This window comes from Acidimicrobiia bacterium (assembly GCA_040880805.1).
Classification (GTDB): domain Bacteria; phylum Actinomycetota; class Acidimicrobiia; order IMCC26256; family DASPTH01; genus DASPTH01.
Genome location: JBBDHW010000046.1, coordinates 1 through 56,115, shown reverse-complemented (window position 1 = coordinate 56,115; position 56,115 = coordinate 1). Strand labels below are relative to the sequence as shown.

Here is a 56,115-nt window from a genome sequence, read left to right as displayed (position 1 = left end):
CGGCGGCGGCCACCGTCGGTCCCTACCTCGTGCTGATCCTGGGCGCGTGTGGTCTGACCGAGGCGATCGCCGAGACACACGCGCACCCCCGACCTCCGGGCCATGCCATGTTGTTCCCGCACTCGCTCGCAGTCGCGAGCGCGGCGGTCGGCGGTCTCGGCGCGCTTGCCTGGGTGGCACTGAAGGTCGGAGCCCTCTCGTATGGCGGCGGGTTCGTGATCATCCCGCTCATGCAGCACGACGCGGTCGACGCATACCACTGGATGACGAACGCGGGGTTCCTCAACGCCGTCGCGCTCGGACAGATCACGCCGGGCCCTGTCGTACTCACCGTCGCGGTCGTCGGCTACGCGGCCGCCGGTGTCGGCGGTGGCGTCCTCGCCGCATGCATCGCCTTCGCGCCCTCGTTCATCTTCGTCATCGGTGGCGGTCCCCACTTCGACCGGCTGCGGGAGAGCCGCGGCGTGCAAGCGTTCCTGACCGGCGCCGGCGCCGCGGCCATCGGAGCGATCACCGGGGCAGCCATCCCCCTCGCGCGGGCACTCGCCGAACCGTGGCAATTCGGCGTCCTCGCGCTCGCGGCCGTCTGGCTCGTGCTGCTCCGCAAGAACGTCGTCGTCGCGCTCCTCGCGTCCGGACTGCTCGGCGTGGTCGTCGCACTCGCGGGCGTGCCGATCAGTCCCTGAGCAACGCCGACGTGCGACCGCACTCCAGAACGGGCTTACATGTGCGGTCACAACGAGGTTCGCGGAGGTGACGGTGCGGTCCGCTCAACCTCATCGGAATCTCGCTGCTCCTCGCCGGCGTGCTGAAGGCGCTGTAAGGAGAGGTCGACGGAACCGGAGGCGCTATATGCCGGTCGGGAACGTCTCGGGTGGCTCGCCCCGATCCCACAGGGCGGTGCGTTCGAGTGGCTCGAGTGCTCGGGTGCGATCAAGGTGGATGACGGCGTCGAACTGATCCGCGAGACGAGCCGCGAAGTAGTGGCTCTCGCGTTCGGTTTCGGGCCGGTAGATCACGCCGATCGCGCGCTCGAGCCTGACCTGGCTCAGGCTCTCGTGCACGGCAGGTTCGTGAGTGACGAGCCAGAAGCCCGACGCAGCAACCTCGTGCAGGAGTGCCTCGTGACTGCCACCGAGGGCCGGGCGCACGTGCTTGCGCTCGGGTGGGTCACCCCAATTCGGCGCCGCGGTGACGCGCCCGTCGTAGGTGGTGAACCCGACGAGGAGGCACTCGCTTCCGTAGCGCTGGCGCGCGAGCTGTCCGACGTTGAGCTCACCCCGCGCGCTCATCGCCGTTGCTCGCGCGTCACCGACATGCGAGTTGTGCTCCCACACCACGACCTTCGCGCGCCGGAGCCGGCGGTCGAGATGCTCGACGAGCGCGTCGAGTGTGCCCGCCATGTGCCGGTCGCGCAGGTTCCACGAGGACACTTCGGCGCGGTACATCTGCTGGTAGTACTCCTCCGCGTCACGCACCACGCGCGCGTTCTGCTCCGCGAAGAACAGCTCGTCCTCGGCAACCCAGCCGTCACGGCGCAGGTAGGCGCTCGACCGGCTCCGCAGCTCCAGCAGTTGCGCGACCACCTCGTTCTCACACGGCAGCGCGTCCTTGTAGGCGAGCGCGTACCCGTAAGCCTGCCCCTCACCTCCGACGTGATCGAAGCAGCTGTAACGCGCTCGTGCACGCCGGGCTTCGGCAGGGTCGACGTGGTCGAGGTACTCGATGACGGCTTCGATCGAAGCACGGAGGCTGTACAGGTCGAGGCCGTAGAACCGCGCCCTGGTCGCGGGATGCGCGTGCGCGTCGTTCCGCGCTCTCATCCATTCGACGAAGTGCAGGACGTCACGGTTGCGCCACATCCACGCGGGGAAGCGACGAAAGTCCGACAGCGCGGTGTCGGCGTCGCCATCATGCGAGAGACCCATCACGTAACGATTGACTCGATACGCGTCGGGCCAGTCGGCTTCCACCGCGACCGCGGTAAAGCCACACTCGTCGATCAGCCGACGGGTGATGCGCGCTCGCTCCCGGTAGAACTCATGCGTGCCGTGCGACGCCTCGCCGATCAGCACGAACCGCTTCGTGCCCACGAGATCGAGCAGTGCGTCGTAGTCGTCGGGCGCACCGGTGACCGGTCTCGCCGCACGGTCGAGTGCCACCACTCCCGAGTCGGTCGCTGAGCTCGTGCGCATTCTCGTGTCAGACCTCAGGGGGAAGCTCGAAGCCCCACTCGGCGCCCGGATGGCGGAGCCGGCGCCCGGTGATCTGGAACGCCTCGATCACCATCCACGCGTCGCGCTCGCGGACGATCCACGGATCGGGGTCGAAGCGAGTGCGGAAGTCGGCGGCCTCTTCGTCGACGTGGTGCAGTGTTCCGCGCACGACCACCGACCAACCCCCGCGACGCTCCGGATCGATGTTGTCGATCTCGAACGCAACATGCACGCCGGCGCGCTCGATCACGTTCCCCGGGCGTGTCCTGATGGCGATCCAGTTCTTGCCCGGCATCGCGACCAGCCGGTAGTTCACCGGCAGCACGAGCGGGAACTCGTCGGAAACGACCGCGATGCGTCCCACCTGCTGCTCCTGGAGCCGCGCGATGCACTCGTCGAACGTGAGCGACTCGAGCCACGCGTTGGTCACGGCACGATCACTGCGCGCCCGCGCAGCGAGCCGTCTCGCATCGCTTCGTACGCCCGTGGGGCATCTTCCAGTGAGAACTGCTGTACGTGCGCGCGGATCTTCCCGGCTTCCGCGAGCGCGACGACCTCCATGAGCTCGGGGAGCGACCCCCAATAGGTGCTGGCAACCGATACCTCGTACTGCGGCGAGAAGAAGCTGACCGGCAGCGTGCCTCCCGCGAGACCGACGAGCGTCACGTGGCCGAGCTGGCGAGTGACCGCCGCACCGATGGCGAGCGTCTCGTCGGACCCGACGAGGTCGAGGACGAGGTCTGCTCCGCGGCCGCGGGTGAGCTCGCGCAGCTCGGCAGCGGTGTCGGCACCTGCGATCACCGTGTGCGCCGCGCCCACGGTGCTCACGAGGGCGAGCGCCTCGCGGCGTGGGTCGACGGCGATGACGGTAGTGGGCGTGCACACGTCGAGGATCTGCGTGGCCATGTGGCCGAGGCCGCCCGCGCCGATGACGACGGCGAACGAGCCCGGACCGAGCAGCGCCAACGATCGCTTGATCGCGTGATAGGGCGTGAGGCCCGCGTCGGTGAGCGGGGCGGCATCGACCGGCGACAACGACGTGAGCGGGACCACGTGGCGCGCACTGGGGACCCGCAAGAGTGGCGCCATGCCGCCGTCCCATCCGAGCCCGCCCCCCGCCGCGCCAATCGTGGCCTGCCGCTCGCAGTAGTTCTCCATCCCCTCGCGGCAGCGCAGGCAACGACCACAACCCCACGGTCCGTAGACGACGACCGGTACGCCGAGCTCGAGATCGTGGACCCCCGCTCCCACGGCTTCGACCCACCCTGCGTTCTCGTGGCCGAGCGTGAACGGTGGGCTCCACGGGAGCATGCCCTCGGTGAAATCGTGCATCAGGTGCAGATCCGAATGACACGCGCCCGCGCCGCCGACGCGCACGAGCACCTCGCCCGGTCCCGGCTCGGGCTCGGCAACATCGCGGAACTCTGCGTCTTTCCCCCACCCGATGAGCTGGAGTGCACGCATCTTCAGTCCTCCGCGAGGGTTGGGGGGCGCACGACGAGCGCGGGACACACGCTCCTGCGAACAACTTCCGTGGCGATGCTACCGAGCGCGACACGCGCGAGGCCGGTGCGCCCGTGGGTCGCGAGCGCGACGAGTGAAGGCTCGACCTCCTCGATGAGCTCGATGATGGTGCGAGCGGGATGGCGGCCCCGGACCACTCGCATCTCGACGTCGACATCGGCGGCAAGCCGCTCGGCAGCCGGACCCAGCACCGCCTCCGGCCTGGTCGCGCTCTCCACGTCGAGCGGGTGGAAGACATGCAGAAGGACCACCTTCGTGCCGAGCGCGACCGCCCACTCGCGGGCGATCGGAATGATCGTGTCCGACGCCTTGGATCCGTCGAGACAGACCAGCAGCGGGCCGTCGGCAGGCCACGATTCACGACACTTCGGGCCGACGAGCACCGCGGGGATCGCGAGCGAGCGCACGACATCCTCGGCGACACTGCCGAACAGGGCGTGGCCGAGCCTGGTCCGCGCATGTGTGGCCATGCACACGATCGGGTCGTTCGCGTCGTCCGCGAGAGCACGCACCGCGTCGGCTACCGAGATGCTCCACACGGCCTCGGCCCGCGCGCCCTGCGAGTGTGTGTGGGCTACCGCGTCGTCGAGCCAATCCGTGCGTGTCCCTCCTCCCGGGACCTGTGCCGCGATCAGGCGCACATCGGCATCGAATCGGTCGGCGAGCACGGTCGCGATCGCGATCGCGCGCATCGCAGCGGTCGAGCCGTCGAGTGGCACCAGCACGGTCTTGGGCATCGTGACCTCCTGCGGCTATGGCATCTCGACGTGGAGCGCGAGGCGGAGCCCGGAGAGCCACGGCGGCAGGCCGGTTCCCTCGAGGACGACCGCGGCCGCTCGCGAGACGTTCAAGATGCGGGCCGTTCCTCCCGGAGACTCCGAGACGACCACCAGGTTGCGTATGCCGTATTCCAACATGGTGTGCAACGCGTCGATCGCGCGGCAGGAGTCTAGGACGAGGAGCGGATCGTCGGTCGCGTGCACGCGCGCCGGCGAATCGCACGGCACGCCGCGGGCGGTCGCGCGTACGACGTCGCGCTCCGTCACAATGCTGTGAGCGTCCCCGACGAGCACCGCCGAGCTCCCACTCGCCACCATGAGCCCCGCGACCTCTCGCAACGTCGCGTCCTCGGCCACGATCGCCGCCACCGGAAGCGCGAGCTGACCGAGTGGCGTGCCGGGGCCGGCCGGAGCGTTCGCGCTCACGCCGACGGCTTCTCCACATTGGGCACCGCCGCGGCGATGATCGCGAGGAACTGGCGCACGCGGACCTCCGCCTCTCGTTGCAGTTGCGATCGTTCGACGGACATGCTCGGCCTACCGAACGGTTCGTAGCTCGCGCTGAGGCTGAGGTGCGAGCGGCCAGCGGACAGCGGTGCGAACTGGAGCTCTCCTTCGACGTGGTCGAACGGCACCGGAACCGTCGGACGCGCGGCCCAGTAGAAGTCGAGCACCAGCGCGTCGCGGCGACTCCGTACCGTGCCGTGCTCCAATCGACCGTGCGGTTCCGGGCACTCGAACGCGACTGCGGCGGCAGCAGCAAGCGTTTCGGTCGGCGCTGCCAGCATCCACCGGGCTGCGCCCTCGAATGGCGTTCCAACGGGCATGAAGTCGTAGATCAGCATCGTCCCCGGCACTCCCGAGTTCCTCTGCTGCGAATGCTGACGTGACACCCCCGGGCGCGATAGGGCCGAAGGTCCCCCGCACAGGGATCGTGGGGTAGGGACCAACGGCCGTGGCCCGCGCGAGGGAAGGCGGTCAAGCTGGTGCCCTGCTCCTGCTCATGCCCGATCCCACACGCGCCCGATCCCACACGCGCCCGATCCCACACGCGCCCAATCCCACACGCGGAGGTGCGCCATCGACGCCATCGAGACCGAAGCCCTCACGAAGTCGTACGGGTCCGCCCGCGGCATCGTCGACCTGGATCTCTCCGTACCGACCGCGACGGTCTTCGGGTTCCTCGGTCCGAACGGCGCGGGGAAGACCACCACGATCCGCGTGCTCATGGACTTCCTCCGCCCCACACGCGGGAGCGCTCGCTTGCTCGGGCTCGACTCCCGTCGCGAGGCGGTTGCGATCAAACGCCGCGTGGGATATGTACCCGGAGATCCCGCGCTCTACGAACGACTGACGGCCACGCAGTTCCTCGACTGGCTCGGAAGAATGCACGGTGGGGTCGACGCGCGTTGGCTCGAGGAGCTCGTGGAGCGCTTCGACGTCGAGCTGGGCCGGCCGATCCGCACGTTGTCGAGGGGCAACCGGCAGAAGATCACGCTCGTGCAGGCCTTCATGCACCGGCCCGAGCTCCTCATCCTCGACGAGCCCACGGCCGGTCTGGATCCGTTGCTCCAGCACGAGTTCGGGCAGCTCGTCCACGAGGTGACCGCGGACGGCGCGACCGTGTTCCTGTCGTCGCATCTCCTCGACGAGGTGCAGCATCTCTGCGATCGCGTCGCGATCGTTCGAGAAGGACGGCTCGTGACGGTCGAGGACGTCGCGACGTTGCGTGAACGGGCGGTGCGCGAGGTCACGATCCGCTTCGACGAGGTGGTGGACGCGGCGGAGTTCGGCGCGCTACCGGGCGTGAGCAATGTCGAACTCGAGGGGTTCACGCTGCACTGTCATCTCGCGGGGAGCGCGGACGCCCTCGTCAAGCAAGCCGCGCGGCACCGGGTGGTCGACTTCACGAGCGCGCCTCCCGACCTCGACGACATGTTCTTGCGCTTCTATCAGACTTGGGAGGTCGGCCATGGCGCTGCTGGTCGCTGAACGAGCGGTCCGCGACCGCCGGCGCGGATTCGTCGGGTGGGCGTTGGGGATCGGCGCGTACGTCGCGCTGATGGCCAGCGTGTACCCCGCGGTGCAGAGCTCAGATCTGCAACGAGCGGTGCGGAGCTATCCCAAGGAGCTCAAGGCGTTCTTCGGAGGCACGGGTGCGTTCGACGTGTCCACGGGTGCCGGATATCTGAACGTCGAGCTCTTCTCGCTCGTCGTGCCCGCGCTGCTCACGATCTGCGCGATCGGCTACGCCGCGGCCACGCTCGCGGGTGAGGAGGAGTCCGGGTGCATGGATCTCCTGCTCGCGAATCCGCTCACGCGGGGTCGGGTCGTACTCGAGAAGATCGGCGGGTTGGTTGTCACGATCGCCGGGCTCGCAGCCGTCGTCTCCGTGTCGTTGTCGGTTGTCGGCGCGCTTGCCGATCTCGACGTCGGAATCGACCGCGTCGTGATCGCATCGATCGGCGCCGCGCTCGCTGCCCTGTTGGTTGGATTGGTCGCATTGCTGGCTGGTGCCGCGACCGGCAGCCGGGCGTTCGCGATCGGTGCGGGTACGGCGGTGTTCGCCGCGTCGTATCTGATCGTCGGGCTCGCGGGCCTGGTCTCGTGGATCGAGCCCCTGCGGGTCGTGTCCCCCCTGTACCACGCCAACGGCACCCAGCCGCTGCGCCACGGTCTCCCCGTCGGCAATTACGCGCTGCTCGTTGCGCTCTGCGTGGCAATGATCACCGGGGTCGTCGCGGTGTTCGACCGTCACGACCTCACACGATGAGCAGGATCGGTACGCTCGGCGCGTGACGCCAGACCCCATCCGGGTCTTTCTGCTCGACGACCACGAGGTGGTGCGTCGCGGTGTTCGCGAGCTCCTCGACGCCGAGGACGACATGGAGGTGGTCGGCGAGGCGGGCACCGCGGAGCAGGCGCTGTCGAGGATCCCGCCGACGCGGCCCAACGTGGCGATCCTCGACGTGCGCCTGCCCGATGGTGACGGCGTCGAGGTGTGCCGGGAGATCCGTTCGCGTCAGCAGGAAGTCGCCTGCATCATGCTCACGTCGTTCTCCGACGACGAGGCGTTGCTCCAGGCGATCGTCGCGGGTGCGTCCGGTTACCTGCTGAAACAGATCCGAGGCACCGACATCGTCAACGCGGTTCGGCGCGTCGCGGCCGGCCAGTCGCTGCTCGATCCCGCGCTCAAAGATCGTGCGCTCGCGCGATTTCGGCGCGGGTCGCAGGAGGACGAACGGCTGGCGCGGCTCACCAACCAGGAGCGCCGGATCCTCGCGCTGATCGCCGAAGGCCTCACGAACCGTCAGATCGCGGAGGAGATCCATCTCGCGGAGAAGACGGTCAAGAACTACGTCTCGAACTTGCTCAGCAAGCTCGGCATGGAGCGCCGCACCCAAGCTGCGGTGTTCGCGGCGCGCCTCGAACCGCCACCCCGGAACCCCACCGGTTAGCTCGGTCCCTCACTTGGAACGATGACGACCGGCACGTCGCAGTGATGGCTCAACGTGTGCGGCACGCTTCCGAGGATCATCTCCGCGAATCCACCGTGGCCACGCCGCCCGACGACCACGAGGTCGCTGTGCACTTCCCCGGCGATCCGCATCAGCGTCTCGGCAGCAAGCCCGTCGACGAGTCGCGACTCGTACTCGATCCCACTCGCTCGGAACGGCGCGCACCACTCCTCGAGCGCCAACGTCAGCCCGCGTCTCACTGCGTCCTCGTCGGCGTACGCGGCGGCGCCGGTTGGTGTGGGCGGCACCAGGAACAGAAGGGGTGGCAACGCGTGCACCACCAGCACCTTCGCGTCGAGCAGGGGTGCCATCTCGATGCACCAACGGGCCGCGGCCTCGGATCCGACCGATCCGTCCATCCCGAGCACGATCGTGCGATCGGTCATCGTGCGGCGCAGGTCAGGCCACGTCGGGTATCGCCCGACCGGACTCGAACTCGATGAAGGCCTCCCAGGCCCTCGGCCCGTAGACGGTCGCGGGCCCGCCGTCCATGAGCAACGCGACCGAGAGGATCTCGGCAACTTCGGAGCGCGTCGCGCCGAGGCGAGCGGCCCGTCGCGCGTGGTGCGCAACGCAGCCCTCGCAACCCTTGACGACACTGATCGCGAGCGCGACGAGCTCCTTCATCCGCGCCGAGATCTCCCCGTCGGCCATCGCGGCACTGTGCAGGGCGGCGAACCCGGCCCACGCGTCGGATGCCTCGTGCCGGAGCGATGCCGCGGGCCCCCGTACCTCGTCGAGCACACCCTGGTACTTCCCCATGTACCCGAGTGTGACGCAGGGTTCACTCGGGGGGCAGGGCCGAAGGTCCTCACACTCCCGATGACGCGGAATCGTGGCCGCGATCCACGGCGGCCCGAGCGGCGTCGACCACGGATTCCGCGGAGCGTGCCGTGTCGATCACGTGCGCGTCGGGCCAGGGATCGAACTCGACCGCCATCCGGGCCGCGACAACGCCCGACGCATCGGACGGGTCGTGACCCGTGCGCTCGCGTTCGGCCAGGCGCTTCGCCGCCACCCCGGCGTCGAGGTCGCAGCGCAGCTGGATCAGGTCGCTGCTCGTTTCGCGCGCAATGTCGGCGGCTCGCGTGCGCCACTGCGCGTCAGACCAAGAGGCGTCGAGGATCGTGGGCTCGCCCAACTCGAGCAGCGATCGCGCACGCTGGAGCAGGGCGTCGTAGGTGACCGCGGTGGCGTCGTCCGCATAGATCCCCTCGCCGTAGGAGGCACCCGTGCGCGCGGTGTGTCCGAGGCCGGCGAGGTCCTTGCGCAGCTCGTCGGATCGCAGCACCGTCCACCCGAGGCGATCGGCAAGGGCGGTCGCGAGCGTCGACTTGCCCGTGCCGGGGAGCCCACCCACGAGCGCCAGCGTGACGCGCCCGGAAGCAAGGTGGTCGCGGGCCAGCGAGAGCAGCCGCTGAGCGGTCTCCCCCGCGGCCACGTCACCCTGCGCGGTACGCAAGCACGCGACCTTCGCGCGCACGTGGGCGCGGTACGCGATGTAATGGTGCGCCAGCGTCGCGGGATAGTTCTCGCCGGCGAACTCCCGGTACCAGGCAAGGAACCGCGTCCCGCACGACCGGTCGCCGACACGCTCGAGGTCCATCGCGAGAAATGCGACATCGGCGAGCACGTCACCGTAACGGAGTCGATCGTCGAACTCGATGCAGTCGAGGATTCGCGGACCGTCATCGAGGCAGAACACGTCGTCGGCGAGAAGATCCCCGTGGCCGTCGCGAACCTTGCCGTTGGCGATGCGCGCGTCGAACAGCCGATCACGACCCGCGAGATACCGCCGCGCGAGTTGCTCGATGTGCTCGACAACGCCCGGATCGAGCACAGGGCCCACGAACGGCTTCATCGTCGCGAAGCTCGACTCCCAGTTGGCGCGCAGCTGCTCGAGCGAACCGGCGGCGGCGATCTCTGCCGAGGTGGTGGCGCGAGCATGAAACGCCGCGACCATTCGTGCGACCTCGCGGAGACAGTCGTCGGCGCGACCTTCCTCCACGAGCGTCGAGAGCCGACGCTCCTCGGGCATCCGCCGCATCACAAGGAGGTGGTCACGAGGCTCGCCGTCGCTGCCGACGACGTCGAGCACGTCGAGGTACACGTCGGGAGCGAGGCGGCGGTTGAGCTCGAGCTCGCGCCGGCAGACGCGCTCACGCTCCTCGCGCGTGGAGAAGTCGAGGAAGTCGAGGGTCACGGGCTTCTTGAGCTTGTACACGCGATCTCCTACGAAGAAGAGCACCGAAACGTGCGTTTCGCGCACTTCAGCCGGCCACCACGCCTCTTCCACACGCGTCTCGTCCATCAGGCCGAGCGTGCCACGCGAGAGCAATCGGCGACAGAGGAGAACGTCCGTCGACATCGGGCTCGCCGTAAGGTGGGAAACGAAACGCCGAGCGGTAGCCTTCGGAGCCCACCGTCACGACGAAGGGTTCCGGTCTTTGGTCTCACGCGAGACCGACGTCAGGCTGGGCGACGAGGTCGCCTGGAGCTTGGTCGATGCCGCGCCCGACGGCATCGTGATCACCGACCGTTCGGGGCGGATCCTCGTCGTGAACCGGCAGACCGAAGCGCTGTTCGGGTACGACCGCTCGGAGCTCCTGGGGGCATCGGTGGACGAGCTCCTGCCCCAGCGATTCCGGGCGATCCACCGTGCCCACCGCACGCGCTACCGGGCAGAACCGCGCACCCGTCTGATGGGCGCGGGCATCTCGCTGCTCGGTCGGCGCAAGGACGGCACCGAGTTCCCTGTCGAGATCAGCCTCAGCCCCGTGACCGCGAACGACCAGGCGATGGTCGTCGCCGCCGTGCGCGACGTCAGCGAGCGCCTCGAGACCGAGCAACGTCTCGGCGAGGCCGAGCAGGAACTCCGCACGCTCGAGGACCACGAGCGCATCGCCCGAGACCTCCACGACATCGTGATCCAGCAGCTGTTCGCGTCGGGGATGACGCTCCAGGGAGTGTGGTCCCGCATCAAGGATCCCGACGTCGCCCAGCGCGTTGCCACCGTCGTGGACGACCTCGACGCGACGATCCGGGAGATTCGTGCCGTCATCTTCGGCTTGCAGACCTTGGGCGCCGACGCCGGCGGACGGCGAGCCGAGATCCTGCGGGTCGCATCTGACGAGCGTGCCGTTCTCGGGTTCGAGCCCAGGGTGCGCTTCGACGGACCGATCGAGACGATCACCGACGAGGTCGCTGCGCACCTGCTAGCGACCTTGCGGGAAGCCCTGTCGAACGTGGCCCGACACGCGCGCGCGGCGTCGGTCGACGTGACGATCGAAGCCGGCTCCGTGCCCGAACGGGGAACTGGCGCTCAGGTGGTGCTGTGCGTGAGCGACGACGGAGTCGGCATCCCCGAAGATGCTGACGGCGGCGGGGGCAACGGCATCCGCAACATGACCGACCGCGCCGTTCGGCTCGGTGGCCGGTGCGCCGTGCGCTCCCGACCCGAGGGGGGAACGGTCGTCGAATGGAGCGTGCCTCCAGAAGGCATCACGGGCTCGTGCGCACCCGACCGGCCTGGGCAGGGAACGGCGACAGATACCTGAGGAACCACGCTTGCGCGCGACCCGAGACGACCTCGAGGGCTCCGGGTTCCTCGAACAGATGCGTCGCGCCTCGCACGATCTCGATCCGGTGCTCGCAGCGGAGCCGCGTCGCAGCCTCCTCGTTGAGGCCGATCACGACGGTGTCGTCGCCACCGACGATCAGCAACGTGGGGGCCTCCACCGCGCCGAGACGCGACGCCGCGAGGTCGGGCCGGCCCCCGCGCGACACAACCGCCCGGATCGAAGGGTCTTCGGCAGCCGCCCAGAGCGCCGCGGCTGCGCCGGTGCTGGCACCGAAGTAGCCGAGTGCCAGGCCGGCGCAGGGTGGCTGGCTCCGGACCCACCGCGTCGCCGCCAGGAGCCGGACGGCCAGGAGCTCGACATCGAACACATTGGCGCGATCGAGCGCCTCGTCGGGCGACAGGAGGTCGAACAGCAGCGTCGCGAGCCCGGCTCCCTGAAGGTGACGCGCCACGAACTGGTTGCGCGGACTGTGACGGCTGCTCCCGCTGCCGTGCGCGAACAGCACGAGGCCCCGAGCACCGAGCGGGATCGTGAGGTGACCGGGAAGTCGGATCCCGTCGGTCCCGATCCTCACCTCGCCGTCGAAGATCGGCTCGTCGCTTGGAGCGGTGTCGATCGCGTCGTCGCTGCCCGAACGCGCCGTGGTCGCTGCGCCGAGCAATGTCCGGACCTCGTCGTCAGTTGTCTGGTCGAACCGCTCGTACCACTCGCCGATCGCGAGGAACGGGCTGGGCGTCTGCACCGCGATGATCGCATCGGCGACGTCGGCCAGCTCGCGCACGGTTTCGGGCGCCGCCACCGGCACCGCGAGGATGATGCGACGCGCGCCATGGAGACGCGCGATGCGCAGCGCGGCGCGAGCGGTGCCTCCCGTCGCGATTCCGTCGTCGACGACGATCACCGTACGACCCTCGAGGGAGATCATCGGCCGCGCGCCCCGGTAGAGGCGAACCCGGCGTTCCAGTTCAGCGCGTTCACGCATCTCGATCGTCGCGATCTCTTCGGCGGTCACCTGGGCGACGCGCACCATGTGCGGATCGAGCACGCGCACGCCCTCTTCGCCGATCGCGCCCATCCCCAATTCGGGCTGGAACGGAACACCGAGCTTGCGGACGACGATGACGTCGAGGGGGGCCTGCAACGCGCGTGCGACCTCGAACGCGACGGGAACACCACCGCGTGGAAGCGCCAGCACCACTGGGTCCTCGTCTCGGAACTGGACAAGCAGCTGGGCGAGCGCAGCGCCAGCCTCGGCCCGGTCACGGAATCGCCACGCCATGGGACCCTCCTCGGGACGGGATCACGACCCACGCTCGACTCGACACCATCATCGTGCACATGGAACGGTCGCGGGAACAGGGCCGGAGGTCCCATGACACGTCGGGTACTGGTGACGACGCTCGGCGACCACGATCACCACGACACCGGGCGCGGGCATCCGGAACGGCCGGCGCGCATCGACGCGGTAATTCGCGGCATCGAGGACGCCGGTCTCGAAGACAACGTGACGTGGTCAACCGGCAGGATCGCCGACCGCGGCGAACTCGTCCGCGTGCACGACGCGGCGTACCTCGATGCGCTCGAGCAATTCGCTCACGCGGGCGGCGGCGATCTCGACCCCGACACGCCGGTGTCGTCCGGCTCGTTCGAGACCGCGCTGCTCGCGACCGGCTGCGGCCTCGCCGCGATCGATGCGCTCCGGCGCGGCGACGCGTCGGCCGCCTTCGTCGGCGTACGCCCGCCGGGGCATCACGCAACCCGAACGCGAGGCCAGGGCTTCTGTCTGCTCAACAACATCGCGGTTGCTGCCGCCGAGCTCGCGGAACACGACGAGCGCGTCCTGATCGTCGACTGGGACGTGCACCACGGGAACGGGACGCAGGACATCTTCTGGAACGACCCGCGGGTCCTCTATGTCTCCACGCACCAGTCGCCCGCGTACCCCGGCACCGGCCCGGCGTCGGACACGGGTGGCGCGGACGCGCCCGGGCTCACCATCAACTTCCCGCTCCCTCCCGGAGCAACCGGCGATGTCACGCTCGGCGCGCTCGACGAGATCGTGGCGCCCGCGGTCGAGCGGTTCTCACCCACGTGGGTGCTCGTCTCGGCCGGCTTCGACGCGCATCGGCGCGATCCGCTGGCCGATCTGGCATGGAGCGCCGGCGACTACGCCGCACTCACCCGGCGCGTCCTGGCCTTCGCGCCACAACCGGGCCGGTTCGTCGCATTCCTCGAAGGTGGCTACGACCTCGACGCGCTCCGCGCGTCGGTGGCGGCAACCGTGTCCGCAATGGCCGGGACGCGCGTCGACACCGAACCGCCGACGTCGGGTGGGCCCGGGAACGACGTCGTGGCACTCGTCGCTCGGCTCCGAGCAGACATCGGCTGACTGCTGCTCGGGAGCACGAGCACACAAATCGCCCGGGCGCGCTTTCGACCGGAACCGCGCGTCGGGACCTTCGGCCCTACGGCGCCGGCTGTCCCAGAGCGCATCCTGGGGCAACCGACGACCGTGCCGTGGTGCGAAATAGGAGGCCTCCGATGAGTGCAGCCGTAATCCCCGATGCGCTGACCGTGGGATCCTCACTGGGGCGACGTGCCCTCGAGCTCGGCCGTGACCCCTTGGTGTCGCTCTCGGAGGGAGGGCAGCACCTCGTGCGGCTCGCGAAGGGCCGCTCGCTTCCGCTCGAGGTCGCGCTGGCCGATCTCCGCCGTACGTACGCACCCGGCGCGGACCGTGACCACGCGTGCATCCTGCTCCGCCACGCGATCGGCGAGGTGGCGAGGCCACCCCTGTTCGGCGGTACACGCCCAGACGTCGTCGACTAGTTCACTACTGGTACCGGAGCGCGGTCGCCGGCTGGATGCGCGACGCGCGCCGCGCGGGTAACAGCGACGTTGCAACGGCGACCGCGTACACAGCGACGAAGATCACCACGAGCGTGAACCACGGTACGTCGAACCGGATCCCACGCTCGATGTTGAGCTGACGCATCAGCGCCGTGATCTCGTCCGCGCTCTCGCTGTCGAGGTCGCCGGTGGGCTCGTCGGCCCAGACGATCGTCGGGTCGTTCACCAACGACCGCGCGATGGTGACGCGCTGGCGCTCACCGCCTGACAACTCGTCGGGCACGTGCTCGGCTCGTCCGGCGAGACCGACCAGCTCGAGCGCTTCGATCGCGCGCCTGCGGGCCTCGCGCGCGGGCCGCCGCGCCACCAACAGCGGCAGTTCCCCGTTCTCGACGGCGTTGAGCACCGGCATGAGGTTGTAGAACTGGAAGACGAATCCCATGTGGCGCGCGCGGTAGTCGGTGCGCTCGCGGTCCGACATGCTGGCGAGGGACACCCCTTCGACCAGCACGTCCCCACCGTCGATGTCGTCGAGCCCCGAGAGGCAGTTCAACAGCGTGGTCTTGCCGCACCCGCTCGGCCCCATGATCGACACCATCTCGCCGGCGTCGACGACCAGGTCCACACCATTCAGGGCACGCACCTCGACCCGACCCGCGGTAGGTCCTCACCACACCCACGGCCTCGACAAGATGCGTCGCGGTAACGTTCGGCGATCCGACGTCTCGGAGCGCCGGCTTTGTCCGCATGCCGCCAGCGTCCCGGAATTGCCCAGCCCCGACCAGGGTCGATGGTCCCAACGATGGGTGCTCGTTCATGATCTCGAGCCGGTGAAGGATCCCGTCATGCCCAAGACCGTCATCGTGCCGCTCGACGGTTCGGACTTCGCGCTCCGCGCCCTTCCCGTCGCGGTCTCGCTCGCCGACGCGCTCGACGCCGAGCTCCTCCTCGTGACGACCCCGATGACCTTGGACGAACTCGATCCCTCGGAACTGCCCGTCTGGTTGTCCGACGCCGCTGCCGCCACCGGCTACGACCGGGTCCGAACCGAGCTCCTCCGCGAACACGACGCACTGACCGCGATCGCCGGGTGCGTAGACCGTGCCGACGAGCCCGTGCTCTGCATGGCAACACATGGACGCGGCGCGCTCGGTACGGCGGTGCTCGGAAGCGTCGCCCAGCGCGCCGTGCGTGAGCTCGGGGTGCCCACCGCGCTCGTCGGGCCCAACTCCGATACCGAATGGCGTGTCGACGGACCGATCGTCGTCTGCCACGACGGATCGCGCGCGTCCAACGCGATCCTCCCCACCGCGAGGGAATGGGCACGGACACTCAACCGGGAGGTCGTGATCGTGCACGTCGTCCATCCGCGCGACGTCGAGACCTCGTCCGCGCCCGCCGCCGAGCTCGAGCACGCGGTCGAGTTCTTCCAGACCGAGCTCGCCGACGACGGCTTGCGCGTGCTCCGCGATCGACATCCCGCGGGCGGCATCCTCGAGCTCGCCGACGACGTCGCGGCGTCGCTCGTCGCGCTGAGCACCCACGGTCACACCGGCCGGGCGCGTCTCACTCTGGGCGGCGTTGCCGGTGCGGTGATCCACGCGGCCCCGTGTCCCGTGCTGATCACCAGACCCCGCGAGCTGGCACCGTCCTCCTGATGGGGGTCGACCACTACCGCTAGCCGGGCCTCTCGGACACCAGGTGCTGCACGTCCTCGAGCCGCAAGACGCCCACGACCCGTCCTCCGTCGACAAGACCGTCCGTGGCGGCGATCACCGGCGCGGCAGGTCACTTCCCCTGATCTCGGGCGCAGGGGTCGCCGTGCGCCACACTCGGGCGTGCCTCCGGTCGAGTCCGCGCATCACGCAAACCGGAGACGCGTGCGCGGGCACGGCTACTTCAAGCGTCTCGGGCCTGGCTTCGTCACGGGGGCGGCCGACGACGACCCATCGGGAATCGGGACCTACTCGCAGGTCGGCGCCGCGTTCGGACTCAGCCTCGTGTGGTCGGCGCTGTATGTCGCCCCCCTCGCAGCTGCGGTGCAGGAGATGGCCGCGCGGCTCGGGCTGGTCCAGGGCGAGGGTCTCGCGTCGTTGATTCGAAAGCGGTTCTCGCGCCCGGTTCTCTACGCGGCGGTGACCCTGGTCACGGTGGCCAACATCTTCAACGTCGGCGCCGACATCGCCGCCATGGGTGCGTCGGCGAAGCTCGTCGTCCCCGTTCCGGCCGCGCTGCTTGCCATTGTCATGACCGCGGTCATGCTCGGGCTCGAGATCTTCGTCTCGTACCACCGGTACTCCAGAGTGCTGCGCTGGATGGCGCTCTCGCTGTTGGCATATTTGTTCGTCCTCGCCAGCATCGACGTCGACTGGAGCGCGGTGGCCGATCACGCCCTGGTGCCGCATCTCTCCGGAAGTCGGAGCGAGCTGGCGGCGTTGCTCGCGGTCTTCGGAACGACGGTGTCGCCATATCTCTTCTTCTGGCAAGCCAGCGAAGAAGTGGAAGAGGAGCACGACCGGCCCGGCAGCGAACTGCTCGCCCCATCCGACGACAACATCCAGGTCATGCGATGGGATGTGATCGGCGGGATGACCTCGGCATGCGTGGTCGCGTTCGCGATCATGGTGTCGGCCGCTGCCGCGCTGCACACGGGCGGTATCACCAACATCGCGACGGCCGATCAAGCCGCGCAAGCGCTGAAGCCGTTCGCGGGAGACCTCGCCGGGCTCGTGTTCGCGCTCGGTGTCGTCGGGCTCGGGCTGCTCGCGGTTCCGGTGCTCGCGGGATCCACTGCGTACGCGATCGCCGAGGCGCTGCACTGGAACGAAGGGCTCTCGAAGCGCTTTCGCGAGGCCCACGGCTTCTATGGCGTGATCGTCTTCTCGATGCTCGTCGGACTGTTGCTCGACCTTGCCGGCATCGACCCGATCCGGGGTCTGTACTACGCGGCGATCCTCAACGGGATCGCCGCGCCACCCCTCATCGTGCTGATGGTGATCCTGGCGCGCTCAGACTCGATGGGCACTCGACGGTCGGGCAAGCTCTCGCTCGCCTTCTGCTGTGTGGCGATCGTCGTGAGCGTTTCCCTGCCGATCGCGTGGCTCGTGACGTAGCGTCGGTGAGTGCCGCTCGGTGCGGAAGGGATGCTCGGCGGTATCACCCGGCAGGTGATGTTATCCAGCAGCGCACGTCGACGTCTCGCAGGTAGTTGCCGCCCCGTTACGCGCGGGCGGAGCCACGATGCACTCGTACGGCACGGCGCACTACACACCGGCGAACCGGTCGGTCGACCGGCCGCGCCGCGCGTACGTCGTCAACTTCGCGACGCCAGTTTCTCGAGACCGTCCTGGCCCGCCGAGTTCGCGAGGCGTAAAGACCAACGGCAGCGAATCGACCTCCCGAAACGCGCTGTTGTTGTCGCCGGGCGCCTGCTCCGGATCGAGGGCGTATTCGGGGACCCGCTCGTGCAGACCGACGACACCACGGCCGTCCTCGGGGTCCAACCGCAGCGTGATCGCGAGGCCGACAGCACCCCGGCGCCGTTCGGCCATAAGGGTCTCGGGCGGCTCGCGCGGTATGGACGAGCGAGAGCGACGGAGCGATCGCGCGGCGACTTCTCCCAGACTCCGGAGTAGCCGGGGCCGCCGGGGCCACGGATCGTGCAACGTCCCGGGCCGCTGTATTACGGTAGCGCCGAGCGGTCGGAGGCTACGCGGAGGTCGGACGGATCATGAAGCTTGGGACGCGTCGGTCGGCCCGCGGTGGTCGGCCTTTTGGGGTTGCTCGTCGGGCTGTCCGCGGCCGTGGCCACCGGACCCGCGACGGCCGTCATCGGCGACGACACGCTCGACCTCAAGGCCGGCGGCGGGCCCGTCGAGTGGGGCGGGCCCAAAGACTTCGACGTCGAGATCAAAAAAGTCGGCACGTGTGAAACAACGGTTGCCAGCCCCAGCATCGTGCACCTCGCGATCCCCGCCGCACTCACGGTGAGTTGGAACGCGACCCTTCCCGCGGGAGTGAGCGCGGTCAACCCGCCCGACATCACCTTCACCGACTGCAAGAAGTTCGGCAAGGCCTTCAACGTGAAGTCGAAGACCCCGAACGACTACGACATCGTCGCGTCGTCGGGCACCAAGAGCGTCACCGTCACCATCACCGTGCCCCCGAACACCGCCCCCACGCTCAGCTACGACGACTTGAAGGTGGCGTACCCGCCCGACGGACACGACGGCATCCAGACGATCGAGGCCACCGGCCCGACCGGCGTGTCGGGCGTCATCTACACCATCACGGCGAAGGACAAGGAAGACGACAAGCTGAAGGACCCGGTCCTCCCGTCGCCGACCTGCAACAAGGACCCGCTCGGCGCCTCCTACCCACTGGGTGACACGTTGGTGACCTGCTCGGTCACCGACTCCGGCGGCCTCGAGACGAGCGCCTCGTTCACCATGAAGGTCGTCGACACGACAGCACCGACCCTGACCCTCCCGAGCAACAAGCAGGTCGAGGGCAACACGACCGGCGGCGCCAACGCCACCGCAGCGGCCCTCGGCGCGACCGTCACCGACGTCGTCGATCCCAACCCGACGGTCTCCTGCACCCCTTCGTTCTTCCCGCTCGGCGGCCCGACCTCCGCGAGTTGCACGGGTAAGGACGCGAGCGGGAACGAGTCGGTACCGCTGAACATCGACGTGACCGTGGTCGACACGACCCCGCCGGTGATCACTCCACCCCCGGTCCCGGTCGAGGCCACCGGCCCGACCGGCGCGACCGTGAATTGGAGCGCCGCCGACCTCGTCGACTCGACCCCCACCCTGGTCTGCAAGGACAAGGCGAGCGCCCTGGTGGTCACGCCCGGTCTGCTCCCGGTCGGTACCGACATCACCGTCACGTGCGACGCGACCGACGACTCGAACAACGCCTCCGCGAAGGAGTTCCCGGTCAAGGTCCAGGACACGACGCCACCGACGCTCCAGAACGTGCCCGCCGACATTACCAAGGAGGCAACCGGTCCCGACGGTGCGATCGTCACCTACCCGTCGCCCACCGCGACCGACGTCGTCGACGCGACCCCGACCGTCGCGTGTGCACCCGTCTCGGGCTCGACCTTCTCTCTGGGCACGACCGTCGTGACGTGCACGGCCACCGACGACTTCGCCAACGAGTCGACCGCGACGTTCAACGTCGTCGTCGCGCAGGACACGACCCCGCCGACGCTCGAGAACGTGCCCGCCGACATCATCGCCATCGCGAACGACGCGAACGGCGCGAACGTCGACTACACGCCGCCGACGGCCACCGATGGCGGGTCCGCCCCGGCGGCGGTCGCGGCCGCGGAGTCCGTCGACTCCCAGGCGATGGTCGTCGACTGCGGACCTGCGTCGGGTTCGTTGTTCAAGGTGGGGACGACCGACGTGTTGTGCACGGCGACCGACGCGGCGAACAACACCGCCAGCGCCACGTTCAAGGTCATCGTCAACTACACGCCCCCGGCAGCCGCCCCACCCAGCGTCCTCGCTGCGACGGCTGCGAGGCCGGCGGCGTCGTCGCTCGCGTTCACCGGCTCGGGCTCGATGCTCCAGATCGCCGGCATGCTGGCCCTCGCGCTCGGTCTCATCCTGGTGGCCGGCGGCGCCCCCCCGCCGCGCCGCCCCCACCGCCCCAGAGCCCCGCCGCCCCCCCGGAGCCCCACGCCGACCGACGTCGGTGCGCCCGGCACCGCCACTGCGAGGCGCAGATCCCATCAGATGTGGGCTGACGGCACTGCTACGATGCCCTGCCTCAGGGGAAGCCGAGCCCCCATCGTCTAGTGGCCTAGGACGCCGCCCTTTCAAGGCGGTAACGGGGATTCGAACTCCCCTGGGGGCACGCGATCGAACGTGATCGTGATCTGGTCCTGTAGTGCAGTTTGGAGTGCACGCCGCCCTGTCAAGGCGGAGGTCGCGGGTTCAAATCCCGTCAGGACCGCGAGGGAGCTTCGGCTCTCACACGGCCGGGTAGCTCAGTCGGCAGAGCACGCGCCTGAAAAGCGCGGGGTCACCGGATCGACGCCGGTCCCGGCCACACTTCCAGCATCGGCTCGCTACTTCTTGGTCGACGCCTTCTTGTAGACGTCGGCGCCGAAGCAGGTGAGGCCTGGTTGACCCGCGTAACCGAGGTGCTTCAGGCCGAACACGTCTTCCATGCTGCACAGCAACCCGTAATGGTTGTAGGGCGTGTCGTTGGTGGATCCCGGCTTGATGAACGGCGACACCAGTACCGCACCTACCCGTCCGCCACCGGGACCCGGCGGGATCGCGCTGGCGTTCTCGACGTTCGGGGGCTTCGGTGCGTTGCAGCACGACGTCGCGTCGGCGCTCGCGCCTATGAACTCGGCTTCGTCGAACGTCACGATGAGAAGACCGTCTTTCTTGAACGCCGGCGACGCGAGGATCTTCGGCACCCACTGCTCCAGCCAGGCATTCGACGCGACGAGCCCGCCAAGAATGCCGCCGGGGCAGGTCGCGTCGTGGCCGTCGTTGCACAGGTTCGGCGTGATCATCGAGAAATTCGGGGTTGTCTTCACCGACGCGAGATCGGCTTCGAACCGGTCGAGCGGGACGACGTTCGTGTTGCAGATCGGGGAGTCGATGATCGAATGGAAGTACACGAACGGGTTGTGCCGGGTCGCGTACCCGTCATCGGCCTTGGCAACCAGCGTGGTGTCCTTGGCACCGATCTCGGGGTGGCGGCACGTCTTCGGCTCGGTCGGCGAGTTTCCCATGTCCTCCATGTAGCCCTTCCACGTGAGCTTCTTCGCCGTGAGCTGATCGGCGATCGTCTTCACCGACGTCGGGTACACGCAGCCGTCGCCCAACACCTGACCGAGAGCGCCCATGCCGGTGCTCACGAAGTCGGTGTAGGTCGAGCAGTCGAGTTGCGTCTGCTTGTTCGGCCCCTGACCGCTGATCTGCGCGATGTAGTTGTCGAGGCTCACGTGGCCGATCGCGAAGTACTGGCTGAGGAACTGGCCTTTGGCCACGAGGGTCTGGCTGAGGTACGGAGCCGGCGAGCTCGCGCCCCAGGTCTCGTCGAAGCTCTTGTTCTCGAGATTGATCAAGAAAACGTGCTTGATCGCCGGCGGCTTCGTCGTCGTGGCGGCCGAGGATACCGAGGGAGCCACGAACCCCCAGACACCGACGGCCAGCGCCAACAGTGCGAGCCCGGCAACGGACGACCCCGAGGCGCGGTGGCCGCTCCGTCGCGCAGACTCGATCATCTGAGTTCCCTCTCCTCGTCGCTGTAGGGTCCAACGCTGCGAGCCGGGATACCGGCGCACACGACGGCGGAGGAAACATTACGCCCGACCACGATGAGTTGCAGCGCAGCGCGCTGCCGATCCCGCAGCGCGCGCACATGGGCCTCACCACATACGGCGCGAAGGATCCCGATACGGCGTTCCCGCCGATCGAACCGCTGCGCCCGCCGGCCGGCGCGCCGAACGTGTTGATCGTGCTGCCCGACGACGCGGGGTTCGGGGCCGCGAGCGCGTTCGGTGGTCCGTGCAGCAGGGCCTCGAGTTCAATCGGTTGCGTCCGCGACGACTACACGTCCGAGGACAGCCGGTTCAAGGGAACCATCAACTGGGCAGCTCGACGCCGGCACCGACGACAACGACCACCTCATCACCCCCGAGGAACGCTTGCGCGTCGCGATGGCACGGCAAGAGGCGCGGTCTGAGCGCGGCGCTTCGGCAATCGAAGCCGGCGCGAACCGCTTCGTGGCCGCGTTCGTCGGCGGCATGGCGTTCGGGAGCATCATGCCCGGCGACGACCCGCTCACGCTCGGCTTCACCGACGACGCGGGCGAGCTCCTCTCGCTGCTCGTCTGGCTGCTGTTCGGCGCCACAATGACCGTGCCCGCGTTCGTGCATCTCGTGTGGCAGGACGTCGTGTTCGCGGTGCTCGCGTTGACCGTGGTGCGCATGGTTCCGGTCGCAATTGCGCTCGCGGGCACCGGGGTCGACCGCGCCACGGTCGCGTTCGTCGGCTGGTTCGGCCCTCGCGGGCTGGCGTCGGTCGTGTTCGTCCTCATCGCGGTCGACAGCCTCGACCCGGCCGACGGGAAACACGCCGCGGAGCTCCATCGACAGCGGCCCGAACACCGCGAGACCGCCGACCTGCGCACTCGATCCCTGGGGAAGCGACCCGCGTAGAACGGCAGTCAGAGCTCGGTGGACTCGTCGACCTGGTCGAGGAACTTGCGGATCTCCGATGCGCGAAAGCGCCGGTGTCCGCCGAGGGTGCGGATGGCGGAGATCTTGCCCGCCCGCGCCCAGCGCGTGACGGTCTTGGGGTTCACCCGGAACATGGCAGCGACCTCGGAGGGCGTCAGCAACTGCTCAGGTTCCGGAGCATCGTTCTGCGCCATGTGGAACTCCTGGGTTTTGGGGGAACAGTCCCGAATGTGCAGGTTATCAGCTTCCGTCCGGTGTCGGAGCTATGGAGGTGTGATCGTTACCCGCCCCCGACCCTCCACAATCTCCCCGACGAGCCACGCATCGTGCCCGGCCGAACGTATGAGGTCCAGCGTATCCAATCGGTCGTTCGCAGCAACCGCGGCGAGCATGCCCAGGCCGAGATTGAACACGTGCTCCATTTCCGAGTCCGCGACATTCCCGGCGCGCTGCACCTCGGCGAAGATGCGCGGCTCGTCCCACGTTCCGCGCGCGACGCGCGCGTCACAGTGTTGCGGCAGGACACGCGCGAGATTCGCCGGGATCCCGCCTCCGGTGACGTGCGCGAACGCGTGGACCGGGACCCGCTCGCGCAGCTTTCGCATCGCCGGCGAGTAGATCACGCTCGGGCGGAGCAACTCGTCGCCGAGCGAGTGGTGCGCCCCCTTCCACGCGGGTTCGTCGAGGCGACGGCCGGCCCGCTCGAGCAGCGCCTTGCGGGCCAGCGTGTAGCCGTTCTGGCGCAGCCCCGGGCTCGCCATGCCGACGATGACGTCGCCCGGCCGCACACCGGACGGCAGGATCCGACCACGCTCGACCACGCCGACCGCGAACCCGACGAGGTCGAACTCGCCCGGTTCCATGATGTCGTGCTCCGACATCTCCCCGCCGAGCAGCGCGCACCCCGCGGTGCGGCACCCGTGCGCGACACCCGCCACGATGTCGGCGACGATCTGCTCGACCACCTTGCCGATCGAGATGTAGTCGAGGAAGAACAGCGGTTCCGCGCCCTGCACCGCGATGTCGTCGACGCAACCTGCGACGAGGTCGATACCGATCGTGTCGTACTTCGCCATGAGCCGCGCGATCAGCGTTTTGGTGCCGACGCCGTCGGTCGACGACACGAGGATCGGGTCGCGGATCCCGCGTGGCTCGTACGCGAAGAGCCCGCCGAAACCGCCGATGTCGCCGACCACTTCCGGCCGCAGCGTGGAACGCACGTGCCCTTTGATGAGCTCGACCGCGCGCTCGCCGGCTCCGATGTCGACGCCCGCATCCGCGTACGTGAGCGGCTCCTGACTCTCGGCTCGCTCGCTACGAGCCGGGATACCCGGCTCGTGGTCGCTCGCTCCCCTGCCGCTCACGCGGCCACGCGTGTCATCGATCGGCGAGCGTGGAGCGGGGTTCGGGTTCCAGCTCGAGGACGAGCTTGGAGTCCACAGTCGGGAACTCGGGGATTGGAACCGGGTAGGTGCCCGACAGGCACGCGGTACAGAACGAGGTAGGCGACGCGCCGGTGGCGGCGACGAGCCGGTCGAGGTCGAGGTACGCCAGTGAGTCGACGCCGAGGAAGTCGCGAATCTCGCCGACCGAGAGGTCGGCTGCGAGCAGCTCGGACTGGCGACCGGTATCGAGGCCGTAGAAGCACGGCCAGCGGTACGGCGGCGACGACACGCGGAAGTGCACCTCGGCCGCGCCGGCCTCGCGCAGCATGGCGACGAGTTGCCGGGTGGTGGTGCCGCGCACGATCGAATCCTCGACGACGACGAGGCGCTTCCCACGGATGTTCTCGGAGAGCGGGTTGAACTTGAGCCGCACCATCTCGTCGCGCGCTTGCTGGTTGGGCTGGATGAAGGTACGCCCGACGTAGCGATTGCGGACCAGGCCGTCGCCGTACGGAATGCCGGCGGCGCGCGCGAAGCCCTGCGCGGCGGGAATGCCCGACTCCGGAACCGGCATCACCATGTCGGCCGGAACCGGCGATTGGCGCGCCAGCTCCTCGCCCATGCGCTGGCGAGCGGCGTGCACGTTGCGGCCGTACAGCATGGTGTCGGGTCCGGCGAAGTACACGAACTCGAACAGGCAGAGCTTGGGATCGGGGTCGGCGAACCGGCGCGAGTGCAGGCCGGTGGCGTCGACGATGAGCACTTCGCCCGGCTCCACCTCGCGCACGAAGTGCGCGCCCACGATGTCGAGCGCGCGCGTCTCGCTCGCGAGCACCCAGCCGGCATCACCGAGCCGGCCGAGTACGAGCGGCCAGATGCCATGACGGTCGCGCACACCGATGAGGTGGGCGTCGTCCATCATCACGAACGAGAAGCCACCTTCCAAGCGCGGGAGGACACGCTCGAGCGCGAGCTCGAGGTCGCGACCGTCCGAACGCGGCTCCGAAGGCCACTCGGTGGCGATGAGCTCCGCTACGAGTGCCGAGTCGGTGGTGGAATCGAGGCGGCTATCGGCGGTGAGCATTCCCGGGAGCATCCCCAGCTGCTCGGCCAACACCGCGGTGTTCGTGAGGTTGCCGTTGTGTCCGAGCGCGAAGCCGGCGTCACCAATCTCGCGGTAGACGGGTTGCGCGTTGCGCCAGGTACTCGAACCGGTGGTGGAGTAGCGCACGTGCCCGATCGCGAGGTGGCCGTCGAGCGGCGCCAGGTTGTGCTCGTCGAAGACCTGCGTGACGAGGCCCATGTCTTTCACGACGGTGATGGTCTGCCCGTCGCTCACGGCGATCCCGGCCGACTCCTGACCCCGGTGTTGGAGCGCGTACAGGCCGTGATAGGTGATCTGCGCGACGGCCTGACCCGGCGTGTAGACGCCGAATACCCCGCAGGCGTGCCCGTATCCCGGATCCATTACTGCTCCAGTATCGCGGATGGCGGCATCGGTGGAGTGAGCTGGTCGATGCGTCCGAGTGCGCGAGGGATTGCGTTGCGCCATGCGTCAGTGGCATCGGCGAGCGCGACGTCGAAATCAGGGGAGATCAGGCGGTCGCCCTCCGCGATTCCGATGTCGGCAGCAGGAACGCCCGCACTCCTGGCACGGCCGAGCACCTCGCCGATCCGGTCCGTACCGGCCGACAGCACCACCCGCGACGCCGACTCGGAGAACCACGCGAGCGCGGGGACCAGATCGGTTGCGAGGGTCACCTCTGCGCCACACTCGCCCGCGATCGCCATTTCGGCCAGCGCGACCGCGAGCCCTCCTTCGGAGCAGTCGTGCACGCCGTCGACGGTGTGGTCGCGCACCAGCGCGGCGACCAACTCGTGGAGCACGACCGCCGCGGCGAGGTCGGCGACGGGGGGAACGCCGTCGCGCAGTGCGTGACGGCCCGCCCATTCCGACCCCCCCAGCTCCGCGCGGGTGTCACCGAGCACGACGATGCGCGATCCGGCGTGCAGCGCGGGTGGGGGTGGCACCGCGTCGAGCCCGTGCACGACGCCGACGAGACCGACGACCGGCGTGGGATCGATGTCGCGCCCGCGCGATTCGTTGTAGAAGCTCACGTTGCCGCCGATCACGGGGATGCCGAGTGCCTCACACGCCTCGCTCATTCCCTCGGTGACCTCGGCAAACTGCCACATCACCTCCTCGTGCTCGGGGTTGCCGAAGTTGAGGCAGTTCACGAGCGCGCGTGGCTCGGCCCCGACACACGCGAGGTTGCGGGCGGCCTCGATCACGGCGAGTCGCGCACCCGTTCTCGGATCGAGCGCGCAGAAACGCGCGTTGCCGTCAGTGGTGAGCGCGAGCCCCCGGTTCGTGCCCTTCAGCCGGAGCACGGTGGCATCCGCGCCCGGACCCACGACGGTGTTCAAGAACAGCTGATGGTCGTACTGCCGGTACACCCACGACTTGTCCGCGATCGTCGGCATCCCCAGCAGGGCGAGCAGCTCGGTGGAGAGGTCGGTGCCCTCGGGAACGCGCTTCGCGAGCTCGGGCGCGGGATCGGCCGCCTGACGGGCCGCGAGGTCGCCCGGTGGTGCGAGCGGCCGGCGGTACACCGGGCCGTCGCCGAGGCTCGCGACCGGCACGTCGGCGATGGGCTCGCGATCCGAGGAAATCTCCGGCGGGGCGTCGCCGCGCGGGGGTGTGGGATTCCCACCGGGCACACCGAGCGCGTCGAACAGGCCGTCGTACACGCGGAAGCGCGCGGTGTCGGTGACGCGCCCGATGACGGTCGCGCGAACCTCCCATCGCTTGCACAGGCCGAGCACCGCGTCGAGGTTCGACGGCGTGACGATCGCGAGCATGCGCTCCTGGCTCTCCGACGTCATCACCTCGACCGGGTTCATGCCCGGCTCCCGCTTCGCGACGCGCGCGATGTCGACGTCCATCCCCGCGCCGGTCTTGGCCGCGGTCTCCGACGCCGCGCACGAGATGCCCGCGGCACCGAGATCCTGCACCCCGACCGCGAGGCCTGCGTCGAGCAACTCGAGAGTGGCCTCGATGAGCCGCTTCTCCTCGAACGGGTCGCCGACCTGCACCGAAGGGCGCTTGGCCTCCGACCCGACCTCGAACCCGGCCGACGCCAACACGCTCGCGCCGCCGATGCCGTCGCGCCCTGTGGACGACCCGATCAGAACCGCCAGGTTCCCCTCACCTTCGGCCTTCGCGAGCACGAGGCGCTCACGGGGGAGCAACCCGAGGCACAGCACGTTGACGAGCGGGTTGTCGCGGTAGCAGTCGTCGAACACCACCTCGCCGCCCACCGTGGGTACACCCACGGCGTTGCCGTAGCCGCTGATGCCGGCCACGACCCGTTCGAAGAGATAGCGGGTGCGTGCGTCGTCGAGCGGCCCGAAGCGCAGCGGGTCCATGAGGGCAATGGGGCGAGCGCCCATCGAGAAGACGTCGCGGATGATCCCGCCGACGCCGGTGGCCGCGCCTTCGTACGGCTCGACCGCGGACGGGTGGTTGTGGCTCTCGATCCGCAGCGCCACGGCCAGGCCATCGCCCACGTCGATCACACCTGCGCCTTCACCGGGGCCGACGAGCACCCACGGCGCGGTGGTCGGGAAGCGGCGCCGGTAGACGATCGACGACTTGTACGAGCAGTGCTCCGACCACATCACCGCGTACATCGCGAGCTCGACCTCGGTGGGTTCCCTCCCGATCAAGCCGACGATCTCGGAGAGCTCGTCGTCGGTGAGACCAAGTCTCAGGTGTTGGGGTTTCAGGTGTTGGGGCTCGGTGGTGGTCATCGCCGCCTACAGAAATGGAGACGGCGCATGCTAATCGCGGGCGGCATTTCCGCTTTGTCAGAACCTGATTCCAACGAATTGCCGAGATTCGGGTCGGCCCTGATACCGTGAAAGATCAGGCAGGGAACATTCGCATTCATTGGCGTATTCGTGGGAGCAGAACATGACGAAGAGCACCACAAAGCCGACTCTCCGTTCAGGCACGGAGCCGGCGCGCAAGATGACCGCGGAACACAAGGCCGCCCTCGCACAGGGCCGCGCCGAAGGCAGGGCCGTGAAGGTCTACCTCGAAGCACTCGAAAAGAACCGTCCCCGGCGTGGTCGCAAGCGCACGCCGGAATCGATCAAGAAGCGCCTGTCGGCGATCGCCGCCCAACTCGCCAACGCGTCGGCACTCCAGCGGCTCCAGCTGATCCAGGAGCGTATGGACCTCGAGGGCGAGCTCGCGCAGCTCGGCGCCAAGGTCGACCTCTCAGCCCTCGAGGATTCGTTCGTGCGGACTGCCCGCAAGTACTCGGAGCGCAAGGGGATCTCCTACGCCGCGTGGCGACAGCTCGGCGTGTCGGCCGACACGCTCAAGAAGGCCGGCATCACGCGCTGAGGGCGCGAGTGTCAGAGGCCGCTGTGAGCAGCGAACGCAGCAACACCAAACCGTCGTCGGAGCCGATGAGCGCGCTGCTGGCGCGCTCGGGATGCGGCATGAGGCCGACGACGTTGCCGCCCTCGTTGGCAATCCCGGCGATGTCGTCGAGGCTGCCGTTGGGATTGCGCACGTAGCGGAACACCACGCGGTCTTCTTCACGCAGACGGCGGAGCGTGTCGGGGTCGCACACGTAGTTGCCCTCGAAGTGGTTGATCGGCACGCGGAGCACGTCGCCCGGCGCGGCCAGCCCGGTGAGCACCGACGCGCTGGTCTCCACGCGGAGCTCCACCGTCTCGCACAGGAACGTGAGCCCGACGTTCTTCTGGAGCGCGCCCGGCAGCAGCCCTGCTTCGGTGAGCACCTGGAACCCGTTGCAGATGCCGACGACCGGGCCACCGGCGGCGGCGAACTCCGTGACCGCGTCCATCACCGGCGAGAACCGCGCGATGGCACCGGTTCGCAGGTAGTCGCCGTGCGCGAACCCGCCGGGCACGACGACGGCGTCGACTCCGCGGACGGTCGCGTCGGCGTGCCAGAGCATGTCCGCCTCCCCGCCGAGCTGCTCGACGGCCCAGGCAACGTCGAGCTCGCAGTTGGTACCGGGAAAGAGCACGACTCCGACCCGCACACTCATACCGATACCAACTTGGTGATCGCGATCGTGTACTGCTCGATCACCGGGTTCGCGAGCAGTCGCTTGCACATCTCGTCGACCTGCTCCTGTGCGGCGTCGACGGACGGCGCGTCGAGCACCAGCCGGATCGTCTTCGCGATCGTCACCTCACTCACGTTGGTGTACCCGAGGGCCGGCAACGCCCGCTCGACCGTTGCGCCCTGCGGGTCGAGCACACCGGGGAGGTGGGCGACGTCGATGCGGGCCTCGAATCTCATGACTGCTCTGCTCCGTGCCACTCGTCGAAGCTGACGCCGGTGACGAGCTCGTAGGCCTCCACGTACTTCGAGCGCGTCGCTTCGATCACGGCTGCAGGCAGTGGCGGCGCCGGTGGCTCGCGCTTCCACCCGATCGAGAGGTAGTAATCGCGCACGTACTGCTTGTCGAACGAAGGAGGCGAGCCACCCACTGTGTACTCATCGGCCGGCCAGTAGCGGGACGAATCCGGGGTGAGCATCTCGTCGATCACGAGCAGCTGGTCGTCGATGGTGCCGAACTCGAGCTTGGTATCGGCGAGGATCAACCCGCGTGACGCCGCGAGCTCCGCGCCGAACTCGTACACGCGCAACGTGAGGTCGCGGAGCTGCTCGAACCGCTCGTCGCCCACGAGCGCGGCAGCGTCGGCGTCGGAGAGCGGCAGGTCGTGACCTTCCTCGGCCTTCGTGGTTGGTGTGAAGATCGGCGTAGGCAACCGTTCGGCTCGAGCGAGACCGGCCGGGATCGCGCGCCCCTGCACGGAGCCTGTCTGCTGATAATCCTGCCATGCCGATCCGAACAGGTAGCCGCGCGCGACACATTCGATCCGCACCGGGCGCGCCGCGCGCACGAGCATGGCCCGGCCCGCGACATCCGGGCCGGCGGTCTCCGGAAAGTCCGTGGGGTCGGCCGACACGAGGTGGTTCGGCACGATCGACGCGGTTGTGTCGAACCAGAACGCCGAGAGCCCCGTGAGCACTCGGCCCTTGTCGGGGATCGTGTCGCCGAGCACCACGTCGAACACCGAGATGCGATCGGACGCGACCACCAGCATGCGGTCGTACCCGACCTCGTAGAGCTCGCGAACCTTCCCCGTGTAGTGATGGGGCAGCGCGACATGGCTCACGAGTCGGTGGCCTCCTCCATGTCGGGTCGACTCCGCTCCGGCGTCCCGGGCGTCCGCCCACGCCTCCGCTGCGTCTCCTCCATCTCGTCGAGTGCGTCGACCGCGCGGGTTGCGTGCGCGACCGCGCGACGCAAGTCGAAACAGTCGTCGAGCCGCTCGGCTGAAAGGTGCGCGGTGATCTCCGAATCTTCCGCGAGTACCCCGCGGAACGGGCGCCGCTGTTCCCACGTGCGCGTTGCAGCCTGCTGCACCAAGCGGTACGCGTCGTCGCGCGCGAGACCCGACTCCACCAGAGCAAGGAGCACGGCTTCGCTGAACACGAGGCCGTGCGACGCGTCGAGGTTCTCGCGCATCCGCTCCGGGTGCACGACGAGACCTTCGACGATGCCGCGGAACCGGCCGGTCATGTAGTAGGCGAGGATCAACGAGTCGGTGAGCACGATGCGTTCGACCGACGAGTGCGACATGTCGCGCTCGTGCCACAGCGCGACGTTCTCGAGCCCAGCCTGCACGTTGCCCCGGAGAACTCGCGCGAGGCCGCAGAGCTGCTCGGAGCGCCACGGGTTGCGCTTGTGCGGCATCGCGCTCGAACCCTTCTGCGCGCCCGTGGCAAACGGTTCCTGGGCCTCGCCGACCTCGGTGCGCTGGAGATGCCGCACTTCGAGAGCGAACGACTCGATCGACGCGCCGAGCGAGGCGCACGCGTAGAGCAGTTCGGCGTGACGATCGCGCGCGATCACCTGCGTGGACGGCGCGGGTCGGAGCCCAAGCTGCTCGCACACATACGCCTCGACCTGCGGGTCGACGTTCGAGTACGAACCCACCGCACCCGACACCTTGCCGACGGCAACCGACTCACGTGCACGTTCGAGGCGGACACGGTCGCGGCGGAGCTGCAATGCCCAGAGCGCGAGCTTGCTCCCGAACGTGATCGGCTCGGCATGGATACCGTGCGTACGTCCCGCCATCGGGGTGTCGCGGTGTTCGCGTGCGCGCGCCACGATCGCGCCTTCGAGCTGGTCGACCGCGCCGAGAATGAGATCGCACGCGCGTACGAGCGTGACGGCCATCGCAGTGTCGACGACGTCGTACGACGTGAGGCCGTAGTGCAGCCATTTCGCGGCCGGCCCACCGATGCGCTCCTGCACCACGTCGACGAACGCCGCGGTCTCGTGATCGGTGACCGCCTCGCGGGCCCGGATCGCCTCGAGATCGAAATCGGCCCGCTCGCGGATGGCGGCGACGTCGGCGGGCGGGACCACCCCGAGCTTGGCCCAGGCCTCGCAGGCGAGGATCTCCACCTCCAGCCATGTGCGGAAGCGGGCCTCGTCGGTGAAGAGATCGGCGATCTCGGGGGGCGCATAGCGGTCTATCAAGGGGACCCTTCCTCCTGCCGACACTCTACGAGCCCGGTAGAGCGTGGGCCGTCTGTTGCACTTGGGCAGGGAGAGACGGTCGCGGGCGACGAGGGGCCAGAGGAGACGAAGCGGAGGCGTGGGCGGAGCCCGGACGCCGAAGCGGAGTCGACCGGGCCAGGAGGATGGCTGGGGTGTCGAACTGCACGAAGCACTGGACCGAGCACGCGGTTGCGCAGTGCGAGGAGTGCGGCCAACCCTGGTGCGCCCAGTGCCTGGTGCCCCCACCCCGCGACAACGGGCCGCTGCGCTGCATCCCGTGCTCCCTGGTGATCGGTGGAGTTCGCGCCCGCCGTCGGGTGCGGTAAGGGGGCACTACGCGTCCGCGGCGATGTCGCGGCGGTAGTACACGCCCGGCCACCGGATCTTCTCAGCCGCCACGTAGGCCCGTCCGCGCGCCTCACTGATCGTGGCGCCCAAGGCGCTGACGTAGAGCACCCGCCCGCCCGCGGTCACGAACTCGTCACCTTCGCGCTTGGTACCCGCGTGGAACACCGTGACTGATTTCACAGCCTCGTCGTCGAGACCGCTGATGACGTCTCCGGTGCGCGGAGATACCGGGTACCCCTCGCAGGCGAGCGCGACCGCGACGCACGCATCGTCGACCGACTTGGAGTCCAGCTCGCCAAGGCCTGCTGCCGCGCGGTGCACGAGATCCGCGAAGTCGCCGGAGAATCGCGGCATGAGCGCCTGCGCTTCCGGATCGCCGAAGCGCACGTTGTACTCGATGACCTTGGGACCGTCGGCGGTGAGCATCATCTGTGCATAGAGCACGCCGCGGTAGTCGATGCCGCGCGACGCGAGTTGGCCGAGTGTTGGCAGCACCGCTCGCTCCATCACGTCGTCGACCACTGGCTGCGGTGCGACCGGCACCGGTGAGTACGCACCCATCCCTCCGGTGTTCGGGCCGGTGTCGCCCTCTCCGATGCGTTTGAAGTCTTGTGCGGGCGCGAGCGGGCGCGCCGCGTCGGGATCGCCGTTGCAGATCACGAGCAACGAGATCTCCGGGCCGGTGAGTCCCTCTTCGATGACGAGCGTACGGCCCGCGTCGCCGAAGGCCTCGCCCGAGAGATAGGCGCGCACCGCGTCGTGCGCGTCGGAGCGCGATTCGGTGACGAGCACGCCTTTGCCCTCGGCAAGGCCATCGGCTTTCACCACGTAGGGCGGAGCAAGTGAGTCGAGAAACGCGACCGCGCGCGCCTCGTCGTCGAAGGACCCGTAACGCGCCGTTGGCACGCCCGCCCCACTGAGCAACTCCTTCATCCACGTCTTCGAGCCTTCGAGGCGGGCACCGTCGGAGTTGGGACCGAACGCGAGGATGCCGCGTGCGCGCACGGCGTCGGCCACGCCGTTGACGAGCTGACGGTCGGCAGCGACCACCACCACGTCGACACCGAGATCGTCGGCAAGCTGCGCGACCGCGGACGGATCGAGCGGATTCACCGGGAAGCACAGCGCCGACTCGGCGATACCCGCATTCCCCGGAGCGGCGAACACCTCGGTCGCGCTCGCGGAGCGCTGCAACCCCCAGACGAGCGCGTGCTCACGCCCGCCGTTACCAACTACCAGAAATCTCATGCCGGCAGAACGACGGTTTGGGCGCGGTCGGGGCCGACGGAGGTGAACGATACCGGCACACCGGCCATCGACTCCACGAAGCGGACGTAATCGCGCGCCGCGGCGGGAAGGTCGTCGATCATACGCGCGCCCTCGATATCGGAACCCCAAGCGGTCAGCGTCTCGAGCACCGGTGTGACCTTGTGCAGCACCGACTGGTGGTACGGGACGTGCTCGTAGCGCGTGCCGTCGTCGCCCTGGTAGGCGACGCACACCTTGAGCTCGTCGAGACCCGACAGCACGTCGAGGTTCGTGATGGCGATCTCGCTGCACGTGTTGAGCCGTACCGCGTGACGGAGCATCACCGCGTCGAGCCAGCCGACGCGCCGCCGCCGACCCGTGTTGGTGCCGTACTCACCGCCGCGTTCCACGATCGTGTCGCCGACGGCGTTGCCTTCCGGCAACTCGCTGGGGAACGGCCCGGCCCCGACTCGGCTGGTGTACGCCTTCACGATGCCGACAACGCGGTCGATCGCGCGCGGTCCCACTCCCGCACCCGCGCACACCGCGCCTGCAACCGGGTTCGACGACGTGACGTAGGGGTACGTGCCGTGGTCGAGGTCGAGGAACGTTGCCTGCGCGCCCTCGAAGAGCACGCGCTGCCCGGCGTCGATCGCGTCGTGGAGCAAGTGGACCGTATCGGTGATGAACGGCTCGAGGCGCGGCGCCATGCCGAGGTACTGCTCGCAGATCTCGTCGGCCGACATCGGGAGGCGGTTGTAGACCTTCGCGAGCAGGCCGTTCTTCTCCCGCAACGCGAGCTCGAGCTTCTGCTTGAAGATCTTGGGGTCGAGGAGGTCCTGCACGCGCAGCCCCACGCGCAGCGCCTTGTCGGCGTACGCGGGCCCGATCCCGCGCTTCGTGGTGCCGAGCGCGTTCTTGCCGAGGAACCGTTCGGTGACGCGGTCGAGCTCCTGGTGGTACGGCATGATCAGGTGCGCGTTGCCCGACAGCTTGAGCTGGCTGATGTCGACGCCTCGCGCCGCGAGCATGTCGAGCTCGGAAATGAGCACCTTGGGGTCGACGACCACCCCGTTGCCGATGACGGGCGTCACGTAGGGGTGCAGGATCCCACTCGGAACGAGCTGGAGCTTGAACACCTCACCGTCGACGACGATCGTGTGGCCGGCGTTGTGCCCCGCCTGGTAGCGCACGACGAGCGCGCTCTCCTTGGCGAGATAATCGGTAAAGCGGCCCTTGCCTTCGTCGCCCCAGTGGGTGCCGACGATCACCGTGCCCGGCATCGGACCTGATCCTCGAACGCAACGGCAGTCACGTTGACAGCAGGGTAGTCGAGCGATCCGGGAACCGGAGCGCCGTTCCGCGTCGTCCAACGTCCCAACGGCCCAGAGGAGACGAAGCGGAGTCGTGCTCGGACGAGCGGGACGACGAAGCGGAGTCGACCAGGCAAGGAGGAGGGACTGCCATGCGAAGGATCGCGATACTGCTGGTGCTCGTCGGGACATCAGTGCTGCTCGCGGCGGCACCCGCCGGTGCGTGCGGCGGGCTCGTCGGCGAGAACGGCACCATCCAACTCACCCGGACGAGCACGCTCGCCGCACACCACAACGGGATCGAGCGCTACGTCACCAGCTTCGAATTCACCGGTACCGGCGAGGAGGTGGGCTCGATCGTGCCTCTCCCCGGCGTGCCGACGAAGGTCGAGCGCGGCGGCGACTGGACGCTGCAACGGCTCGAGCAGGAAGTCCGCCCGCCGCTCCGCGAAGCGGCCGCGCCACAAGCGACCGCCGGCGCCCTGGACAAGGCCGAAGTGATCCTCGAGACCAAGATCGACGCGCTCGACATCACCGTGCTGCGCGGCGGCGGCAACGCGGTCGGCAAGTGGGCGCTCGACCACGGGTTCCTGCTCACGCCCGACACGCCCCAGGTTCTCGACTTCTACTCGCGGCGCAGCAAGATCTTCATGGCCGCGAGGTTCGACGCGTCGCGCGCGCGCCAACTCGGCCAGACCTCCGGAGACGGTACGCCGATCATGGTGACCATCCCCACCGAGGAACCGTGGGTGCCCCTCCGGATCCTTGCGCTCGGTCAGGGCAAGACCAAGGTGGTCGACGCCGACGTGTTCCTCCTCACCGACCAGCGCCCTCTGTTGCGCACCGGTGGCCCCGGGCTCACGCTGGAGCGCAGTGACGAGGCGTCGAGCAGCCTGCTCGCGGATCTCCGTTCCGACAAGGGGATGAAGTGGGTGCCCGACGGCATGTGGCTCACCTACCTGCGCGTCGACACGCCCGCGAAGAACCTCGACTACGACCTCGCGGTCTCGACGCACGACGGCGTGCTGCCGTCGGCGCGCATGGTCGGTTTCGGTGTGCCCGGCGGCCCGAAGACGGAGGCGGGCTCTGGCTTCCCAGTGTGGGACTTCTTGGGCATCGCCGGCGGTGTGCTCGCAGTGCTGACCGCGATCGCCGTCTCCCGTCGGCGCGCGTCAGCCGCATCATGAGGGTCGTCGGCTCGCTGTTGTTCGCGGCCGCGGTCACCACGTTCGGCGTGGTGACCGTCGGCGGATCGGGGGGCGCGGCGTCGGGTGACGACGGACCGCCCGTGCTCGGTCCTGGCACCGTCACCGTGCGGCTCGTGGTACAGGACAGCCGGTTCACGCCCTCGCGGATCCACGTCGTGCCCCACACCGAGGTGCGCTTCGAAGTGGTGAACCGCGACTTCCTCAACCACGAGTTCATCATCGGCGGCGACGAGGTCCACGCCCGTCATCAGCAGGGCCACGAGGCGTGGCACCCACCCGTACCCGGCGAGGTGTCGATCCCACCGCACGAGACCGGCGTGACCACGTACGCGTTCCACGCGCCCGGGAAGGTGCTGTTCGCCTGCCACCTCCCCGGCCACTTCGCCTTCGGCATGACGGGCTCCGTCATCGTCGGCGCGTCACCAAGCACCGAACCTGCGTCACCTGTGGGCGCTATACGACCTTGAGCGACGCCGGTTCGTTCGTGGTGAAGACCAGGTCGCCATCCGGGGTTGCGTCGACCACGATCACGTGGCCTTCGGCGTACTCGCCCTTCAACAACGACAGCGCGATCGCGTCGCTCACCTCACGCTGCAGCACACGCTTCAGCGGGCGGGCGCCGAAGTCGGGGTCGTACCCCACGTGCGCGATGTGCGCACGCGCCGCCTCGGTGACCTCGAGTCCGAGGCCGCGCTCGGCGAGCCGTGCTCGCACAGCGTCCACCTGGATGTCGACGATGCGCCCGATGTGCGACTCGTCGAGCCGGTGGAACACCACGATCTCGTCGATGCGGTTCAGGAACTCGGGCTTGAAGTGGCTGTGCACGAGGTTCATCACCGTGCGCTCGTCGGCACTGCCTCCCAGATTGCTCGTCATGACGAGCACCGTGTTGGTGAAATCGACCGTACGACCCTGGCCGTCGGTGAGACGGCCATCGTCGAGCAGCTGGAGCAGCACGTTGAACACGTCGGGATGGGCCTTCTCGATCTCGTCGAGGAGCACGACCGCGTAGGGCCGGCGCCGCACAGCTTCGGTGAGCTGGCCGCCCTCCTCGTAGCCCACGTAGCCCGGAGGCGCCCCCACGAGGCGCGACACGTTGTGCTTCTCCTGGTACTCCGACATGTCGATGCGGACCATCGCGCGCTCGTCGTCGAAGAGGAAGTCGGCGAGCGTGCGTGCAAGCTCCGTCTTGCCCACGCCGGTGGGGCCGAGGAACAGGAACGACCCGATCGGTCGGTTGGGGTCGGAGAGGCCTGCACGCGAGCGACGGATCGCGTTGGCCACCGCGACCACCGCGTCGTCCTGGCCGATCACGCGCTCGTGGAGGACGTCCTCCATGCGCACGAGCTTCGCCATCTCGCCCTCCATGAGCCGGCTCACGGGGATGCCGGTCCACTTGGCGACGATCTCGGCGACGTCCTCCTCGTCGACCTCTTCCTTCAGCATCTGGTGCTCGGCCTGCAGCTCGTTCAGACGTTCGGTCCTCACCTCGATCTCCGCGTCGAGCTCGCGCATCGTGCCATAACGGAGCTGCGCCGCCTGCTCGAGATTGCTTTCGCGCTCGGCCTTCTCGGCTTCCATCCGCGCCTGCTCGAGCCGTTCTTTGAGCTCCCGGATCTCCGCGATGGCGTCCTTCTCGTTCTGCCAGTGCGCGACCATCGCGTCGCGCTCCTCGGCGAGCTCCGCGAGCTCGGCTTCGATCGCACCGAGCCGCTGCATCGACGACTCGTCGGTCTCCTTCGCGAGGGCAGCCTTCTCGATCTCGAGCTGGCGGATGCGGCGCTCGACCACGTCGATCTCGAACGGCATCGAGTCGATCTCGATGCGAAGCCGCGACGCGGCTTCGTCCATGAGGTCGATCGCCTTGTCGGGGAGCTGGCGACCGGTGATGTAGCGATGCGAGAGGACGGCGGCCGCGACCAGTGCGGCGTCCTGGATGCGCACGCCGTGGTGGACTTCGTACCGCTCCTTGAGGCCGCGCAGGATCGCGATCGTGTCTTCCACCGACGGTTCACCCACGAACACCTGCTGGAACCGGCGCTCGAGCGCGGGGTCCTTCTCGACGTACTTGCGGTACTCGTCGAGCGTGGTGGCGCCGATCATGCGCAACTCACCACGTGCGAGCATCGGCTTGATCATGTTGCCGGCGTCGACCGCGCCCTCGGCGCCACCCGCGCCGACGATCGTATGCAGCTCGTCGACGAACGTGATGACCTCACCCTCGCTGTCGACGATCTCCTTGAGGACGGCCTTCAGGCGATCCTCGAACTCGCCGCGGTACTTCGAACCCGCGACCATCGCAGCGATGTCGAGGGCGATCAGTCGCTTGTTGCGCAGCCCCTCGGGGATGTCACCCTCGACGATGCGGCGGGCAAGACCTTCGGCAATGGCGGTCTTGCCCACGCCCGGCTCGCCGATGAGCACCGGGTTGTTCTTGGTGCGACGCGACAACACCTGAATGACACGACGGATCTCCTCGTCGCGGCCGATCACGGGATCGAGCTTCGCCTTGCGCGCATCCTCGGTGAGGTCGCGGCCGAAGCGCTCGAGTGCCTGGTACTGCTCCTCGGGGTTCTCGCTCGTGACGCGGTGGCTGCCGCGCACCTCCTTCAATGCGGACAGCACTGCGTCGCGCGTGACACCGAGGCTGCGGAGGAGGTCGCCGACGCCGCCGGTGACGGCGGTCATCGCGAGGAGCAGATGCTCGGTGGACAGGTAGTCGTCGCCGAGGTCCGTACGCTGGGCATCGGCGGCTTCGAGCGCCGCGTACGCGTCGGTGGACAGTTGCGCTTGCTGCGCGGTCTGCCCGTAGACCTTGGGGAGCCTCGCCAACAACTCGTCGACCCGGTCGCGTACGACCTTGCTCGACACGCCGACGCGCTCGAGCACCGGCAGCACCACACTCTCGGGCTGAGACACGAGCGCGGCGAGGAGGTGCTCGGGTGTGAGCTGGGAGTGGTTGCGCTCCCGCGCGAGCGCCTGCGCGGCCGCCAGCGCCTCGCTGGTCTTGTGGGTCAGCTTGTTGGGGTCGAGCGGCATGCGTTGTACCTCGAGTCCGGAGGACTAGTCCGGAGGACTAGTCCGGAGGACGTAGTTGGAACGGGCGTACCCCAAAGTTGACAATACCGCTGTCAAGTTTATTCCCGGAGATCTCGACGGCGGCTGGGGCGGCGGCGATCAGCCCGGGCGGGCCCGGACCACCGATCGGCCGAGCGGGACCAGATCGCGCCGGTACGTGCGGTGCACTTCCTGCACGGCACGGCGAAGCTCCTCGCGAGCCTGCTCGATCTCGGCGCGGAGCTCGTCGACGTGCGCGCGTGCGCCGTCGAGCTCCGCTTCGAGCTCGAGCACCTTGCGCACTCCGGCAAGGCTGACACCCGCGTTGGTGAGCTGCTGGATGTGTTGGAGCAGCGCGATGTCACGGTCGGAGTAGCGGCGGCTGCGCCCCTCGGTGCGGCTGGGCTCGATCAGGCCCTTGCGCTCGTAGATGCGCAGCGTCTGCGGGTGCACACCCGCGAGCTCTGCTGCGACGGAGATGATGTAGAGCGCGCGGTCGCGACTGTCGTTGGCCATGTCACACCCCCAGGTACTCGCGCGGGTTGCCGGGCAGCTTCTCGGCAAGCTCTGCGACGGTCTTGCGCGCGTCGTCGTCGAGCTCGGACGGAACGACGACGTCGAACGTGACGAGCAGCGCGCCGGGATCACCCGATCCGCGCTGGATCCCACGCCCGCGTACGCGCACCGTCTTGCCGCTCTGCGTGCCGGGCGGCACCTTCACGGTGACGGGCGAGTCGAGCGTGGGTACCTTCACCTGCGTGCCGAGTGCAGCTTCGGGGAAGGTGATCGGCACCTTCACCGTGAGGTCACTCTTGCCGCTGCGCCCGAAGATCGTGTGCGGGGCCACGTGGACGACGACGTAGAGGTCACCGGGAGGGCCGCCGTTGAGACCCGGCGTGCCGCGTCCTTTCACACGGATGCGCTGCCCGTCGTCGACACCAGCGGGCACCCGCACCTTCACCGTGCGCGGACGGATCTCGACGCCGCGTCCTTTGCAGTGCTTGCACTTGTCCTTGACCACCGTGCCGCGGCCACCGCACGTAGGGCACACCTGCGAGAACGAGAACGGCCCCTGATCGACGGCGACCGCTCCGGAGCCTCCACACGTGCTGCACACGTCGGGAAGTGTGCCCGGCTTCGCGCCGCTCCCACCGCATACCGAGCACGGCGCCTCCGACGTGATGCTCACTGACGTGGTGACGCCGTGCACCGCGTCGAGGAAGTCGAGATACAACTCGGTCTCGAGGTCGTGACCGCGTTGCGGGCCCGCGGGACCGCGCGCGCGTTGGCGCGCGCCGCCACGTGCACCGAAGAGGTTGCCGAGGATGTCGCCGAAGCCGCCCATGTCACCGACGTCTTCGAACCGGATGTTCTGGTATCCACCGGGCCCGCGGCCGCCGAAGCCACCCGGACCGACACCGGACGCGACCATCTCGCGGACCTCGTCGTACTCCTTGCGCTTCTCCGCGTCACCCAGCACGTCGTGCGCGGCGGAGATCTCCTTGAAGCGCTCTTCGGCGTCTTTGTCTCCCGCGTTCGCGTCGGGGTGGTACTGCTTCGCGAGCTTGCGGTACGCGCGCGCGATGTCTTTCTCGGACGCGCTCCGGAGCACGCCGAGCACCTCGTAGTAGTCCTTCTCGAACCACTCGCGCTGCGGTGCCATCTCTATTGGCTCACTCGCTGCACTGGCGGGTCACCTTCACCATTGCCGGACGGATGACCTTGCCCTTCAGGCGATACCCCGTACGCATCGTCTCGCCGACGCGCGGCTCGGCGTCGCCTTCGTCCTGGAGCACCGCTTCGTGCTCGTTCGGGTCGAACGCGGCGTCGTTGGCGGCGATGGGCTCGAGGCCGGCCTTCTCCAGCACGCCCATGAGCTGCGCGCGGATGCCGTTCACTCCGTCGAGCAGCTTCTCCATCTCGGGTGTGTCGGCCGCGATGCTCGAGAGTGCGCCTTCGAACGAGTCGAGCACGGGAAGCAGTTCTTCCACGATCCGGTCGGTCGCGCGGTCGACGAGCGCGGTCTGCTCGCGCAGGACGCGCTTGCGATAGTTCTCGAAGTCGGCCTGCACGCGCCGCAGCGTGTCGACGAGTTCCGTGCGCTCGTGCTCGAGCTCCACGATATCCGACTCGACGACAGCCGCGGCTTCGTCAGCCGCGATGTCCTCGTCGAAGGTGTCGTCGGGCTCGCGGCCGCCCGGCTCAGGCACTCTGCTCACCGGGCTCGTCGACGATCTCGGCGTCGGCGACCTCGTCGTCACTCGGCGCCGATGCGCCGGCACCGCCCGCGTCGCCCGTACCGCCCGCGGCGGCCTGCTGCGCGGCCGCGGCCTGGTACAGGCGCTGCGAGAACTCTTGGAGCACAGAGTTGAGGCCGTCGTGAGCGCGCGTGACCGCCGAGATGTCCGTGCCCGCGAGCGCGTCCTTCAACTCCTTGAGCCCCGACTCGACCTTCTCACGGTCTTCGGCAGTGACCTTGTCGGCCTGCTCCTTGAGGAGCTTCTCGGTCTGGAACACGAGCGAGTCGGCGTTGTTGCGAACCTCGGCCTCCTCGCGCCGCACACGGTCCTCCTCGGCGTGGGCTTCGGCGTCCTTCATCATGCGGTCGATCTCGTCCTTCGAGAGCGCGGTGCCACCGGTGATGGTCATCGCCTGCTCGCGACCGGTCCCGAGATCCTTCGCCGACACGTGCACGATGCCGTTGGCGTCGATGTCGAAGGTGACCTCGATCTGCGGCACCCCGCGCGGCGCGGGCGGAATGCCCACGAGTTGGAACGTGCCGAGCAACTTGTTGCGGTACGCCATGTCGCTCTCGCCCTGCAGCACCTTGATCTCCACGCTGGGCTGGTTTTCGTCGGCGGTGGTGAACACCTCCGAACGCTTCGTGGGGATCGTGGTGTTGCGCTCGATCAGCTTGGTCATGATCTGACCCTTGGTCTCGATGCCGAGCGACAACGGCGTGACGTCGAGGAGCAGGATGTCCTTCACGTCTCCCTTGAGCACGCCGGCTTGGAGCGACGCTCCCACCGCCACGGCCTCGTCGGGGTTGACGCCCTTGTCGGCTTCCTTGCCGGTGAGCTCCTTCACGAGGTCGGTGACTGCCGGCATGCGAGTGGAACCGCCGACGAGGATCACGCGGTGGATGTCGTTCTGGTCGAGCCCCGCGTCGCGGATCGCCTGCTCGAACGGACCGCGGCACGAGTCGAGCAGGTCGCTCGTGAGCTCCTGGAACCTCGCTCGCGTGAGCGCGAGATCGAGGTGCAGCGGGCCTTCGCTCGTCGCGGTGATGAACGGCAGGTTGACCGTGGTCTCCTGCAGCGACGACAGCTCGATCTTCGCCTTCTCCGCCGCTTCCTGGAGGCGTTGCACGGCCATCTTGTCCTGTGCCAGATCCACGCCGTGCGCGTTCTTGAACTCGGAGACCAGCCAGTCGATGACGCGCTGGTCCCAGTCGTCACCGCCAAGGTGCGTGTTGCCCGCGGTGGACTTCACCTCGAACACACCCTCGCCGAGGTCGAGGATCGACACGTCGAACGTGCCGCCCCCGAGGTCGAACACGAGGATCGTCTGGTCCTGGTCCTTGTCGAGGCCGTACGCCAGCGCGGCGGCGGTGGGCTCGTTGATGATGCGCAGCACCTCGAGGCCGGCGATCTCGCCCGCCTCCTTGGTGGCCTGTCGCTCGGCGTCACCGAAGTACGCGGGGACGGTGACCACCGCCTGCGTGACGGTGTCGCCCAGGTAGGACTCCGCGTCCCGCTTCAACTTCTGGAGGATGCGAGCGGAGATCTCCTGCGCGTTATAGGCCTTGCCGTCGATGTCGATCGACCAGTTCGTGCCCATGTGGCGCTTCGCCGAGCGGACCGTCCGGTCGGGGTTGGTGATCGCCTGGCGCTTCGCCACCTCGCCGACGAGGACCTCTCCGGTCTTGGAGAAGGCGACGACAGACGGAGTGGTGCGTGACCCCTCTGCGTTGGGGATCACGACGGGCTCGCCCGCCTCGAGAACCGAGACGACCGAGTTGGTGGTGCCGAGGTCGATGCCGACGGCCTTGGGCATGGGAATTGCCTCCTGATGCTTGCTCCGCTGAGACCTTGGTAGGCCCGGATGCTAGAAGCTTGAGTGTGTCGTTATCAACTTTCGGTACGGGTTCACCATTCCCTGAGCCCGAAAATCTCTGTACATTCTGCAGTCATGGCCCGTTCCGACCCGTTCGTCTCCCACCTCGCCGCGGTCCCGCTCTTCTCGGCGCTGTCGAACAAAGAGCTCCAACTCGTCGCGAAGCAGGCCGAGCCCGTGCGCGTACCGGCCGGGAAGGCGGTCGTCACCGAGGGTGCGGCGGGGGCCGACTTCTTCGTGATCCTCGGCGGCCAGGCGCGCGTGGAACGCCATGGAAAGAAGGTGGCCGAGCTCGGCCCGGGTGGGTTCTTCGGCGACCTCGCCCTGCTCGACCGCGCGCCGCGCAACGCGAGCGTGATCGCGGAGACCGAGATGGAGCTGGCCAAGCTCGGGCAGCGCGCGTTCGACGAACTGCTCGACACCGTTCCGGGCTTCGCCAGGAAGCTGCTCGCCGGCTTGGCGCGCCGGCTGCGGGTGGAGGACGCCAAGACTGTTTGAGCCTTTGGGTCGCGGTAGGTTTCGCGCGTGCGCAGACTGAAGCTGCCGAAACCGCATCAGCTCGTCTTGGTAGTCGGCGTGCTCGTCGCGCTGTTCGCACTCGCGTCGGGCATGGCGCCGCGGCTCACCGAGTGGACGGAACGCTCGAGGATCACACGGCACGACTTCGTCAACGTGCCCGACGCGATGTACTGGGCGTTCTACTCGAGCACCGCGGTGATGCTGTTGGTGTGCGCGTGGCTGGTGAGCCAGCGTGTCCGCAATTACGAGCGCGGCAAGCCCGACGACCGGAGCACCACGAAACGCAATCTCCACCGCCGGCTGGCCGACTTCCGCGCCGGCGTGTGGATGCGGACACTGCTACGCGATCCCGCGGCCGGGATGATGCACTCGGCCATCTACTTCGGGTTCATATGGCTGTTCATCGCGACGGTCGTGCTCGAGATCAACCACCAACTGCCCGACAACCTCAAGTTCCTGCACGGTGGGATCTACCAGGGGTACGCGTTCGCCGCTGATCTCGCGGGCGTCGTGTTCGTCGTCGGCATCCTCTGGGCGATCGGTCGGCGCTACATCGAGCGCCCCTACCGCATCCGCATCAAGACCAGGCCCGAAGACGCGGTGATCCTGGGAACGTTCCTCGTGATCGCGGTCACCGGCTTCTTCACCGAGGCGTTCCGCATCGCGCTCAGAGGCCGGCCCGACTTCGAGGAGTGGTCGTTCGTCGGGTACCCGCTGTCGTCACTGTTCGAGTCGTGGTCGAACGGCGGCCTCCAGCAAGCGCACAGGTACATGTGGGGCGCGCACTTCGTCGCGTTCGTCGCGTTCCTCGTGATCCTGCCCACCACCAAGCTCCGCCACATGATCACGTCGCCGATGAACATGTACCTGGCCGACAGGGACCGGCCGAAGGGGGCGATGAAGCCCCTCCCGAACCTGATGGAGACGGAGCTCGACGCGTTCGGCGCGTCCACCGTCGAGGACTTCACGTGGAAACAGCTGCTCGACACCGACGCGTGCACGGTGTGTGGGCGGTGCACGTCGGTGTGCCCCGCCACGCTCACGGGGAAGCCGCTCGACCCGCGCGAGATCGTGCTGAAGGTGGGGGAGGTGATGGCGGGCACCGGCGACCCGGTCGTGTCGCCACCGGTCGGTGTGCCGCGTGACGTCACGATCGCCGCCAACTCCATGTTCGAGCGCATCACGTCGGAGGAACTCTGGGCGTGCACGTCGTGCAAGGCGTGCGACGAGATCTGCCCGGTGAACATCGAGATCCTCGACAAGATCCTCGACATGCGGCGGTACCTGTCGCTGATGGAGAGCGACTTCCCCGTCGAGCTCGGGAACACCTACCGGGCGATGGAGAACTCATCGAACGTGTACGGGATGAACCAGGCCGATCGCGGCGAGTGGGCCGCCGAGCTCGATGGCGTGACGATCGTCGATGCCGGCTCGGGCCCGCTCGACCATGAATATCTCTACTGGATCGGCTGCGCGGGTTCGTTCGACGACCGCAACAAGAAGACCAGTCGGGCGGTCGCGAAGCTGTTGCAGCGCGCGGGCATCGACTTTGCGATCCTCGGACCAAGCGAACTCTGCACCGGCGACCCCGCGCGCCGTTCGGGCAACGAGTACATCTTCCAGATGCTCGCGATGCAGAACGTCGAGGCGCTCGAGGCGCTCGCGGTAAAGAAGATCATCACGCAGTGCCCGCACTGCTTCAACACGCTGAAGAACGAGTACCCGCAGCTCGGTGGTCACTACGAGGTGGTGCACCACTCACAGCTACTCGCGCAGCTCGTTGCCGACCGACGCCTGTCGCTCGCGGGAGCCACGATCGACGAGCGCGTCACCTACCACGACAGCTGCTATCTCGGACGCCACAACGACGTGTATCTCGCGCCGCGCAACGTGATCGGATCGATCGCCGGCATCGAGGTCGTCGAGATGCCGCGCAACGGCACGCGCGGCATGTGTTGCGGCGCAGGCGGCGCGCGCATGTGGATGGAGGAGCACACCGGCAAGAAGGTCAACATCGAGCGCACCGAAGAGGCGCTCGACACCGGCGCGGCGCGCATCGCAGTGGCGTGCCCCTTCTGCTACGTGATGATGGACGACGGCGTGAAGGAGAAGGGTCGCGACTCGGACGTGAAGGTGCAGGACATCGCCGAGCTCCTCATCGAGGCGCTCGAGAACGCCGAAACGTTGCCGGCCCCGCTCACTGCGGAGTTCCAGCCGGGTTTGTGATGCCGTTATCGGCGGAAGCAACCGACGAGATGATCGTCGGCGAGGCCCGCGGCCTGCATGAACGCGTAGACGGTGGTGGGCCCGACGAAGCGGAACCCGCGCCGCTTCAGGTCTTTGCTCAACGCCGCCGACTCTGCCGTGCTCGTGGGCAACTCGTCGAGCTGCTCGAAGCTCGACACCAGCGGCGCGCCGTCGACGAAACCCCAGACGTAACGATCCAAGCTCCCGATCTCCTCCTGCACGGTGAGCACCGCGCGAGCGTTGTTGACCGTCGACTCGATCTTGCCGCGGTGACGCACGATCGACGGATCGGTGACGAGACGCTCGACGTCGCGCCCCGTGAACGCGGCAACGACCTGCGGGTCGAAGCCGGCGAACGCCGCCCGGTACCCTTCGCGCTTCCGCAGGATCGTGGTCCAGCTCAGCCCGGCTTGCGCGCCTTCGAGGGTGAGCAACTCGAAGAGCCGACGGTCGTCGTGCTCGGGAACGCCCCACTCGGTGTCGTGGTACTCGACCATCAACGGGTCCGTGCCCGCCCACGCGCAACGCAACACGTTCAGGCGGTCGCCCACAGGCTGAGTTGGTCGCCCTCGCGACGTGGGAAGCGGAAGTGCTTGCTCAGTGTGAGGCGCTGGGCCTGGTAATTCGATCCGAGCTCTTGACCGTACAAGTACGCGGGCGCTTCGAGCATGCGCTCGAACGTCAGCCGGCACACCTGTTGCCCTTGTTCGACCGCAAACGGAACGTCGTGGGCGCGAACCTCGAGTGCTGCCCGGCTCCCGCGGAGCGATCGGTCGGGATCCTGGCCGAAGCCGGGATCGAAGAAGCCTGCGTAGTGGGTACGCAGCTCACCGCTGGACGTGTACGGGCTCATCTCTGCCGCGTAGTCAGCGGGTATCCGCACCGCCTCCTCGGAAAGCATGAGGTAGAACTCCTCAGGCTCGAGCACGACACGCGGGACGTCACGCTCCCGCACGACCGGTTCCCAGAAGTCGCGCGCGTCGTAATGATCCGTGAGCGACAGATCGAGGAGCCGACTGTTCCGCTTCGCGCGGAGGCCGACCACACCGTCTGCGTCGCCTTCCAAATCGAGGCTGAGGTACACACCCTTGTCGTCGCTCGCCACGCGGCTGCCAGACAGAGTGACGTCGTTCTTGAACAAGACCCGGTCCCGCGGGACCCCGTCGTCTTCTACACCCGGCTTCCCGACCAGGAGCCGCAGCTGGTTCAGTGACAATCCCGCACGGGCGCGGACGGTGAAAGTGCGAGAGACAACCTCGAGATAGAGGGGCCCGTTGTAGCCCGACGCGATCTCGTCGAAGGTCTGGCTCCGGTCCGTGATCACACGTGTGAAGATGTCGAGGCGGCCCGTCGAGCTCTTGGGGTTGGCCTTCGCTCTCACGAAGCTCGGAAGTGCGAGTCGTTCGACGAGTGGGATCAGATACGGGCAATTCGGCTCGAGGACGTGTCCGCGCGTCAGGTCGAATTCTTCCAGTGCGTAGTGGGCGAGCTTGCTGTTGACGGTCTCCTTGTCGGGCAGAAAGCTGGCGCGGATCCGGTACGCCTTCGGACCAAGTCGAAGGTCGAGGCTCGCCGGCTGGACGTTGCCGGAAGGAACCGGGTCTCGCCGGGGTGCACGGATGACACCCGAGGCGAGCGCCTTGTCGATCCACTGTGACGGCAGGACGCCAACTGCGTCGGGCGCGAGATCCCAGGTAGTTGCCCGCGGCGTTGCCACATCAGCGAGGCTATCCGCATGCCGAGTCCCGAAAGCCTCCCGATCCCCGAGAGCGTGCACGACATCCTCACCGACAAGCCCACGGGGTTCGTGGCGACGGTGCGGCCCGACGGGATGCTGTCGGTCACGCCGGTCGGGCTCATGTTCGACGGCGAGTATGTGCGCTTCAGCACCACCAAGGACCGGAAGAAGTACCGCAACCTCCTGCGCGACGATCGCGTCACGATGGCGGTGGCGCATCGCAACAACCCGAATCGATACGTCGAGATCCGCGGCCGTGCTCGCATGGAAGACGACCCCGACCACACATTCATCGACGGCCTCGCGCACCACTACATGGGCGTCGATCGCTACCCGTTCGACCGGCCGGGACAGGTTCGCGTCACGGTAACGATCGTGGCCGAGCACCTCTCCGCTCCCGACATCCCGCTCGCCGACAACCCGCCCCAGGCGCGCGACCACTAGCACCCTGAGTTCCTCTCCTCCACCATTCGCGACGGATCGCGACTGTCACGCCACGCGTCGATTCCCTCACCGATCGCAACCGCACCGACAACCGCGGCGCCCAACGGATCGGCCCACCACACGCCTGCCAGTGCGTTGGCGACGAGCGCGGCAAGCACGCTCGTCGCGAGGACGCCGTCGAGGAACGTGAGGCGGGCTTCTGTCGCAAGCGGGTGGTTTACGAGCGTCAAGCTCAGCATGCGCTTCTGGTGCGCCAGCAGGAACATCACCAACGCTGTCACTGCGAGGTACGCGATGCCGACCGGAGAGTCGTCGGCCTCGTGTCCGGCCGCGAGCGCAATCGCGGCGCTGGTGAGGAGGAGGCCCGCGAGGGCGAGGAACGCGATCCCCACCATTGCCATCGCGCGCGGGGTCGCGACGCCCCCGCGGTGCAGCTGCCACAGCACGGTGACGGAAGCGAAGATCTCCACCAGCGAGTCCAGGCCGAAGGCGACGAGGGCGAGCGAGCCTGACGCGATCCCGAGCGCGATCGTCACGACGACTTCGAGCGTGTTCCACCCCACGGTGAGGTACTCGAGTCGCATCGCGCGTTGAACGGGGCCCCGCATGACGCTCACGCTATGGCTGGGCTCAGGGGTTCTCGAACGCGGCGGGCCGCTCGATCACGCGCCGCTCGAAGGGCACCCATCGCAGGTCGAAGAACTTGGGCGCGCCCGCGGGGAGTAAGCCCGCCAGGTAGCGCTTGGCGCTGTCGAGGTAGCGCCACATGCCCTTGCCCTCGCTCGCGGCGATGTTCGAGGTGCCGGTGACGTCTCTGTCCCACCAGATGAGGCTCACGTCGCCTCCGGTCGCGTACTGCGGGAAGGGCAGCGCGAGCCGGCGGTCAGCTTCGTACCCCTTGCGCGAGCGAGACTGCGCGGTCAGCCTCTCAGAAGAGCCGGACTCTTGGCGACCGGCCCGATGAAGCCAGCCGAAGAAGCCAGCCCGAAGAAGGAGGCCGATCCGTGGCCAACTGGCGCAAGACGACGCTCGACGAGGTGGAATGGCAACCGGTCGAAGGATTTCCCGACGTGTGGATGAAGTTCCTCGGTGACAGCTTGCAGGACGGGCCATGGGTAATGCAGGTGCGTCACGGCCAGAACTACGTCGAGCCACAGCACTGGCACGAGGCCGACACCTTCTACATCTTCACCGCAGGTGAGATGCGGGTCGGCGACGAGGGCACGTACCGACCCGGCGACGTGCGCTGGGTACGCGCCGGAACGTTCTACGGACCCGAGACCGCGGGACCCGACGGCTGCGAGTTCATCCTCATCGGCGCCGGGAACCCGATGATGCACTACGAGCCACCCGAAGGAACTGCCCAGTAGCGCACCCGCAGCACACCGAGCCCGAGCCCCCCTCGAAGGAACTCGCCGCCTCGCATGGGCCGCGCTTGTAGCATTTCGGCCGTGGCGACCACACCGCCCACGACCGTGGTAGTGGTCGCCCGTGACCGTTGGGCGCAAACCCCCACCACGCTCGACCTCCTGCTCGCCCGTACCGACCAACGTCACGACGTCGTCGTGGTCGACGCTCGGGCCCCTCGACCGGTCGCCGCCATCCTCGACCGGTATGCAGCTTCGGGTCGGATCCGCGTCGTCCGGCGGAGCCGTCATCTCGCCGCCAACGAGGCTCGCAACCTCGGGGCGGATGGTGCCCACACGGAATGGATCGCCTTCGTCGAAAACGACGTCGTACTCGACGACGGGTGGTTGGACACTCTGCTCGCCGTCGGCGAGGCCCGCGGGGCGGTGAGTGTCTACCCCGCATACCTGCAGGACGGCCGGAGCGGCCAGTTCGTGCACGGCCTCGGGGCCGACCTCGAGGTGAGCATTGGGGAGGACGGCGTCCGACACGTCCGGGAGCGCCAGCACCACCTGAACCGACTGTGGCACGAGGTCGCTACCGAGCTCGAACCGGTCGAACGGATCCAGTCGGAGTTCCACGCTGTCGCCATCCGGCGTGAGCTGCTCGAGCGCATCGGCGGCCTCGACGAGGAATTGCTGTCGTGGTTCGACCACACCGACCTCGCCCTCCACCACCAACGGCTCGGCGCAGCAGCGTGGTTCGTGCCCGAGGTGACGTGTACATACATCGTGCCAGCGTCGGTCTCGCCGACCGACCTGCCGAGCTTCCTTCTCCGCTGGAGCGGGGTTTGGTACGAGCGGAGCCTGGACCGATTGTGCCGCGCCTGGGGTCTCGACCGCGATGACCCCGAATGGGCCGCGCACGCGCGGTACCGCACCAGCGTCCGCCGGAGCGTCCTCACGCGGTGGCCACGGGTGAACGCTGTGATCGACCGTGCGGCCGTGCCCGCCGAGCGGCTCGTCGCGTCCTGGAACGCCCGGCGCTGACGAAACCGACTGACGACAAACTCGAACGCAGACCGGCACACGGCGTTCGACGGGCGCGCACTCAGCAGCGCCCACCCCACGGCCGGTTGCCGGACTCCAGCCAGAGCGCATGAGCGACAGCGTCCTGATCGGCTGGAGATGCTTGTGATGGGAGCACGCCGACGAGGTCGTCACGGCCAAGGCGGGCAGCGACCGCGTTCCATGTCCGGATCGCAAACTGCCACGCTCCGTAGTAGGCGCCGTCCGGCGACACGATTTTGTAATTCCCGCCGGACTCATAGGCGAAGGTGCACTCTCGGAAGGTCTCCCACACGGCGTCCCCGGAGCTGATGCCGACGTCGGGTGACTCGCCGCGCGGTTCGATCGTGGTACGCACCGCCCGGTAGGCCGCTACCGCGCGTTCGACCCGGTTCTCGAGTATCCCTTGCAGCGGCACGAGTGCAGCAATGGTGCGGTCGAGCTCGGCGCGCTGCGCGCGGAGCTGTACGAGGCGTCCCTCGAGCTCGCGTGCGGTGTTCTGGAGCTCCGTGGCGAGGGACTGGTCGTGATCGCCGATGGCCTCGGTGAGGTGCGCGGCGCGCGCGGCGTCGACGACGTTGTCGATGCCGACGACCGCGTCGAACCTGGGTGTTGCAAGCCGCATGTAGAGCCGAGCCGCGCGTTCCCGCACCATCGCCCGCAATCCATCGGCGCGTGTGCGGAGCACGGGGATCGCCGCTTCGCCTCGGGCGATCGCTACCTCGAGGTCAGCCTGTTCGGACTGGGCCGCCGACATGCGCTCGGCGGCGGCGGCGGCGAGTGCACGGGCAGCGTCCAGGCGTTCCCGGGCGAGGGTAGGGTCATCCACTCGTGTCGCGTTCGGGTCGGACTGGGCAGCCGCCGATATCAGAGAAGCGGGCGCGAGGAACACCATCGCCGCGACCAACGCGGTCGCGAGCGCACGTCCGATCGTTGATGGGTGACGCCGCGTCGTCATGGGGTCCTCTTGGGAGACGAAGCCTCCCGTCGCCCGTCACGACGAATGTCGGCCGATCTGTTTGACCCCTTGAACGCCCGCTCGAAGACGTGCGTACGGGCGGGCGGGAGATGGCTGCCGTCGCGAGAAGGGTTCGGACGTTGTCCCTCCGAAGGCACCCGGGAGCTGCTCGTCGCCGAGCACGAGCATGGTGGCGAAGTCCGGCGTCGTACGAGCGGGTGACGAGAATCGAACTCGCGTTCTCAGCTTGGGAAGCTGACCGATGTGGCTGGCTGACCAGTGTCGAGTTCGCGAACGTGCTGGTGAGGCGCCATTTCTCTTGACCGCTGGTGACCGCGAAGGACCACTATCAGCCGCTCGTTGTGGCCCAACTGTGGCCCGAGATCGGGCAACCGGCCGACAGCCGCGATCGCGACGCACCGCGCTTGTCCGTGTGATTGGGAGGATCTCGAGGAACGCTCGGCCGGCGTCGACTGACCCTCCATGCACGACCTCTACGTTGCGAACGTAGATTGGGCCACGGCGCTGATCAGCACATTCATGTATTCCGCAGGCGAGGGGCCGACTTGCGGTGACTGTGCATGACCGCGACGAACCGCGTTTGGCCTTCTCTTGTGGTGAAGCTGTGCCGATCCTCGGGTCGAGAGCCGGCTCGTCTTGGACACGGTCGCGGGGCTTGTGGCGCGCACCTTTCTCGATTGCACGCGGCGGTTGATCTCGCGCGTCCGGACCGACGGGAGGGAAGCCGGTCAACTGGGCGCGTGACCCTCGGCGAGGAATGCGCGAGCCACGCAGAAGCACCGGTGCGGTGATGATCGCGAATCCGGCCGGGTTACGGTCCGACGATTGTCAGCTCGCGTTCGGGCAGGGAGACTTCGGTCTCTTCGAGTGTCTCGCCGGCGGAACCCCTGACCGGGATTCGAACGAGCGCGAAGCGTCGACCTGGTGGTCCGTGGAGTTGAACGATCGTGCCGTCGACCGCGTCAACGCCCCAGGGGACGCGGACGCGGTCACCGATCTTGAGGTTCGTCTTCGTGGCCATGAACACACCTACCAGGGGGTCGCCCGCTGGAACAGCAGTCCGAGATGCGCGGCGACTTCGGCATCAAGGGTACTCGCGAGGCCGTCGAGGTCTCGTTGCCACGCGCGGAACGTGCGAAGCGTGATCGGGTTGCCCTGCGCCTCGAGCGCGGCGAGCCTGGCCTCGTCGTCGTGAGCGATGGCGTTGCGGGCTTCGTTCAGCAGCTCGAGGGACTCTTGCTGAGAGGCCGTTCTGGGGTCGCGGGCGGCGAGTGCCGGCCAAAGCTCGAACCCGAACCGCCCGAAGTCTGACCCGAGCGAGCCGGGATGTGCGTTTCCCCGATCGAGCTGCCGCGCCTCTGAGAGGCGTGCTCGTAGCACCGTTTCGAGCTTCGTGTTCCCGCCCGCGGCCCACGACGCGAACGTGTCACCGGCCAGGTCGTGCAGATCGCGGGCGAACCCCTGGAACTCCGCAGCGAGTCGCAAGACGAGCGAGTTGTTCAGCTGCTGGGTCCGCCAACGCCGTCCCCGGCCGGTGCCTCCCACGAGTCGATGCGCTGCGAGGAGCTCGTCGAGCCGCTGGCGTCGATCAGTTTCATAGCGCGTCAGCGCGGTCGACGGCACAGGCGGCACGGTAGTCAATGCGCATCGCGAGCAGAGCGAGCGAACGGGCGCCAGAGGCCCGCGTGCCGGGTGGATCGCCGAAGGGACCGGCGAGGTGTTGGGGCTCGGGCACTGCTGGCAGAACGCGCACACCAGTTGAGCGGCACACGCGCACCGGTCCTTGACGACAACGAGTTCACGGCGAACTTGATCGACATGCTCACCGCGCTGATCTGCGCACCACATTCCAAGCCGAGGTCGCCGTCGTAGTCTCCACGCCGGGCGTCCGCGTCGCACCACGATTGCCCATGCCGGCGATGAGGCATCGCGTGTTGACAGCGCGGCTTTCGAACCTGCGACAGCGCACGGAACTCCTTGTAGCTGCGCACCTCCCGCCGCGTAGCAGCGGATCGAGCATGTGATCGTACGCGGGAGCTGCATAGAACCTGAACCAGTAGCCGAAGCGCGCAGACGAATACTTCGATGTGATGGGCGTAATCCTCTCTAGCGCGCGACACCACGACGCGAACCCTCAGATCGCGCCGCATACACAAACTTCCTGACGTTCCGGTGACTCGCCGGGGTGGCTACGTGTACTGGCGGCCTGGAGTTGGTCGAGCTCGCGGTCGGGGCCGTCCGTTGGCGATGAGTTTGTCGTGGGTTCCTTGTTCGCCGATGTGGCCGTGGTCCACGATCGCGATGAGCTCGGCTACCTGTGTGATTCCAGGATCGTCTCGAGGTGTCGTGCGGCGTCGCGGTCGCGTGCGGGGACCCACGCCCAGTAGATGTCGAGGGTGGTGGAGGTACGGGCATGTCCGAGCCGGTTGGCGACGGTGCGCACGTCGATGCCGGCTGTGAGTAGCTCGGTGGCGACGAAGTGCCGCAGGTCGTGGATGCACACATGAGGTAGCTGTGCGCGGGTCCTCAGCCGTTCCCACCGGCGGGTGATCAGTTCGGGTCGCCAAGGACGCTGGGCTTGCGCATCGTTGGTGAAGATGTGGTCGGCCGCTGCGAACTCTCGGGCGGCTCCGATCGCGGCAAGCTCGGCGCGGGTTCGGTGGTCGCGCAGCGCCTCGACCGCGTGGATGGTGAGTGAGACGCGTCGGACTCTGCCGGTCTTCGTCGGTGTGATCGCGACGCCGGACGACTTGGTCGCCGAGACCGACCGTTCGATGCGGACGGTGCGCGCGTCGAGATCAATGTCCGCCCAGCGCAGCCCGCAGATCTCACCGCGGCGCGCACCAGTCGCGACCGCGACCTGCAACCAACACGCGAGCACGGGATCAACCTCTCGGGCGATTGACAGCAGGAGGCGTACCTGCTGCGCGGTCGGCGGCGTGACGGTCGAGCGCGGCACCTCGGGTCGCGTCGCGGCCGACACCGGATTGCGGGCCAACCACCCCCACCGCACCGCTTGCGCGAAGGCGCGGTGCAACACAACATGCGCGCACCGAACCCGTGACGGACCGATGCCGGTGGCAGCCATGCGAGCGTAAAGCTGATCGCAGTCGCGGGCGGTGAGCTTCCACAGTCGCCGGTGCCCCAATCCCGGCAGAAGATGACGCGTGATGACGCTCTCCCAATCCTGGCGCGTCGTCGGCGCCAACGCGGCGGTCACCATGAACTGCTCCAGCAGCATCGCCACCGTCGCGGTACTCCCGCCCTGGAGCCCCGCGCCCGCCTCGACGACGAGCCGCTGCAACGCGTGACGAGCGTCGGTACGGCTGCCGCGTACCGTCCGCGAAAGCCGGCGTCGCTCACCGGTAACTGGATCAGGGTCGGCGGTGACCTGGAGGCGCCACCGCCCTGGCGATCGTTCGATCATTGTCCCGGTTCGTGCTCTCGACATGCGCGCGCTATCGGCACGCGTCGGTCGAAATGCACCCGGTACTGCACCACACCGCGGCACACCAGCATACCGGCGTGTCCGCCGTCCGTACTCCAAACGTCGAGGTCAGCGGCGTGCCCACATCCCAAGCTCGACACCGACCAGGCACACAACAGCGGAACCCCGCGTCGTGAAACGCACCGAACTGCACCAAGAACGCGGCTCGAGGATCGGCGAAAGCAGCGCGCAAACCAGGGCTGACCTGCGCCTTCTCGTGGAGCGGGTGACGAGAATCGAACTCGCGTTCTCAGCTTGGGAAGCTGATGTTCTGCCTCTGAACTACACCCGCCGGGGGACGGCGCGAATCCTGGCGCGAAACCCTGGGTCGCGTCGTTCCTGGAGCCGGGATGGTACTAGCGCACCGTTTAGGGCGCGAAAGCTCCGACCAACTCTCGTGCAACGGGGTCAGCGGGCGCGGCTGAGCCCCGGCGCTTCGCGTCCGTGGCGGTCGTGGTCTACGCGGCCTCGCGTCTGAGTCGTTCAGCGTGCGCCAGCGCGGCCTGGAAATTGTTGTAGAGAGCCGCGCCAAGCAGCGCGAAGTGCTGCCGGGCCGCACCGACCGCCGGATGCTCAACCAGTTCAAGGTTAGGTACGCGGTAGCTGTGGACGAGCCCAACCAGGGCCGTCCGATCAGCGCGAAGGTTGCCGCGCTGAGCTGATGCGCGATGAATGTTCGTCCGGGATTTTTATCTTCACCGCGGATGAGCAGCTATTCGCCCAAGGCGAGAATGGTGAGCCGGTTGAGGTATGGCGACCGAGCGAGAACATTGTCTACGAACTGGGCGCCGCGTCGGTTCTTTACGACCGCCGAATTGTGATCTTCAAGGAGAAGGGAGCCACATTTCCGAGTGACTTCTCGGACTTGGGATACATCGAGTTCGAGCAGAATCAGCTTGTGAGTCAGATTGGAAGTTTGTTTCAGGAGCTTGTTGCCCTTGACATTCTTGAAGTGCGCGCCAAAGGCTAGACGCCCGGCGCGCAACTGCTCAGTGCTGGGTCCTCGATGCCCAGCGCGAACAGAGCCCCGGCACCGAAGGCCGGGCCAGGGCTCGTCCGGATCGGAGCGTGCTCCAATCTCTTCGCAAGGCCGAGACTACTAGGGCCCTCGACCTGAGTATCGAAGCCGCTTCAACTCCGGGCGAAACCGTCACGGAAACGGAGTTGGACAATATGGCGAATGCGACCACCCACGCGGCTCGACGCGGCTGGAACCTCTACAAGTCAGAAGTCCCACCACCAAACCGGCTCATCGGATTTCAGCGGGGTGTGACGGTCGGGAGTAGGTCCCAGTTGGGTCG

The 56,115-nt window shown here is 68.1% G+C and carries 58 protein-coding genes and 5 tRNA genes (1 of these 63 only partly in view); 24 read left to right on the top strand and 39 right to left on the bottom strand.

Going from position 1 to position 56,115, the window contains the following annotated elements; genetic code table 11:
- Positions 1-686: the 3' portion of a chromate efflux transporter gene (gene chrA, locus WD271_12260; GenBank protein ID MEX1008603.1), read on the top strand. The gene continues 460 nt to the left of window position 1, outside the view; only the last 686 of its 1,146 coding nucleotides appear in the window; its start codon lies off the left edge, out of view; it ends in the stop codon at positions 684-686.
- A 162-nt stretch (positions 687-848) separates the two neighbouring features.
- Here chrA and WD271_12255 read toward each other — a convergent pair whose 3' ends face one another.
- From WD271_12255 to WD271_12225, 7 genes are all read right to left on the bottom strand, one after another.
- The gene (locus WD271_12255; protein ID MEX1008602.1) at positions 849-2,195 is read right to left on the bottom strand and encodes an erythromycin esterase family protein; all 1,347 of its coding nucleotides are present in this window, start codon (positions 2,193-2,195) and stop codon (positions 849-851) included.
- A 7-nt stretch (positions 2,196-2,202) separates the two neighbouring features.
- Positions 2,203-2,646 carry a pyridoxamine 5'-phosphate oxidase family protein gene (locus tag WD271_12250; protein ID MEX1008601.1) on the bottom strand — a complete coding sequence of 148 codons (444 nt, stop codon included), beginning with the start codon at positions 2,644-2,646 and terminating at the stop codon, positions 2,203-2,205.
- Positions 2,643-3,680: an NAD(P)-dependent alcohol dehydrogenase gene (locus WD271_12245; GenBank protein MEX1008600.1), complete on the bottom strand. Its 1,038-nt coding sequence runs from the start codon at positions 3,678-3,680 to the stop codon at positions 2,643-2,645. Before WD271_12245 ends, WD271_12250 begins: the two co-directional genes overlap by 4 nt.
- A 2-nt stretch (positions 3,681-3,682) precedes the next feature.
- Entirely contained in the window at positions 3,683-4,477 is a 795-nt protein-coding gene (locus tag WD271_12240; GenBank protein ID MEX1008599.1) for a universal stress protein, read from the bottom strand.
- A gap of 15 nt (positions 4,478-4,492) precedes the next feature.
- Positions 4,493-4,945: a CBS domain-containing protein gene (locus WD271_12235; GenBank protein ID MEX1008598.1), complete on the bottom strand. Its 453-nt coding sequence runs from the start codon at positions 4,943-4,945 to the stop codon at positions 4,493-4,495.
- On the bottom strand, positions 4,942-5,376 hold the full coding sequence (locus tag WD271_12230; GenBank protein ID MEX1008597.1) for a hypothetical protein: 435 nt from the start codon (positions 5,374-5,376) through the stop codon (positions 4,942-4,944). The genes WD271_12235 and WD271_12230 overlap by 4 nt, the downstream gene beginning before the upstream one ends.
- 144 nt (positions 5,377-5,520) lie before the next feature.
- On the bottom strand, positions 5,521-5,748 hold the full coding sequence (locus tag WD271_12225; GenBank protein MEX1008596.1) for a hypothetical protein: 228 nt from the start codon (positions 5,746-5,748) through the stop codon (positions 5,521-5,523).
- Here WD271_12225 and WD271_12220 point away from each other — a divergent pair.
- From WD271_12220 to WD271_12210, 3 genes are read left to right on the top strand one after another with little or no spacing between them, the layout of a single operon-like run.
- On the top strand, positions 5,654-6,511 hold the full coding sequence (locus tag WD271_12220; GenBank protein MEX1008595.1) for an ABC transporter ATP-binding protein: 858 nt from the start codon (positions 5,654-5,656) through the stop codon (positions 6,509-6,511). The genes WD271_12225 and WD271_12220 overlap by 95 nt on opposite strands.
- Positions 6,492-7,292, top strand: coding sequence for an ABC transporter permease subunit (locus tag WD271_12215; GenBank protein MEX1008594.1), 801 nt, complete (start codon positions 6,492-6,494; stop codon positions 7,290-7,292). Before WD271_12220 ends, WD271_12215 begins: the two co-directional genes overlap by 20 nt.
- Before the next feature lie 22 nt (positions 7,293-7,314).
- Positions 7,315-7,977, top strand: coding sequence for a response regulator transcription factor (locus WD271_12210; protein MEX1008593.1), 663 nt, complete (start codon positions 7,315-7,317; stop codon positions 7,975-7,977).
- Here WD271_12210 and WD271_12205 read toward each other — a convergent pair.
- From WD271_12205 to WD271_12195, 3 genes are read right to left on the bottom strand one after another with little or no spacing between them, the layout of a single operon-like run.
- On the bottom strand, positions 7,974-8,423 hold the full coding sequence (locus WD271_12205) for a universal stress protein (GenBank protein ID MEX1008592.1): 450 nt from the start codon (positions 8,421-8,423) through the stop codon (positions 7,974-7,976). The genes WD271_12210 and WD271_12205 overlap by 4 nt on opposite strands.
- A 13-nt stretch (positions 8,424-8,436) precedes the next feature.
- On the bottom strand, positions 8,437-8,799 hold the full coding sequence (locus tag WD271_12200) for a carboxymuconolactone decarboxylase family protein (protein MEX1008591.1): 363 nt from the start codon (positions 8,797-8,799) through the stop codon (positions 8,437-8,439).
- 49 nt (positions 8,800-8,848) lie between these two features.
- Positions 8,849-10,348 carry an AAA family ATPase gene (locus WD271_12195; protein MEX1008590.1) on the bottom strand — a complete coding sequence of 500 codons (1,500 nt, stop codon included), beginning with the start codon at positions 10,346-10,348 and terminating at the stop codon, positions 8,849-8,851.
- Positions 10,349-10,484: 136 nt separating this feature from the next.
- On the opposite strand from WD271_12195, the gene WD271_12190 reads away from it, so the two are divergent.
- Positions 10,485-11,594, top strand: a complete 1,110-nt coding sequence (locus WD271_12190) for a PAS domain S-box protein (GenBank protein MEX1008589.1) — start codon at positions 10,485-10,487, stop codon at positions 11,592-11,594.
- On the opposite strand, the gene WD271_12185 is transcribed toward WD271_12190, so the two are convergent.
- Positions 11,539-12,897 carry a phosphoribosyltransferase family protein gene (locus WD271_12185; protein ID MEX1008588.1) on the bottom strand — a complete coding sequence of 453 codons (1,359 nt, stop codon included), beginning with the start codon at positions 12,895-12,897 and terminating at the stop codon, positions 11,539-11,541. The two genes, WD271_12190 and WD271_12185, sit on opposite strands and share 56 nt — an antisense overlap.
- 93 nt (positions 12,898-12,990) lie before the next feature.
- Here WD271_12185 and WD271_12180 point away from each other — a divergent pair, with 93 nt between their 5' ends.
- Positions 12,991-14,007, top strand: a complete 1,017-nt coding sequence (locus WD271_12180; protein ID MEX1008587.1) for a histone deacetylase — start codon at positions 12,991-12,993, stop codon at positions 14,005-14,007.
- Positions 14,008-14,159: 152 nt separating this feature from the next.
- The gene (locus tag WD271_12175) at positions 14,160-14,447 is read left to right on the top strand and encodes a hypothetical protein (protein ID MEX1008586.1); all 288 of its coding nucleotides are present in this window, start codon (positions 14,160-14,162) and stop codon (positions 14,445-14,447) included.
- A 4-nt stretch (positions 14,448-14,451) separates the two neighbouring features.
- Here WD271_12175 and WD271_12170 read toward each other — a convergent pair whose 3' ends face one another.
- Complete coding sequence (locus WD271_12170) at positions 14,452-15,093, bottom strand: ATP-binding cassette domain-containing protein (protein ID MEX1008585.1); 642 nt, start codon at positions 15,091-15,093, stop codon at positions 14,452-14,454.
- A gap of 220 nt (positions 15,094-15,313) precedes the next feature.
- Here WD271_12170 and WD271_12165 point away from each other — a divergent pair, with 220 nt between their 5' ends.
- Positions 15,314-16,126, top strand: a complete 813-nt coding sequence (locus WD271_12165) for a universal stress protein (protein ID MEX1008584.1) — start codon at positions 15,314-15,316, stop codon at positions 16,124-16,126.
- Between the two features lie 222 nt (positions 16,127-16,348).
- Positions 16,349-17,581: an Nramp family divalent metal transporter gene (locus WD271_12160; GenBank protein MEX1008583.1), complete on the top strand. Its 1,233-nt coding sequence runs from the start codon at positions 16,349-16,351 to the stop codon at positions 17,579-17,581.
- A gap of 150 nt (positions 17,582-17,731) precedes the next feature.
- Here WD271_12160 and WD271_12155 read toward each other — a convergent pair whose 3' ends face one another.
- Complete coding sequence (locus tag WD271_12155) at positions 17,732-18,019, bottom strand: hypothetical protein (GenBank protein ID MEX1008582.1); 288 nt, start codon at positions 18,017-18,019, stop codon at positions 17,732-17,734.
- A 186-nt stretch (positions 18,020-18,205) separates the two neighbouring features.
- Here WD271_12155 and WD271_12150 point away from each other — a divergent pair, with 186 nt between their 5' ends.
- From WD271_12150 to WD271_12135, 4 genes are all read left to right on the top strand, one after another.
- Positions 18,206-20,278: an HYR domain-containing protein gene (locus tag WD271_12150; GenBank protein ID MEX1008581.1), complete on the top strand. Its 2,073-nt coding sequence runs from the start codon at positions 18,206-18,208 to the stop codon at positions 20,276-20,278.
- Positions 20,264-20,336: transfer RNA gene (locus WD271_12145), tRNA-Glu, on the top strand. The genes WD271_12150 and WD271_12145 overlap by 15 nt, the downstream gene beginning before the upstream one ends.
- A 24-nt stretch (positions 20,337-20,360) precedes the next feature.
- Positions 20,361-20,435, top strand: a tRNA-Asp gene (locus tag WD271_12140).
- 23 nt (positions 20,436-20,458) lie between these two features.
- Positions 20,459-20,531 (top strand) — tRNA-Phe (locus tag WD271_12135).
- A 19-nt stretch (positions 20,532-20,550) separates the two neighbouring features.
- On the opposite strand, the gene WD271_12130 is transcribed toward WD271_12135, so the two are convergent.
- Positions 20,551-21,726 carry an alkaline phosphatase family protein gene (locus tag WD271_12130; GenBank protein MEX1008580.1) on the bottom strand — a complete coding sequence of 392 codons (1,176 nt, stop codon included), beginning with the start codon at positions 21,724-21,726 and terminating at the stop codon, positions 20,551-20,553.
- 435 nt (positions 21,727-22,161) lie between these two features.
- Between WD271_12130 and WD271_12125 the strand changes: the two genes are divergently transcribed.
- Entirely contained in the window at positions 22,162-22,662 is a 501-nt protein-coding gene (locus WD271_12125) for a cation:proton antiporter (protein ID MEX1008579.1), read from the top strand.
- A gap of 8 nt (positions 22,663-22,670) precedes the next feature.
- Here WD271_12125 and WD271_12120 read toward each other — a convergent pair whose 3' ends face one another.
- The 4 genes from WD271_12120 to purL all read right to left on the bottom strand — a co-directional run bounded on the left by WD271_12120 (position 22,671) and on the right by purL (position 27,881).
- The gene (locus tag WD271_12120) at positions 22,671-22,877 is read right to left on the bottom strand and encodes a BldC family transcriptional regulator (GenBank protein MEX1008578.1); all 207 of its coding nucleotides are present in this window, start codon (positions 22,875-22,877) and stop codon (positions 22,671-22,673) included.
- A gap of 69 nt (positions 22,878-22,946) precedes the next feature.
- Entirely contained in the window at positions 22,947-24,047 is a 1,101-nt protein-coding gene (purM, locus tag WD271_12115) for a phosphoribosylformylglycinamidine cyclo-ligase (GenBank protein ID MEX1008577.1), read from the bottom strand.
- Positions 24,048-24,060: 13 nt separating this feature from the next.
- Positions 24,061-25,536 carry an amidophosphoribosyltransferase gene (gene purF / locus WD271_12110; GenBank protein MEX1008576.1) on the bottom strand — a complete coding sequence of 492 codons (1,476 nt, stop codon included), beginning with the start codon at positions 25,534-25,536 and terminating at the stop codon, positions 24,061-24,063.
- Positions 25,536-27,881, bottom strand: coding sequence for a phosphoribosylformylglycinamidine synthase subunit PurL (purL, locus tag WD271_12105; protein ID MEX1008575.1), 2,346 nt, complete (start codon positions 27,879-27,881; stop codon positions 25,536-25,538). Before purL ends, purF begins: the two co-directional genes overlap by 1 nt.
- Before the next feature lie 163 nt (positions 27,882-28,044).
- Here purL and WD271_12100 point away from each other — a divergent pair, with 163 nt between their 5' ends.
- Positions 28,045-28,482, top strand: a complete 438-nt coding sequence (locus tag WD271_12100) for a hypothetical protein (protein MEX1008574.1) — start codon at positions 28,045-28,047, stop codon at positions 28,480-28,482.
- Here WD271_12100 and purQ read toward each other — a convergent pair.
- The 6 genes from purQ to WD271_12070 all read right to left on the bottom strand — a co-directional run bounded on the left by purQ (position 28,472) and on the right by WD271_12070 (position 34,575).
- The gene (gene purQ, locus WD271_12095; protein MEX1008573.1) at positions 28,472-29,152 is read right to left on the bottom strand and encodes a phosphoribosylformylglycinamidine synthase subunit PurQ; all 681 of its coding nucleotides are present in this window, start codon (positions 29,150-29,152) and stop codon (positions 28,472-28,474) included. The two genes, WD271_12100 and purQ, sit on opposite strands and share 11 nt — an antisense overlap.
- 2 nt (positions 29,153-29,154) lie before the next feature.
- The gene (gene purS, locus WD271_12090) at positions 29,155-29,415 is read right to left on the bottom strand and encodes a phosphoribosylformylglycinamidine synthase subunit PurS (GenBank protein MEX1008572.1); all 261 of its coding nucleotides are present in this window, start codon (positions 29,413-29,415) and stop codon (positions 29,155-29,157) included.
- On the bottom strand, positions 29,412-30,299 hold the full coding sequence (locus WD271_12085; GenBank protein ID MEX1008571.1) for a phosphoribosylaminoimidazolesuccinocarboxamide synthase: 888 nt from the start codon (positions 30,297-30,299) through the stop codon (positions 29,412-29,414). Before WD271_12085 ends, purS begins: the two co-directional genes overlap by 4 nt.
- Positions 30,296-31,675 carry an adenylosuccinate lyase gene (purB, locus tag WD271_12080; protein ID MEX1008570.1) on the bottom strand — a complete coding sequence of 460 codons (1,380 nt, stop codon included), beginning with the start codon at positions 31,673-31,675 and terminating at the stop codon, positions 30,296-30,298. The genes WD271_12085 and purB overlap by 4 nt, the downstream gene beginning before the upstream one ends.
- Positions 31,676-32,029: 354 nt before the next feature.
- Positions 32,030-33,292 (bottom strand): phosphoribosylamine--glycine ligase, encoded by a 1,263-nt coding sequence (purD, locus tag WD271_12075; protein MEX1008569.1) that lies wholly within the window; start codon positions 33,290-33,292, stop codon positions 32,030-32,032.
- Positions 33,289-34,575 (bottom strand): adenylosuccinate synthase, encoded by a 1,287-nt coding sequence (locus tag WD271_12070; GenBank protein ID MEX1008568.1) that lies wholly within the window; start codon positions 34,573-34,575, stop codon positions 33,289-33,291. The genes purD and WD271_12070 overlap by 4 nt, the downstream gene beginning before the upstream one ends.
- Before the next feature lie 182 nt (positions 34,576-34,757).
- Here WD271_12070 and WD271_12065 point away from each other — a divergent pair, with 182 nt between their 5' ends.
- Positions 34,758-35,792: a DUF2330 domain-containing protein gene (locus WD271_12065; protein ID MEX1008567.1), complete on the top strand. Its 1,035-nt coding sequence runs from the start codon at positions 34,758-34,760 to the stop codon at positions 35,790-35,792.
- Positions 35,789-36,280: a multicopper oxidase domain-containing protein gene (locus WD271_12060; GenBank protein MEX1008566.1), complete on the top strand. Its 492-nt coding sequence runs from the start codon at positions 35,789-35,791 to the stop codon at positions 36,278-36,280. The genes WD271_12065 and WD271_12060 overlap by 4 nt, the downstream gene beginning before the upstream one ends.
- Here WD271_12060 and clpB read toward each other — a convergent pair.
- From clpB to dnaK, 5 genes are all read right to left on the bottom strand, one after another.
- On the bottom strand, positions 36,267-38,852 hold the full coding sequence (gene clpB / locus WD271_12055; protein ID MEX1008565.1) for an ATP-dependent chaperone ClpB: 2,586 nt from the start codon (positions 38,850-38,852) through the stop codon (positions 36,267-36,269). The two genes, WD271_12060 and clpB, sit on opposite strands and share 14 nt — an antisense overlap.
- Before the next feature lie 138 nt (positions 38,853-38,990).
- A complete protein-coding gene (locus tag WD271_12050) occupies positions 38,991-39,386 on the bottom strand; it encodes a MerR family transcriptional regulator (GenBank protein ID MEX1008564.1) in 396 nt (131 codons plus the stop codon).
- Between the two features lies 1 nt (position 39,387).
- Positions 39,388-40,533, bottom strand: coding sequence for a molecular chaperone DnaJ (gene dnaJ / locus WD271_12045; protein MEX1008563.1), 1,146 nt, complete (start codon positions 40,531-40,533; stop codon positions 39,388-39,390).
- Positions 40,534-40,543: 10 nt separating this feature from the next.
- On the bottom strand, positions 40,544-41,089 hold the full coding sequence (gene grpE, locus WD271_12040) for a nucleotide exchange factor GrpE (protein ID MEX1008562.1): 546 nt from the start codon (positions 41,087-41,089) through the stop codon (positions 40,544-40,546).
- A complete protein-coding gene (dnaK, locus tag WD271_12035) occupies positions 41,073-42,926 on the bottom strand; it encodes a molecular chaperone DnaK (GenBank protein MEX1008561.1) in 1,854 nt (617 codons plus the stop codon). The genes grpE and dnaK overlap by 17 nt, the downstream gene beginning before the upstream one ends.
- Before the next feature lie 135 nt (positions 42,927-43,061).
- Here dnaK and WD271_12030 point away from each other — a divergent pair, with 135 nt between their 5' ends.
- A complete protein-coding gene (locus tag WD271_12030) occupies positions 43,062-43,484 on the top strand; it encodes a cyclic nucleotide-binding domain-containing protein (GenBank protein ID MEX1008560.1) in 423 nt (140 codons plus the stop codon).
- A 27-nt stretch (positions 43,485-43,511) separates the two neighbouring features.
- Positions 43,512-45,731, top strand: coding sequence for a heterodisulfide reductase-related iron-sulfur binding cluster (locus WD271_12025; GenBank protein MEX1008559.1), 2,220 nt, complete (start codon positions 43,512-43,514; stop codon positions 45,729-45,731).
- Between the two features lie 5 nt (positions 45,732-45,736).
- Here WD271_12025 and WD271_12020 read toward each other — a convergent pair whose 3' ends face one another.
- Together WD271_12020 and WD271_12015 are read right to left on the bottom strand one after the other, a co-directional pair.
- Positions 45,737-46,303, bottom strand: coding sequence for a DNA-3-methyladenine glycosylase I (locus WD271_12020; GenBank protein ID MEX1008558.1), 567 nt, complete (start codon positions 46,301-46,303; stop codon positions 45,737-45,739).
- Positions 46,288-47,469, bottom strand: coding sequence for a 2'-deoxycytidine 5'-triphosphate deaminase (locus WD271_12015; GenBank protein ID MEX1008557.1), 1,182 nt, complete (start codon positions 47,467-47,469; stop codon positions 46,288-46,290). The genes WD271_12020 and WD271_12015 overlap by 16 nt, the downstream gene beginning before the upstream one ends.
- An 18-nt stretch (positions 47,470-47,487) precedes the next feature.
- On the opposite strand from WD271_12015, the gene WD271_12010 reads away from it, so the two are divergent.
- Entirely contained in the window at positions 47,488-47,934 is a 447-nt protein-coding gene (locus WD271_12010) for a PPOX class F420-dependent oxidoreductase (protein MEX1008556.1), read from the top strand.
- On the opposite strand, the gene WD271_12005 is transcribed toward WD271_12010, so the two are convergent.
- Both WD271_12005 and WD271_12000 read right to left on the bottom strand, forming a co-directional pair.
- Positions 47,931-48,542: a cation transporter gene (locus tag WD271_12005; GenBank protein ID MEX1008555.1), complete on the bottom strand. Its 612-nt coding sequence runs from the start codon at positions 48,540-48,542 to the stop codon at positions 47,931-47,933. The genes WD271_12010 and WD271_12005 overlap by 4 nt on opposite strands.
- A gap of 22 nt (positions 48,543-48,564) precedes the next feature.
- On the bottom strand, positions 48,565-48,771 hold the full coding sequence (locus WD271_12000) for a hypothetical protein (GenBank protein ID MEX1008554.1): 207 nt from the start codon (positions 48,769-48,771) through the stop codon (positions 48,565-48,567).
- 167 nt (positions 48,772-48,938) lie between these two features.
- Between WD271_12000 and WD271_11995 the strand changes: the two genes are divergently transcribed.
- Complete coding sequence (locus WD271_11995; protein MEX1008553.1) at positions 48,939-49,304, top strand: hypothetical protein; 366 nt, start codon at positions 48,939-48,941, stop codon at positions 49,302-49,304.
- Between the two features lie 81 nt (positions 49,305-49,385).
- Positions 49,386-50,330: a glycosyltransferase gene (locus WD271_11990; protein MEX1008552.1), complete on the top strand. Its 945-nt coding sequence runs from the start codon at positions 49,386-49,388 to the stop codon at positions 50,328-50,330.
- Between the two features lie 61 nt (positions 50,331-50,391).
- Here the strand turns inward: WD271_11990 and WD271_11985 are convergent, their stop codons facing one another.
- The 6 genes from WD271_11985 to WD271_11960 all read right to left on the bottom strand — a co-directional run bounded on the left by WD271_11985 (position 50,392) and on the right by WD271_11960 (position 55,106).
- The gene (locus WD271_11985) at positions 50,392-51,306 is read right to left on the bottom strand and encodes a transglycosylase family protein (GenBank protein MEX1008551.1); all 915 of its coding nucleotides are present in this window, start codon (positions 51,304-51,306) and stop codon (positions 50,392-50,394) included.
- A gap of 213 nt (positions 51,307-51,519) precedes the next feature.
- Positions 51,520-51,598 (bottom strand) — tRNA-Gly (locus WD271_11980).
- Between the two features lie 540 nt (positions 51,599-52,138).
- Positions 52,139-52,348 carry a hypothetical protein gene (locus WD271_11975; GenBank protein ID MEX1008550.1) on the bottom strand — a complete coding sequence of 70 codons (210 nt, stop codon included), beginning with the start codon at positions 52,346-52,348 and terminating at the stop codon, positions 52,139-52,141.
- Positions 52,349-52,356: 8 nt separating this feature from the next.
- A complete protein-coding gene (locus WD271_11970) occupies positions 52,357-52,950 on the bottom strand; it encodes a hypothetical protein (GenBank protein ID MEX1008549.1) in 594 nt (197 codons plus the stop codon).
- Positions 52,951-53,638: 688 nt separating this feature from the next.
- Positions 53,639-54,754 (bottom strand): site-specific integrase, encoded by a 1,116-nt coding sequence (locus WD271_11965; protein ID MEX1008548.1) that lies wholly within the window; start codon positions 54,752-54,754, stop codon positions 53,639-53,641.
- Positions 54,755-55,032: 278 nt separating this feature from the next.
- Positions 55,033-55,106: transfer RNA gene (locus WD271_11960), tRNA-Gly, on the bottom strand.
- A gap of 196 nt (positions 55,107-55,302) precedes the next feature.
- Between WD271_11960 and WD271_11955 the strand changes: the two genes are divergently transcribed.
- Both WD271_11955 and WD271_11950 read left to right on the top strand, forming a co-directional pair.
- On the top strand, positions 55,303-55,476 hold the full coding sequence (locus WD271_11955) for a hypothetical protein (protein ID MEX1008547.1): 174 nt from the start codon (positions 55,303-55,305) through the stop codon (positions 55,474-55,476).
- Positions 55,476-55,784 (top strand): TIR domain-containing protein, encoded by a 309-nt coding sequence (locus WD271_11950; GenBank protein ID MEX1008546.1) that lies wholly within the window; start codon positions 55,476-55,478, stop codon positions 55,782-55,784. The genes WD271_11955 and WD271_11950 overlap by 1 nt, the downstream gene beginning before the upstream one ends.
- The last annotated feature ends 331 nt before the right edge of the window (positions 55,785-56,115 follow it).

Bases quoted from the DNA above. Each gene is read 5' to 3' on its own strand.
- WD271_12225 (MEX1008596.1), bottom strand. From the start codon at position 5,748: ATGAGCACGCGGATCGTGGTGGTCTTCCCCGCGCCGTTCGGACCGAGG.
- WD271_12120 (MEX1008578.1), bottom strand. From the start codon at position 22,877: ATGGCGCAGAACGATGCTCCGGAACCTGAGCAGTTGCTGACGCCCTCC.
- WD271_12255 (MEX1008602.1), bottom strand. From the start codon at position 2,195: ATGCGCACGAGCTCAGCGACCGACTCGGGAGTGGTGGCACTCGACCGT.
- WD271_12195 (MEX1008590.1), bottom strand. From the start codon at position 10,348: ATGGACGAGACGCGTGTGGAAGAGGCGTGGTGGCCGGCTGAAGTGCGC.
- WD271_12175 (MEX1008586.1), top strand. From the start codon at position 14,160: ATGAGTGCAGCCGTAATCCCCGATGCGCTGACCGTGGGATCCTCACTG.
- purF (MEX1008576.1), bottom strand. From the start codon at position 25,536: ATGGATCCGGGATACGGGCACGCCTGCGGGGTATTCGGCGTCTACACG.
- WD271_11950 (MEX1008546.1), top strand. From the start codon at position 55,476: ATGCGCGATGAATGTTCGTCCGGGATTTTTATCTTCACCGCGGATGAG.
- dnaK (MEX1008561.1), bottom strand. From the start codon at position 42,926: ATGCCCAAGGCCGTCGGCATCGACCTCGGCACCACCAACTCGGTCGTC.
- WD271_12060 (MEX1008566.1), top strand. From the start codon at position 35,789: ATGAGGGTCGTCGGCTCGCTGTTGTTCGCGGCCGCGGTCACCACGTTC.
- purS (MEX1008572.1), bottom strand. From the start codon at position 29,415: ATGAGATTCGAGGCCCGCATCGACGTCGCCCACCTCCCCGGTGTGCTC.
- WD271_12200 (MEX1008591.1), bottom strand. From the start codon at position 8,799: ATGGGGAAGTACCAGGGTGTGCTCGACGAGGTACGGGGGCCCGCGGCA.
- WD271_11985 (MEX1008551.1), bottom strand. From the start codon at position 51,306: ATGACGACGCGGCGTCACCCATCAACGATCGGACGTGCGCTCGCGACC.
- WD271_12050 (MEX1008564.1), bottom strand. From the start codon at position 39,386: ATGGCCAACGACAGTCGCGACCGCGCGCTCTACATCATCTCCGTCGCA.
- WD271_12215 (MEX1008594.1), top strand. From the start codon at position 6,492: ATGGCGCTGCTGGTCGCTGAACGAGCGGTCCGCGACCGCCGGCGCGGA.
- purD (MEX1008569.1), bottom strand. From the start codon at position 33,292: ATGAGATTTCTGGTAGTTGGTAACGGCGGGCGTGAGCACGCGCTCGTC.
- WD271_11975 (MEX1008550.1), bottom strand. From the start codon at position 52,348: ATGGCCACGAAGACGAACCTCAAGATCGGTGACCGCGTCCGCGTCCCC.
- WD271_12125 (MEX1008579.1), top strand. From the start codon at position 22,162: ATGGCACGGCAAGAGGCGCGGTCTGAGCGCGGCGCTTCGGCAATCGAA.
- WD271_12065 (MEX1008567.1), top strand. From the start codon at position 34,758: ATGCGAAGGATCGCGATACTGCTGGTGCTCGTCGGGACATCAGTGCTG.
- WD271_12130 (MEX1008580.1), bottom strand. From the start codon at position 21,726: ATGATCGAGTCTGCGCGACGGAGCGGCCACCGCGCCTCGGGGTCGTCC.
- WD271_12185 (MEX1008588.1), bottom strand. From the start codon at position 12,897: ATGGCGTGGCGATTCCGTGACCGGGCCGAGGCTGGCGCTGCGCTCGCC.
- WD271_11965 (MEX1008548.1), bottom strand. From the start codon at position 54,754: ATGATCGAACGATCGCCAGGGCGGTGGCGCCTCCAGGTCACCGCCGAC.
- WD271_12030 (MEX1008560.1), top strand. From the start codon at position 43,062: ATGGCCCGTTCCGACCCGTTCGTCTCCCACCTCGCCGCGGTCCCGCTC.
- WD271_12100 (MEX1008574.1), top strand. From the start codon at position 28,045: ATGACGAAGAGCACCACAAAGCCGACTCTCCGTTCAGGCACGGAGCCG.
- dnaJ (MEX1008563.1), bottom strand. From the start codon at position 40,533: ATGGCACCGCAGCGCGAGTGGTTCGAGAAGGACTACTACGAGGTGCTC.
- WD271_12240 (MEX1008599.1), bottom strand. From the start codon at position 4,477: ATGCCCAAGACCGTGCTGGTGCCACTCGACGGCTCGACCGCTGCGATG.
- purL (MEX1008575.1), bottom strand. From the start codon at position 27,881: ATGACCACCACCGAGCCCCAACACCTGAAACCCCAACACCTGAGACTT.
- WD271_12155 (MEX1008582.1), bottom strand. From the start codon at position 18,019: ATGGCCGAACGGCGCCGGGGTGCTGTCGGCCTCGCGATCACGCTGCGG.
- WD271_12005 (MEX1008555.1), bottom strand. From the start codon at position 48,542: ATGCGGGGCCCCGTTCAACGCGCGATGCGACTCGAGTACCTCACCGTG.
- WD271_12165 (MEX1008584.1), top strand. From the start codon at position 15,314: ATGCCCAAGACCGTCATCGTGCCGCTCGACGGTTCGGACTTCGCGCTC.
- clpB (MEX1008565.1), bottom strand. From the start codon at position 38,852: ATGCCGCTCGACCCCAACAAGCTGACCCACAAGACCAGCGAGGCGCTG.
- WD271_12070 (MEX1008568.1), bottom strand. From the start codon at position 34,575: ATGCCGGGCACGGTGATCGTCGGCACCCACTGGGGCGACGAAGGCAAG.
- WD271_12205 (MEX1008592.1), bottom strand. From the start codon at position 8,423: ATGACCGATCGCACGATCGTGCTCGGGATGGACGGATCGGTCGGATCC.
- WD271_12245 (MEX1008600.1), bottom strand. From the start codon at position 3,680: ATGCGTGCACTCCAGCTCATCGGGTGGGGGAAAGACGCAGAGTTCCGC.
- WD271_12010 (MEX1008556.1), top strand. From the start codon at position 47,488: ATGCCGAGTCCCGAAAGCCTCCCGATCCCCGAGAGCGTGCACGACATC.
- WD271_12180 (MEX1008587.1), top strand. From the start codon at position 12,991: ATGACACGTCGGGTACTGGTGACGACGCTCGGCGACCACGATCACCAC.